The sequence below is a fragment of the Sphaerisporangium fuscum genome (assembly GCF_018531465.1).
In the GTDB taxonomy this organism is placed as follows: domain Bacteria; phylum Actinomycetota; class Actinomycetes; order Streptosporangiales; family Streptosporangiaceae; genus Sphaerisporangium; species Sphaerisporangium fuscum.
Window position 1 is genome coordinate 57,327 of the sequence record NZ_JAHDTF010000042.1, and the last position, 42,276, is coordinate 99,602.

The window sequence follows — 42,276 nt, forward strand, 5'->3', positions numbered from 1 at the left end:
GCCGCGCTGCTGTGGGGCAACGCCGCCTCCGCCCTGGCCGGGACGCTCCGCACGCTGCCGCCCGCGCGTCCCGACCTCGGCCCCGCCGCGGCGCGCCTGGTCCGGGACGTGCTGCGCGTCGGCCTGCTGGCGGGAACGGGCGAACCGGCGGAGCCCGCGCCGGGCGAGCATTTCTTCGTCCGGACCAGTTGCTGCCTGTACTACCGCGTCCCTGGTGGCGGCATGTGCGACGACTGCGCCCTGCTCGATCCGGAGATCCGACGGGCGCAGTGGGCGCGGACCGTCCGAGCGGCGGGAGGGGCCCGATGAAGCGTGACCTCGTCGACGACCTCGGGCTGCCGGTGAGCGTCCCCGGTGAGGTACGGCGGGTGGTGTCGCTGGTGCCGTCCCTCACCGAGTCGGTCGCGGCCACGGCCCCCGGCCTGCTGGCCGGAGCGACCGCCTGGTGCTCGCACCCGGAGGACCTCGACGTGGCGCGGGTGCGCGGCACCAAGAACCCCGACGTCGACGCCATCGTCGCGCTCTCCCCCGATCTGGTGCTCGCCAACGAGGAGGAGAACCGCGTGATCGACCTCGACGCGCTGCGGGCGGCCGGCGTACCGGTCTGGGTCACCGTCGTGCGCACGCTGGACGACGCGTTCACGTCCCTGCGCCGGATGCTGGTCACCGCGATGGGCCTGCCGGAGCCGCCGTGGCTGCGTGCGGCCGTACGCGCGTGGGACGCCGACCTCGCCGGCCAGACCCGCCGCGCCGTCGTCCCGGTGTGGCGCAAGCCGTGGATGGTGGTGGGGCGCGACACCTTCGCCGGCGACCTGCTGCTGCGGCTGGGCGTGCAGAACATCTACGCCGGCCACCCGGAGCGGTACCCGAAGATCCCCCTGCCCGAGCTGCTCGCGGCGCGCCCCGACCTGGTGGTGCTGCCCGACGAGCCGTACCGCTTCACCGCCGACGACGGCCCCGGCTTCTTCCCGGGCGTGCCGGCCGCGCTCGTCAGCGGCCGGCATCTCACCTGGTACGGCCCCTCGCTCGCCGAGGCGCCCGCGGTGCTGGCGCGCGCTCTCGGAATGGCTCACCCTGCGGGCGGCTGACCTGAACTAGTCTGGCTCGATGGAGGGCGTGGCGGAGATCGGGAGCCTCGCCGGCCAAGGCTGGGGGCAGGTCGGGTGTCTCGTCCTGGCCTTCGTGCTGTCCGCCGTGATCGGCATGGAGCGGGAGATCCGCCAGAAGAGCGCGGGGCTGCGCACGCACACGCTCGTCGGCTTCGCCTCGGCCCTGTTCATGCTGGTGTCGAAGTACGGCTTCTGGGACGTCCTGGGCAACGACATCCGCCTCGACCCGTCCCGCGTGGCGGCCCAGGTGGTGTCGGGCATCGGGTTCATCGGCGCGGGGCTGATCTTCACGCGGCGGGAGACGGTGCGCGGGCTGACCACGGCGGCGACGGTGTGGCTCACCGCCGCCGTCGGCATGGCGGCGGGCGCCGGGTTGTGGCTGCTCGCCCTCGTCGTGACCCTGGGGCATTTCGTGACGGCGTACGCCCTCACGCCGCTGGAGAGCCTGCTGCCGACGTCCAGACGCATCCCCACCCGCCTGCACCTCAGCTACCTCGACCGTCGGGGCGTGCTGCGGCTGGTGCTGGCGGAATGCACGTCGCGGGGGTTCAGCGTCAGCGAGCTGTCGGTCGACCAGCGGGCGGAGCGCCGGGACCCGGCCACGGTCTCGCTGTGGCTGAGCGTTCAGGGCACCGGCTCGGTCTCGCAGCTCAGCGCCGCGCTCACCGAGATCGACGGGGTGCTGGGCGTGCTGGTCGAGGACATCGACTCCAAGATCGCTTAACGGGTTGTACGGGTCTTGGATCTTTCTTATATGGGTCGGCCGGAATCTGTACGGCACGGCACTCCAGTGAACCGAGTGCCTGTCTACAGGAGGACTAATGACGGTTCCCCCACCACGGCGGTCCCACCGCCTGGCCGTGGCGCTCGCCGGTCTGCTGGCCACCCCGGTTGCCCTGCTCGGTCAGCCGGCGCACGCCGATCCGGCCAAGCCCCTGGCGGACGCCTTCAGCGCGGCCTCCGCGGCGTACCAGGTGCCACGTGACCTGCTCGTCGCGCTCGCCTACTCCGAGACCCACCTCGACGGGCACGGCGGCAAGCCGAGCGCCAGCGGCGGGTACGGCGTGATGCACCTGGTCAGCAACCCCAGCAACCACACCTTGGAACAGGCCGCGTCACTGACCTCCAAGCCGTTGTCGGCCCTGAAGTCGGACACCGCGGCGAACATCGCGGGCGGCGCGGCGGTGCTGCGCGCCGAGGCCGACGATCTGGGCCTGAGCGCGTCCGCCCGCAAGGACCTCGGCAAGTGGTACACGGCCGTGGCGAAGTACGGCGGCGCGTCCGACCCGGGCGCGGCGCGGCTCTACGCCGACACGGTCTACGACCTGCTGGGATCGGGCGTGCGGGCCGAGGTGAAGGGCGGCGAGACCGTCACCGTGAAGCCGCAGGAGGTGCGGCCGGACCGCGGCGAGTACGCCGACGCGCCCGACCTGAACGCCCCCAAGCTGGCCGCGGCGGCGGACTACCCCAGCGCGCACTGGGTGCCGGCGAGCACGAGCAACTATCGTGTCGGCAGCCGGGGCGCCGGCACGATCGACCGCATCGTCATCCACGTCATGCAGGGCTCGTACGCCGGCACGATCTCGTGGTTCCAGAACCCCAGCGCCAAGGTGTCGGCGCACTACCTGGTGCGCTCGTCCGACGGTGACATCACGCAGATGGTCCACGACAAGGACGTGGCGTACCACGCCACCGTGTACAACGACCGGGCGATCGGGATCGAGCACGAGGGGTACATCAGCGACGCCTCGTGGTTCACCGACGCGATGTACCGCTCGTCGGCGGCGCTGACCCGCTACATCGCCGACAAGTACGGCATCCCGAAGGACCGCACCCACATCATCGGCCACGTCGAGGTGCCGACCTCCGACCACACCGACCCCGGTCCGTACTGGAACTGGACCAAGTACATGCAGTACGTGACGGGGAGCAGCGGCGGCGGCAACCCGTACACGCCCGAGCAGGTCTGCGGGAGCGGTTACAGCGTGATCGACTCGGCCGCCCTCGGCAGCTCCGGCACGGTGTACCTGCTGTACAACTCCTCCACCGGGTACAACTGCGTGACCACGCTCAAGAGCACCTCTCTCGGGACGGCGACCGCCACCTCCGCCTACCTCGAGGTCGCGGGGTCGACGCGGATCACCGACTCCGGCAACTTCACCTACTACGCCGGGCCGGTACGGGCCTCCGCCGCCGACAAGTGCATCAAGTGGGGCGGGAAGGCCGGCTCGTCCACCTACGACAGCCCGCTCGAACACTGCGGCTGATCTTCTCGGATGCCCCCGTTCCTCGGAACGGGGGCATTCTGCTTTTCGGGCCCGCCCAGGTCGGGGCCGTGATGCCGTGAGTCCCGATTTTTGGGCCCCTGCGGCCCCTTGACGTCACCGACCGGTGGGTGGTCCGATCTCTATTTGATAGGAAGCCTTCCTAACCAAATCCAGCGCGCGAACCGTGGCATCCGCAGAGATCGGCCGCGCCCGGTGCCCGGCTCTCGGGGGTGCCGAGCGTCCGGGGCGGCAGAAAGGCTGATTCGTGCACCCCCACCTGCCGGCGCTCCGGCGCCCCGCCCACACGGCCCTCGTCCTGCTCGCCCTCCTCCTCGCCCAGGCCCTCGTGGGCGCCGCCGCCTACGCGGCCACCGCCCGCTACGAGGCCGAGACCGCGACCATCTCCCAGGGAGCGGTGGCCACCAACCACACCGGTTACTCCGGCACCGGCTTCGTCGACGGCACCAACGTCGCGGGCAGCTACCTGGAATGGACGGTGAACGCCCCGGCGGCGGGCAGCGCCACGCTGAGCATCCGCTACGCCAACGGCACCACGGCCGACCGTCCGGCCGACGTCTCGGTCAACGGCGCCGTCGTCGCGGCGGCCCACACCTTCGGCGGCACGGGTAGCTGGGACACCTGGACCACCGCCACCGTGACCGCCAACCTCAACGCCGGGGACAACACCGTCCGCGTCACGGCGACCTCCGCCAACGGCAACCCCAACCTCGACTACATCGAGGCCACGGTCACCGACACCTCCTCCACCGCCTACGAGGCGGAGAACGCGACGCTGTCGCAGGCCGCCGTCGCGACCAACCACACCGGCTACACCGGCACCGGCTTCGTCGACTACACCAACGTCGCCGGCGGGTACATCGAGTGGACCGTCAACGCCGCCACCGCGGGCAGCACGACCCTCGTCCTCCGGTACGCCAACGGCACCGCGGCCAACCGGCCCATGGACATCGCGGTCAACGGCGCCGTCGTCTCCGCCGGGCGCGCCTTCAACCCGACCGCCAACTGGGACACCTGGGCCGACAGCACGCTCACCGCGACGCTGAGGGCCGGCATCAACACCGTCCGGGCCACCGCGACCGGAGCGGACGGCGGCCCGAACGTCGACAAGCTCACCGTCGGCGTCGCGGGCGGCACCGACACCCAGGCGCCGACCGTGCCCGCGAACCTGCGCGTCACCGCGACCACCAGCAGCAGCATCTCCCTGGCCTGGGACGCCTCTACCGACAACGTCGGCGTGACCGGCTACAAGGTCTACGAGGGCTCGACCGCGGTCGCGATCCCCGGCGAGAACGCCGCGACCATCACCGGCCTGGCCGCCTCCAGCAGCCACACCTACACCGTCACCGCCGTCGACGCGGCGGGCAACGAGTCAGCGCGCAGCGCCTCCGTCACCGGCACCGCCACCGGCGGCGGCAGTGGTGGCGTGACCGCCGACCAGCTCCTGGCCAAGGTGACCACCTGCAGCCAGATCTCCAACGGCAAGTACAAGACCGACAGCGACGTCAGCACGGCCACCGTGCCGGTGTGCAACAAGAACGGCGCGGTGTTCTGGAAGGCCGACATGGACATCGACTGCGACGGCGTCCGCACCACCCAGTGCAACGAGAACACCGACTGCTGCTTCCAGGCCGACACCTTCTGCCACACCACCACCGACACCCCGCTCAACGCGGCACAGCTGCCGTACGTCGTCGTGCCGAGCACGAGCGGCATCTGGAACTACACCACCAAGGGGATCGGCTGCGGCACGGTCGTGGCGGTGATCTACAACGGGAAGGTCGAATATGCCGTGATGGGAGACACCGGGCCCAGCGGCATCATCGGTGAGGCGTCCTACAAGACGGCCTCCGACCTCGGCATCAACCCCGACCCGAGCAACGGCGGCACCGACACCGGTGTCACCTACATCGTCTTCACCGGGTCCGGCACCAAGGTCTCCACCATCCAGAACCACTCCCAGGCCGTCACCCTGGGCCGGCAACTCGCCCAGCAGTTCGTGAACAACAACTGATGACCATCCCACGCAGGGGTGCGGGCCGCGCCCCTGCGTGGGCCGCGTTGATTCAGGTCAAAAGCCATGAATCATGGCCAGAACCGGAATAGGGTTCTCGGCGACCGATCACGCGAGGAGTGGCTATGAACGAGTACGCGGTGACCTTCGACCTGGTCGACGCCGACAAGGACGGGCTCATCTCGGCCGGGGAACTGCTGCGGCTGATGGAGGTGCTCGGGCAGCCGGTGACCAGCGAGGCCGCCGAGGCCGCGGTCCGCAGGCTCGACCTCGACGGCGACGGCCGCATCTCCCTGGAGGAGTTCTCCCACTACCTGAGCTCCACCCGCTAGTTCGCCGGCCACGACCGGCGTCCGGTCCGAAGCTACTAACCCTCCGTCTAATACGTCACAATTGGACGAACCCGACGGGAGGGTCGCCGTGTCTATCGCATCGGACAACGAGCTCTGGGCCGCCTTACCGAGCGGCGTGGCCGCCCTTCTCCGCCCCGCGGCCGGCGACCTGGCCGACCAGATGATCGTCGAGATCCAGCAGCGGGTCCCCGAGTACGCCCGGCCCTCCGACGAGATCTACATCAAGGTGCTGCGCCTCGCCGTGGACGAGGCGCTCCACCGGTTCCTCGAACGCATCGAACGCCCCCGCGACCCCTGGGACCCCGAGGTGTTCCGCGCCATCGGCCGGGGCGAGGCCGCCGAGGGCCGCGACCTCGAACCCTTCCAGACCGCCATGCGCCTCGGCGCCCGCGTCGCCTGGCACCGCCTCACCGAGCAGGCCGAACGCCTCGGCCTGGACCCGAGGACGCTGTACGACCTCGGGGAGGCGATCTTCGTCTTCCTCGACCAGCTCGCCGACGCGGCCACCGAGGGGTTCAACGAGGCCCGCGCCAGGACGGCGGGCGAGATCGAACGCCGTCGTCACCGCCTGCTCGACCTGCTGCTGTCGCGGCCCCCCGCCTCACCGGAGGCCGTCGCCGACGCCGCCCGGGCCGCCGGCTGGCGCCTGCCGAAGACCGTGGCGGGTGTGGCGCTGCAGGAGCGCTGCGGGTACCGTGCGCCGTCCCTGGCCCCGGACGTGCTGGTCGGCCTGGACCGCAGGAACCCCTGCCTGATCGTCCCGGACCCGGCGGGGCCGGGCCAGGCGCAGATGCTCGAAAACGGGCTGCGCGGGTGGCGGGCGGCCATCGGGCCGGCCGTGCCGCTGCCGCAGGCGGCGACGTCCCTGAGATGGGCGAGCGAGGCCCTGGAGCTGGCGGGACGCGGCGTACTGCCCGATGGCGACGGGGTGCTGCGCTGCGCGGACCACATGGCCACTCTGGTGGTGTTCAAGGACGAGGAACTGGTGGCGGCCCTGTCGAAGGTGCGGCTGGCCCCCCTCGCGCACCTGCGCCCGAGCCAGCAGGACCGGCTGGCCGAGACCCTGCTGGCGTGGCTGCGGCACGGGCGGGGCGCCGGAGAGGTCGCCGCCCGCCTCCACGTGCACCCGCAGACGGTCCGCTACCGGCTGCGGCAGCTGGAGGAGCTGTACGGCGACCAGCTCGCCGACCCCGACGTGCGTTTCGAGCTCGAGATCGTGCTGCGCGCCCGCCAGGCACTCGGCCGCTGACCCCATTCGCGGGGCAAAAGAGAAAAAGTGGAACCGGGCCGGCGAACCTCACCAAGTACGGGGTGACCGCATCGAAAACCCCGGAGAGGACCGCCCGTGCTGAGTGCCCAGGCACTGCTCGACGGCTCCACGCTGGACGACTCCACCGTCATCGCCAATTCGCTCGACCAGCCCGAGCTGTTCGCGGTGGTGTTCGACCGGCATGCCGACGAGATCTTCCGGTACGCCAGCAGGCGCCTCGGCGCCGACCTTGCCGAGGACGTGGTGGCGGAGGTGTTCCTCGTCGCCTTCCGCGGCCGGGCCCGCTACGACGGCTCCCGGCCGGACTCACGACCCTGGCTGTACGGCATCGCCACCAACGTGGTGTCACAGCACCGCCGAGCCGAGCGGCGGCGCACCCAGATGATGGCGAGGGTGGCCCCCGACCGTCCCGGCTCGTTCGACGACAGGAGCGTCGAACGCGTCACCGCCGAGCAACTCCAGCCCCGGCTCGCCCGGGCGCTGTCGAAGCTGTCGGCGCGGGACCGCGACCTGCTGCTCCTGGTGGCCTGGACCGACCTCACCTACGAGGACGTCGCGCAGGCGCTTCGGATGCCGATCGGCACGGTCCGCTCCCGGCTGCACCGTGTCCGCGTGAAGCTGCGCAGGGCACTCGGCGGTATCGACCCTCTCAACTTGGAGCCCCAGCATGGATGACGAGATCAGGATCTTCAGTGATGGCCGTCCCGCCGCGCCCGCGTACCGGCCGGAGGCCCGGGACGCCGCGCGCCGCCGGCTCCTGGACGAGGCGACGGGGCGGCGCCGGGCGGCGTTCCGCTTTCCCCGCCTGGGGTGGCAGGCCGTGGGGGCGTTCGGGGTGACCCTCGCGCTGGTCGGCGGGGTGGGTGTGGCCCTGTCGTCGCGTCCGGCCCCGGTCCCGGCCGCGGCGCCGGGGGCCGACGCGACGGAGTCGGCCGAGGTGGTGCCGGCCGTGCGGCCGTCCGAGCTCGCGCCGAAGCCCGGCCAGTACATCCTGGTGCAGTCGGAGACCATGTACACCTCCCAGTCTTTCTACGGTGGCAAGAAGGAGAGCCGCTACCTGTACCGGACGGCCCGCAAGATCTGGCGCTCCGTCGACGGCAGCAAGACGGGCCTGCTGTACATCGAGGGACGCTCGCCCAAGCCGTACCCCGGCTGGCCCATCCCCGAAGAGGCCAAGAAGTGGCAGGGCGCGGACTGGAGCGAGATCGAGAAGCCCTGTACACCGGAGCGGCCGGAGAACAGGCGCTTCGACTACGCCTATCTCAGCACCCTGCCCACCGACAAGGACGGAATGCGCGACTACCTGTACAAGAGTTCGAGGCGCGAGGACGACGGCGGAAAGCAGATCCCTCCTGATTCGGACGCCTGGACGCTCGTCGGTGACCTGCTGAGGGAGAACTACATGCCGCGCGCGCAGCGGCAGGCGCTCTTCGAGGCGGCCAGGACGATCCCCGGTGTCCGGACGGCCGAGGGGGTCGAGGACTCGGCGGGCCGCAAGGGCACGGCCCTCGGCAGGCCGGCGAACGGCACACTGGCACAGTTGATCTTCGATCCCGAGACCTACATGTTCCTCGGAGAGCGTGAAGTCGTGGTCGACCGGAAGGCCGCCGGCGCGCCCGTGGGGAGCGTCCTCGCCCTGACCGCGGAGCTCAGCGTCTCGGTGGTGGACGAACTGCCGAAGGCCGAGGGCGTTCACAAGGACGGCAGCTGCGACATGATGAAGAAGCCGGCCGCGACGACGCCGCCGACCGATCCCGCCGGCCCGCAGCCAAGCAACTCGCAGTCGCCGACCGGCCCCGACCCCTCCGACCCGCCGACCGCGCAACCGACCGGCTCGGACCCCTCCGCCCCGCCGACCGGTCCCGACCCCTCCGACCCGCCGATGCCACCCTCGCAGGGGGCGGAGCCGACCGATCCGCAGCCGGTCGCCTCGTAACAACAGGACGCCCCCTGACCGGCGGAACGGCTCGTACCGCAGCGCGGTGCGGGCCGTTCCGTCTTCCGTGCGAAGGTCAGACCAGGCCGATCATGAAGCCTTCGTCGCGGACGCCCAGGTAGATGTTGGGACGGTGCGTGCGCATGGCCTGGTCGATCGGCTCGATGTGCTTGGCCGCCGATCCCAGCGGCAACCGGTAGCCCTTCTTGACCTGATGGAACTCCCACATCGGCTCCATCTCCGGGTGACGGCCGCGGAAGCCCGGATCGGCGGGGAAGAGGTCGAGCCGCACCATCACCTTGCGCGGCAGCAGGCGGTCACTGACCTTGACGTGACGTTTGCGCGTCTGGGAGACGGCGACGCCGGCGAGCTCCTGCCAGGCGACGGCCCACGACGTGCCGCGAGGGTCCTCCCAGCGGATGCCGAGCGGCTCGATGACGAGCCTTCGCGGCCGGGTGATCCGCCGCCAGGTGAGGAGCGGCAGCAGTCCGAAGGCGACGAACACCGCGCCCAGCACGCCCACCGCGATCCTCACCCCCAGGCCGCCGTCCACCTGCCCGGTGGCGGCCGCGGCGAGCGAGACCAGCCCGAGCCCGCCGACGACGACGCCCGCGGCGATCGCCTTGCCCTTGGATCGCGCCCCCACGTCGACCACCACCGGCTCGGCGGCGAACTGCGGCTGCGGCGGTCCCTGCTGGGCGAACGCCTGGGGCGGCACCGGCTGGACGAATCCCGGCTGCGGAACCTGCTGCGGCGGAAACTGCCGTTCTGACCCGGAATATGCCACACGGGGATGTTAAGCCAACAGGAATAGATATGGGCTGGATTGACCTAACTCCCAGTTATCACACTGTGTCATGAACGAACCCCGATCAGTGCACGGCCGCAGGTCTCGCCCCTGCTCACACGCGCCGGGGCGAAAGCACGAGGACTGCTCACAATTAGCGAATAACAGCGGGAAATACGCCCTCGTCGCAAAGCTCGCCCTGACCGGAAACACGAAAGCGGGCGGGGACCGGTGCGGATGACCGCCCGTACCCCGCCCGCCGGGGAGATCGACCTCAGCTGGTGATGTACACCTGGCCGAAGACCTCCGAAAGCTTCTTCACGTCCTGGCTGACGCCCACCTCGGCGGCGGCCGGGTCGAAGATGGTCGACAGGCGGCGCTGGAGCGGCTGCAGCTTGGTGAGCTGCTCCCAGGCCGGCGTGGCCGCCAGCTTCTCGCCCATGACCCGGTAGGTCCCGCCCGTGGTGTCCTGCCAGTGGGTCCACAGGTTGACGGTCGCCGCGCCGTTCTTCAGGGGGGCGGCGACACGCTGCTGGACGACCGTGGCGGCCTGCTCGGTGGTGAGCTGCGAGCGGTCCTTGCCGGCGAGCCCGGCGTCCTCGGCCGAGATCTGCGCGAGGGTGTCCCAGGCGAGCGCCTTGACCTTGACCCACTGGTTGCTCTGCGCCTGCGCACCGCTGATCTTCCAGGTGGCGTAGGCGGTGTTGAGCAGGCCCGCGTCGAGGGTGAGCTGGTCCACCGAGCCGGACGTCAGCAGCGGCTCGATCTTGTCGGGCGTGAGCAGCGGGTACTTCTTGGTCATCTCGGCCTTGCAGGGGTCGTTCTCACCGCAGCCGAACTCCGGCACCACCGTGTGCACGCCCAGCTTCTTGCCGGGGGCGACCTGGTGCAGCGCCGCGGCGGTCTCGGTGACGAACTTGCTCATCTCCTCCGAAGTCGTCACCGCGCCGTTGTAGCCGAGCTGCGAGGTGAACCGGATGCCGACCACACCCGGCTGCGCGGCCAGCGCGCCGACCTTCTTGACGGCGGCGGCGAACTGGGTGGCGCCGGCCTTGTAGTCGTCCAGGAGCTCGGTGTCGATCCACACCCGCATCTTGCCCGCCGCCGCGGCGGCGACGGCCTGACCGGCGGGCGTCTGCGCGGCCGCGGCGATCTCCTCGGGGCTCACCGAGCAGGTCGCACCGGCCGTCTGGCAGGTCGGCGGGGTGTTGTCGTCGGTGTACCCCTCGGGCGCCGGGTCGCCCTCGTCGTGGGCGACGCCGTCGCCCTCGCCGTCGTTCTTGCAGTTCTCGACCGTGCAGTCGATCCAGCCGACGGGATACTCGCCGGCCTCCTTCAGCTTCGCGCCGTCGTCCTTGGCCCAGAAACGCACGATGTCGAGCGCCTGCGCCGGGTCGGCCATCCAGAAGCACTGGGGATCGGACGGCGAGCCGCCGTTGGTTACGTTCTTGCAGTCTTCCTTGCCGCTGCCGTCATCGGAGAACGCCGAGGCAGCGGGCAGCCCTACCGCGAGGGCGGTGAGTGCGGCGCTGAGGGCGAGGGCTCTCCTGATTCGCATCAAGCGTCTCCTTGGGGCGGCGCGAAAACACGGTGATCGCTCATAAACGATCGAAACGACTGTATCGGGCACATCTTTACTCGACCAGAGGATCTACAGGATTACTTGGACCTGTGAGCAGGTCACAAGGCTCTCACCTCGTCCGATCACCTCGGCCTTCCCGAGCTCGCCCCCGGATTTCGCCCTCTCGTACGGCACGGGTAACCGTCCGTTCCCGTTTTCCGGAGAAGATCAGGTCAGGGCTTCGCCGAGTTCGACGGCCGCGGCGACCACGCGGGGGCCGAGCGTGCCGCTGTCGAGGGCGCTGAAGGTCACGATGCCCACCGACGCCTCCAGCCACGGCAGGCCCGGCAACGGAGCCGCGATGCCCCGCGCTCCCTCCTGCAACTGCCCCTCGGTGACGGTGTAGTCGCTGCGGCTCTCGCGCAGGTTGAGGATGGCGAGGCCGGCCGCGCCGCGCGAGAGCGGGTGCCTGGCGCCCTCGCGGTAGGCGACGTGCATGTCGGTCCAGGTCGGCTCGACCACGGCGATGGCCAGCCCTTCGTCGCCTTCGGCCACCGTCAGATGGGCGGTGGCCCCGGTGTCCTCGGCCAGCCGCCGCAGCGCGGGCAGGGCCGCCGCCCTCAGCAGCGGCTGGACGGCGCGCGCCAGCGCGAGCACGCCGAAGCCCAGATGGGCGCGCCCCTCGGCGTCCCGCCGGGCGAAGCCTTCGTTCTGCAGGGTCGTCAGCAGCCGGTACACGATCGGGCGGCTGAGCCCGAGCTCCTGGGCCAGCTCCGTGGGCGTACGGCCGCGATGGCCGTCGGCGAGCAGCCGCAGCAGCCGCAGCCCCCGCTCCAGGGTCTGTGCCGACTCCGGGCCCCCCTTGTGATCCACCTTTCCGATTATGCGCCGCCCGGCACGGCCCGCGGCCTCTGGCTGGGGCGGGCCCGGACATGGAGGCGTTCACCCTGCGGCCCGAAGAGTGCGAGGACCTCGGCGGGCTCCGGCCCCGGATTGGTCATGCAGTGCGGGACACGGGTGTCGAACTCGGCGGCCTCCCCCTCCGTGAGGATCAGATCGTGCTCGCCGAGCAGCAGCCGCAGGCGGCCCGAGAGGACGTACAGCCACTCGTAGCCCTCGTGGGTCTTCTGTTCCAGATCTTCCGGCGTGTTCGGCGGATAGATCTGCTTGAACGCCCTGATGCCGCCGGGCCTGCGGGTCAGCGGGAGGAACGTCACGCCGCGCCGCACGATCGGGCGGGCGCGCACGCGCGGGTCGCCGCCGAGCGGCGCGTCGACCAGCTCGTCCAGAGGGACCTCGTAGGCCCGTGCCAGCGGCAACAGCAGCTCCAGCGTGGGTTTGCGCCCGCCGGACTCCAGGCGGGACAGCGTGCTCACGGAGATGCCGGTGGTCTCGGCGAGCTCGCTCAGCGTCATGTCGCGTTCCCTGCGCAGCGCCCGCAGCCGCGGGCCCACCCCGAGCAGGATCTCGGCCTCGTCCTTTGCCATATCAGCAACACTACTTGCCGAACCGACGCGTCGCACCGCATGGTTGGCCCAGCCGACGACATGGAGAGGAACGATCGATGGACGACACGTACGACGTCGTGGTGGTGGGTGACGGCGCCGCCGGGCTCGGCGGGGCGCTGACGCTGGCGCGGGCACGGCGGTCGGTGCTGGTGGTGGGCGCCGGGGAGCAGCGCAACAGGCCGGCCGGACACGTGCACAACTACCTGGCACGTGAGGGCACCCCGCCGCTGGAGCTGGTGGCGGCCGGCCGCGAGGAGGTGCTGGGCTACGGCGGGCAGATCGTCGCCGGGCATGTGACGGCCGCCGAACGGCGGGACGACGGTTTCCTGGTGAAGCTGGACGGCGGTCGCGAGGTACGGGCGCGGCGGCTGCTGGTGGCGACCGGCCTGGTCGACGAGCTGCCCGACGTGCCGGGCCTCGCCGAGCGCTGGGGACGTGACGTGCTGCACTGCCCCTACTGCCACGGGTGGGAGGCCCGCGACCGGCGCATCGGCGTCCTGGCCACCGGCCCGCTCGCCCTCCACCAGGCGCACCTGTGGCGGCAGTTGAGCGAAGACGTGCTGTTCCTGAGCCACCGGAGCCCGGCGCCGAACGACGAGGACACCGAACGGCTCGCGGCTCGCGGCATCACGGTCGTGGAGGGCGAGGTCACCGGAATCCAGGTGAGCGACGACGCCCTGACCGGCGTACGGCTGGCCACGGGCGAGGTCGTCGCACTCGACGTGGTGGCCGTCGGGACGCGCATGAACGCCCGCGCGGAGGTGCTGGAGTCGCTGGGGCTCAAGCCGGTCGAGGTCGAGATCCAGGGTCAGGTCGTCGGAACGCAGATCGCCGCGGATCCGTCCGGCAAGACCGAGGTGCCGGGCGTGTGGGTCGCGGGGAACGTGGCCGACGTTCAGGCACAGGTGATCGTGTCCGCCGCGGCGGGCCTGAAGGCGGGCGCGGCGATCAACGCCGATCTCGTCGCCGAGGACACCCGGAACGCCCTCGCCACCTACCAGGAGCAGGTGCGCACGATGTTCGAGGAGGCGGGCTGGGAGGAGCGCTACCAGGCACGCCCGGCGATCTGGAGCGGAAGTCCCAACCCGCAACTGGTCGCCGAGGCCGCCGCGCTCACCCCCGGCCGGGCACTCGACGTCGGCTGCGGCGAGGGCGCCGACACGGTGTGGCTCGCCGAACGGGGCTGGCAGGTGACGGCGGTCGACATCTCCCGCACCGCCCTGCGGCGGGCCGCCGCCCACGCCGAGGCCGCCGGTTCACCGGTGGCCGGACGCATCGAGTGGACGCACGCCGACCTGCGCGAGCGCCCGCCGGCCGAGGGGGCGTACGACCTGGTGTCCTCGAACTTCATGCACCTGCCGGGCAAGCCGCGACGGGAACTGTTCGCCCGCCTGGCCGCCGCCGTCGCCCCTGGCGGCACCCTGCTGATCGTCGGCCACCACCCGTCCGACCTGCGCACCTCCGCCCATAGGATGCACTTCCCGGACATGATGTACACGGCGGAGGAGGTCGCGTCCGCCCTCGACCCGGCAACCTGGGAGATCGTGTCCGCCGACACCCGCCCCCGCACCGTGGTCGACCCCGAAGGCCGGGAGACCACCATCCACGACGCCGTCCTGGTCGCCCGCCGCCGCGCTTGAACGGCCTCTCTGACACGGCCCTCGCGGAGGCGCTTCGCGCCAGGAGCGAGGGCTGTGTCCTGTGGGGGCACGCCCCCACAGGCCCCGCGCTGCCGCTCACAGGTCGCTCCTCGCGCGGAAGGTGGCGATGGCGCGAGCGGCCGAGGCCGGATCTTCGGTCACGCGGGCCTGTACAGGCAGGCCGTCGGGCCGCTTGACGAGGTACCAGACCCCACCATTGGGGACGTCGACCACGGTGACGGTGGCGATCAGCCGGCCGTCGCCGTACACGTCCATCTCCGGTGCCTGAGTTGGTTCTTGTTCTGTAGTGGCAGCGACGGGCGATGGCTTGGTGGAGCAAAGGCGTAGCGCCTGGTCGATGTCAGCGGCCGTGTCAGCACGGCAACGGGCCGGTATCAGGGCGGTCGGCGACGGTAGATGCCATGAAGGGTTCAGCGACTGCGGCCTCGGGGCTGCGCAAGGCGTACAAAGACAAGATCGCGCTCGAGAACAGGCTCCGTATGCGGGCCTTCCGGGGAGTGGGGGTCACGGCGCTGGCGGCCGCGCTGCTGGCCGGGGCGGCCGCGCCCGTGCTCGCCATCGCGGACAGCAGGCCGGCGCCGAAGGCCACTGCCGGGCAGGATCGCCCGGAACTGCAGAAGGCCATCCAGGAGTGGGTCGATGACGGCTACGCCGGGATGCAGATGCGCGTGCACGATCAGCGGGGCGACTGGGTCGGCAGCGCCGGGGTGCGCAAGCTGGGCCAGAGCGCCACGCCGCCGACGAACGGGCGGTTCTGGATCGGCAGCGCCACCAAGAGCTTCACCGCGACCCTGGTGCTGCAACTGGTGGCCGAGGGCAAGGTCGAGCTGGACGGCCCGGTGGCCGACTACCTGCCCGAGCTCGGGCTGGACCGGCGGATCACCGTGCGGATGATGTTGCAGCACACCAGCGGGCTGTTCAACTACACCGGCGAGTACTACGACGACGGGAAGTACGTACCGGGGATCCCCGCCACGGGCAAGGAGTGGCTGGACAACCGTTTCCGCACCTATCAGCCCGAGGAGCTGGTACGGCTGGCGCTGTCCAAGCCGGCGAAGTTCGCGCCGGGGACGGGCTGGAGCTACGCCAACACCAACTACACGCTGGCCCTGCTGCTGATCGAGAAGGTCACGGGCCACTCGTACACCGAGGAGATGAAGCGGCGGATCCTGCGGCCGCTCGGTCTGTCGGACACCATGGTGCCGGGCACCCGGACGGACCTCCCCGGTCCGCACTCCCACGGCTACTTCCGCTACCAGGACGCCGACCAGTGGAAGGTGGTCGACGTCACTCGCCAGAACCTCTCCCTGCTGGCGGGCGCCGGTGACATGATCTCGACCACCAAGGATCTCCAGACGTTCTTCTCCGCGCTGAATGGCGGCAAGCTCCTGCCGGCCCGGCTTCTGGCCGAGATGCGCCGGCCGGACCCGAGGAGCGACGGCCTCTTCGGCCGCTACGGCCTCGGGACGTACGTGCTGGACACGGGCCCGGACTGCGCCGGCGTCATCCTCAACCACGACGGCAGCCCCCCGGCGGGCTACGGGACGCTGATGTACAGCACGCCCGACGGCAGCAAGACCCTGACCGCGTCGATAACCATGGGGGACGCCGCAATCGACCAGGCAGTGGTGTTCCCGAAGGCGTTGAACAGGCTCATCAAGGAGGTGTTCTGCGACGGGCAGGCCGGGGCAGAGAAGACCAGGCCGGCTCAGTAGACACGGCCGAGCACGGCGGCGGGAGGCACGGGTCCCATGTGGGTGCTTCGCCCTGCGCGATCGGCGCGGCGGGGCGGGGATGCGTGTCAGACGATGGACCTCGTGATACTGACGAAATCCGGGCACGCTTGCGTGCGACTCGAGAAGAACGGCCGGTCCCTCGTCATCGACCCCGGTCGGTTGACCCCGGAGCCGGACGTCCTGACCGGAGCCGAGGCCGTCCTCGTCACGCACGAGCATTTCGACCACCTTGACGCCGACCGCCTGTTCACCTTTGCGTCTCGTCATAGCGGTGGACCACACCAGGAACACCGCAAGGAGATCACCATGGACGCCATCCGTGTCCGGTCGGGTGGGACCGGCTCCAGCAGCCCGATCCCGCCTGACCGGCGGCACGCCCTTCGAAGCCGCCCAGGTGAGGTTGACATGCGCGCCGTGATGGCGGATTGTCGTACGTATAGAGGACATTATTGTCCGATATGCGTACACGAGGAGGGCCCATGCCGTACTACCGCACCGTCGGCGAGGTGCCTCGCAAGAGGCACGTCCAGTTCCGCCGGCCGGACGGCGGGCTGTACGCCGAGGAGCTGATGGGTGAGGAAGGCTTCTCCTCCGACTCCTCGCTGCTGTACCACCGGCACCTGCCCACCGCCATCGTCAAGGCCGAGGCGGTGACCGACGGCACGGGCGAGAGGCTCTCGCCGAACCTTCCCCTCTCCCCGCGCCACTTCCGCACCCAGAGCCTCCCCGTCGGCGGCGACCTCGTCACCGGACGGCAACCGCTGGCCGGCAACGCCGACGTCCGCATGTCGTACGCCGCCGCCGACCAGCCGAGCGAGCTCTACCGCGACTCCAAGGGCGACGAATGCGTCTACATCGCCAGTGGCCGGGCCCGCTTCGAGTCGACGTACGGCGTGATCGAGGCCGGTGAGGGCGACTACATCGTGATCCCGACGGGCACGATCCACCGGTGGGTGCCGCTCGACGGCACCACGGTGAAGGCCCTCGCGATCGAGGCGTCCGGGCACATCCGCCCGCCCAGGCGCTACCTGTCGCAGTACGGCCAGTTCCTCGAGCACGCCCCCTACTCCGAACGCGATCTGAGGGCGCCCGAGGAGCCGTTCGTCGTCGACGGGGACGAGACGCCCGTCCTGGTCAGGACCCGCGGCGGCCTCACCCGGCTGACGTACGCCCACCACCCGTTCGACGTGGTCGGCTGGGACGGCTACCTGTACCCCTACGCCTTCAACATCGCCGACTTCGAGCCGATCGTGAAGCGCACGCACGCGCCGCCGCCGGTCCACCAGACCTTCGAGGGGCCGGGCTTCGTCATCTGCTCGTTCTGCCCCCGGCCGCTCGACTTCCATCCCGAGGCCGTGCCGATCCCGTACAACCACCACAACGTCGACTCCGACGAGTTCATGTTCTACGTGGGCGGCGACTACACCGCGCGTAAGGGGTCGGGCATCGACGTCGGGTCCATCTCCCTGCATCCGGCCGGGTTCACGCACGGGCCGCAGCCGGGGGCGGTGGAGGCGGCCGTCGACGCCGTGAGCAGGGGCGTGAAGGAGACCAGCGAGCTCGCCGTCATGGTCGACACGTTCCGTCCGCTGGATCTCGGCGGGGCGGCGCTGGCCTGCGAGGATCCCGGTTACGCCTGGACGTGGGCCCGATGAGCGACCCACTCCCCCCGGCGGCCGGGGCGCTCTCCGCGCTGTTCACCGCCCTTGTCGACGACGCGGGGCTGTACCCGCCCGCCCAGCTGCCCATGTCCAGGGCGCTGACGCGCCACTACGCCGACGAGGACGCCGGAAGTGACGTGCTCACCCACCGCTTCCTGTGCCCCTCCGGGCGTCTGGCGGAGCTGCGCGCGTCGCTGACCCGGCCCATCCGGCTGGGCATCATCCTCGACGCGCCCGAGATGCCGCCCCTCGACGACACCCCGGACGTCCGGGTCGAGCTCGTCGAGATCGCCCTTCCCAAGGGGATGAGCATCGACATGGTCGCCGAGCGGGTCGATGTGGCCCGGTCGGGGGCGCGCCTGTTCGTGGAGGTCCCGCCCGGGGAACTGCACCAGGTCCCTGACGGTGTGGGCCTCAAGGTGCGCTGCGGGGGGCTCACGCCGGAGCTCCATCCCTCCACCCACGAGCTGGGACATTTCATCCGCAACTGCGTCGAGCAGGGCATCCCGTTCAAGGCCACCGCCGGGCTGCACCACGCGGTACGGCACCCGGACCCGAGCCTCGGGGTGTACCGGCACGGGTTCCTCAACCTCCTGCTCGCCGTCTGCACGGCGATCGAGGGGCGCGATCCCGTGCGCGTGCTCGAGATCATGGACCGGCGCGAACTGGCGGCGCTCGCACGGGCCGTCACGCCCGAGACCGCGCGCCGCGCCCGCGAGCTGCTGGTCTCGTACGGGTCGTGCAGCACCGGCGCGCCCATCCACGACCTGCGGACGCTCGGCCTGATCGAACGCCGCGCCGGCACGGTACCGTCCGTCCACGAGGAGATCATGACGTCCACCTGGGTCCCCGGAGCCGACACCTCCCCCTACGGCCTGGCCAACCTGCCGTACGGGGTCTTCTCGCGCCAGGGCGAGCCACCAAGGGTCGGCGTGCGCGTCGGCGAGCACGTCCTCGACCTCGCGCCCGTCCTGCACGACGAGATCTTCGCCCGGCCCGGCCTCAACGACTTCATGGCGCGGGGACGGGAGGCGTGGCGGGAGACCCGTCACCTCATCCAGCACCTGCTGTCGGCGGACGCCGCGAACGCCGCGGCCAACAGGGCGGCCGTCGAGCCGCACCTCGTCCCGCTCCACCAGGTGCGGCTGCACCTCCCCGTCGAGGTCGGCGACTACGTCGACTTCTACTGCTCCCTGGAGCACGCGACGAACCTGGGCCGCATGTTCCGCCCTGACGAGAACCCCCTCAAACCCAACTGGCGGCACCTGCCGGTCGGCTACCACGGCCGCTCCGGCACGGTCGTGGTGTCCGGCACCCCGATCACCCGGCCGCGCGGGCAGCGCGCCCCGGCGCCCGGCGGCGGCACGCCCGCCTTCGGACCGAGCACCAGGCTCGACATCGAGGCCGAGCTGGGGTTCCTCGTCGGCGTGCCGACGGGCATGGGAGAGCCGGCCGGCGACTTCGCCGAGCACGTCTTCGGGGTGACGCTGGTCAACGACTGGAGCGCCCGCGACATCCAGGCCTGGGAGTACGTCCCGCTCGGGCCGTTCCTCGGCAAGTCGTTCGCCACCTCGATCTCCCCCTGGATCACCCCCTTGGAGGCGCTCGAACACGCCCGCGTCCCGGGGCGCGAGCAGGATCCGGAACCTCTCGACTACCTGCGCAGGCGGGAGCCGTGGGGGCTCGACATCACGTTGAGCGTCGAACTGAACGGCGAGGCGATCTCCAGCCCGCCGTACGCCGCGATGTACTGGACACCCGACCAGATGCTCGCCCACATGACCGTGAACGGCGCCTCGCTGCGCACCGGCGACCTGTTCGCCAGCGGCACGGTCTCCGGGACCGAGCGGGAGCAGCGAGGATCGCTGATCGAGATCAGCTGGAACGGCACCGAGCCGGTCAAGCTGTCCGACGGCCGGACGCGCGCCTTCCTCGACGACGGCGACACCGTGACGATCTCCGCCACGGCCCCCGGCCCGAACGGCTCACGCATCGCGCTCGGGGAGGTCAGCGGCACGATCCTGCCCTCGGCCGGCTGAGGCCGGGCCACGGAGACTTGCCCTGCCGCGCTCCGAAAAATGGGACTACGGTGGAAATCAAAGGGCCGCCTTAAGGAACCACCGACGCCGGCAACGCGTTTTCCATTACAGGAGGGCCGGGGCTATGGACTCATGGATCTTCTGGCTGATGATCGCGGCGGCGCTCGGCGTGGCAGAGATCTTCACGCTCACCGCGGCGCTCGGGCTGCTCGGCGCCGCCGCCCTGCTGACCGCGGCGGTCGCGGCGATCGGACTGCCGACCGGGATCCAGCTCGCCGTGTTCATCCTCGGCTCGGTGTCCGGCCTCGTCGTCCTCCGCCCCTTCGCCCGGCGCCACATCGCCCAGCCGCCCGTGCAGCGGTTCGGCGTCTCGGCGCTCGTCGGCAGGTCCGCCTACGTCACCCGGGAGGTGACGGGGCTCAACGGCCGGGTACGCATCGGGGGTGAGGAGTGGTCCGCTCGCGCGTACGACGAGACGCTGGTGATCCCGGCGGGCGCGAAGGTGGACGTCATCGAAATCGAAGGGGCCACCGCCCTCGTCTATCCCCGGGAGTGAACCATGGACGCCGCACTGGTCGCCGGAATCCTGATCGTCCTGCTGGCGGTGTTCACGGTCCTACGATCGGTGCGCATCGTCCCCCAGGCGCGGGCCGGGAACGTCGAGCGCCTCGGCCGCTACCATCGCACCCTCGAGCCCGGTCTCAACTTCGTGATCCCCTACGTCGACCGCGTACGGCCGCTCATCGACCTGCGTGAGCAGGTGGTCTCCTTCAAGCCGCAGCCGGTCATCACCGAGGACAACCTCGTCGTCGACATCGACACGGTCCTGTACTTCCAGGTCACCGACCCGCGCGCGGCGGCGTACGAGATCGCCAACTTCATCCAGGGCGTCGAGCAGCTCACGGTGACGACGCTGCGCAACGTGGTCGGCGGCATGGACCTCGAGAAGACCCTGACCTCGCGCGACACCATCAACAGCCAGCTGCGCGGGGTGCTCGACGAGGCGACCGGCAAGTGGGGCATCCGGGTCAACCGCGTCGAGATCAAGGCCATCGACCCGCCCAAGAACATCAAGGAGGCGATGGAGAAGCAGATGCGCGCCGAGCGCGACAAGCGTGCCGCGATCCTCAACGCCGAGGGCCTGCGTCAGTCGCAGATCCTCACGGCCGAGGGTGAGAAGCAGAGCGCCATCCTGCGCGCGGAGGGCGAGCGCACCGCCGCGATCCTCAAGGCCGAGGGCCAGTCGCAGGCCATCGACGAGGTGTTCCAGGCCGTCCACCGCAACGATCCCGACCCCAAGCTGCTCGCCTACCAGTACCTCCAGGTCCTTCCCCAGCTCGCCCAGGGGCAGGGCAACACGTTCTGGGTGATCCCGAGCGAGGTCACCTCGGCTCTGCAGGGAGTGTCCCGGGCCTTCACCGAGGCCCTGCCGCCGTCGGCCGCCACCCGCGAGGCGGGCGAGACCAGGAGCGCCGCCAAGGAGGCCGCGGCCCGCGCGGAGAGGGCCGCCGAGGAGGCCATCGCCGACGCCGAGGAGACCGGCCCCCGCCGGCTCGGCCCCGGCACGTCCCTCCCCGACCCCCTGTCCGACCTGGACGCCGGCACGCCCGTCTCCCAGCAGCGCCCCGACCCCCACCACGACCCCGGAACCCGCACCTCCTGACCTAAGCCGGCGGAACCCCTCTTGACGGGCATCGGCTTCAGCGTCTCCGCTTGTCTGTCCGCGCCGGATGCCCGGTACCGGCACGGGTGATCCACAAGGTGCGGTGTTCGTCGTCAATGGCATACCGAATTCGGCCACCGGATGTGGCCTCGTACTGCCACTGCTCCATCGACTCGCCGCCCACCTTGACCGTGCCGAGCCCGCCCTTCAGAGGATGCTGGCGGCTGTCGACATGCCGCGGATCGGCGGTGATGGCAACCCATGCTCGATCCAGGTTCTCCAGCGCATGGGCGAGGAGATGACTCCAGCCCTCCGCTGCTTGGCGGTCTGCGAAGCGCACTGTCCAGGGCTTGGGGCGGGGGACCTCCTGCCCTCTGCTCGTCACGCCGGCTCATCGGCAGGTCGAGGGACCTCTGTACCGTCGCCGGGGAAGGGCCCTTGGAGATCACGCGCGAGCTCGGGGTCGCTCCAGGCGACAGCCGTCGACCGCCACGAGATCAGCGCCCTGCTGAAGGGCACCAGCTCGCCCGTATCAGCTCCCGCCAGAAGGTGGCCGAGCAACTCACGGACACACATGTGCCGTTCGGACTCCGGCAACCACGTCGTCCACGGCAACTCCTCGGCGAGCACTTCTTCTGCGAGATCGATGTTGCGGCGAGCGAGGATGGCGAGAGCGCGCGCCGCGATACGGAGGGTGGCGACACCGGCCTCGAACCGCTCGGCGCGCATCAGGATGAGATTCTCGTCGTCCCTGCGTTCCAGAACGACGTCCGCGTCATCCAGGGAAGGCAGAACCTGGGAGGGCCCACGCAGGAACGCACTGTAGGGGAAGGTCTTCGTCGCCATGATTGCCATGCTATCTGAACTACTTCAGATGCCCTCTGCTGTCCTGCGTTCCGATACCTGGCGCTCCAGCAAATAGTCCCCGAGGCAGCCCGTAGTGGTGCCTGGGCACCTGGATGTCATCCCCGCCTCGTCACGCTCGCGTCACGGGCGGGTGCCGCGGTGGAGGACACCCTGGGGAGAAAGGCGGCCACCCGGAGGGTCGGCGATCGTCGGGTGGCTCGGAGACGGAAGGGAGTCGGCCATGGTGAGCAAGCGACGGCTGACGCTGCTCGGCCCAGCGCTCCTGTCGGCCGCGGTCTGGTCGGCCGGAACGGCGCAGGCCTCGGTGACCCCACACTCCACCGGCGGCGGCCACCGTACGACGGCGGGAGTCGTCCGTGCGCTGCCTCAGGACCAGGGTGACTACCTGAGGGGATACAAGCTGGGTTACAGGACGGGCAAGGCCACGTGCAGCAGCAGCGGAAGCCCGGGCGGCAACGTCTCCGCTGACTTCGAGCGCGGGTTCGACGTCGGCCTGCAGGACGGCAAGGCCGACTGCAAGGGCGGCGGCGGTCACGGCAAGACGAAGAGTCACGGCAAGACCGAGAGGAGCATGACGACCACCGAGGAGACGTCGAGGGGCGGCAGGGTCGTGGGCCGGCGCGTCACGACCATCGAAGAGGGCCGGACCTCCAGAGGCGCCAAGATCACCAAGAGGACCACCACCACGACGACCGAAGAGCGCGGGCGCGGGGACTTCTACGACGAAGGCCGCTGACCGAGCACCGGCCGGGCGGAGACCCCGGGGGCATGACCGGCTGGGCGCCGCTCCGGAGGTCACCGGGGAGGCACCAGACGAATCCGGCACCCGGCGTTCCAGGGGACATGAGGGCCCTCATGTCCCCTCCGGGATCCGGCGGGCCACTCCGGGGATCCGGCGGGCCACTCCGGGGATCCGGCGGGCCACTCCGGGGATCCGACGGGCCACTCCGGGGATCCGGCGGGACCCGGCAGAACCGAGACCCGGCGGGATCCGGCGGAACCCTCCGGGACCCTCCGGGATCCGTACGCGCCGGCTCGGCGGGCCTGTGGGAGACTCTGCGCGGCCCTTCACCGATACACCTGGAGAAGATCACCTTGCGCCGTGTCGAACCACAGGTCCATCTCATCGCCCGGCCCCAGCTCGACTACGACGAGGTCGCGAGCTACCTCGCCGAGGTCGGCGGCGAGAACTGGCTGGAGCGGGTGGATCGCGGGGAGCTGGACGACGCGCAGAACCTGGCGGAGTTCGCCGGTCGTATCTGCTACCGCTCCTGGGAGCCCGGTCTCAACCCCAACGTCACCCGGATCCGCAGCGACCAGGACGCCTACCTGCGCAACATCCTGTCCAGCGCCCACGGGTCGGTGCTCGAACACGTGAGCTTCTCCTTCGTGCTGCACAACGTCAGCAGGGTGACCACGCACGAGCTCGTCCGGCACCGCGCCGGCACGGCCGTCTCCCAGGAGTCGCTGCGTTTCGTGCGCCTGGACGACCTGCCGTTCTGGTTCCCGCAGTGGGCGCAGGACGACGCCGAGCTGATGGAACGGGCGACGGCCCTGCTGGAGCAGATGGAGGCCTTCCAGCACTGGATGGCCGGCCGTTTCGGGCTGGACGAGGAGGGCGTGCCCTTCGCCGAGAAGAAGGCGAAGACGTCGTTCATGCGGCGGTTCGCCCCGGAAGGCCTGGCGACGGGCATGGTGTGGACGGCCAACGTCCGCACGCTGCGTCATGTGATCGAGAGCCGGACAGCGCCGGGCGCCGAGGAGGAGATCCGGCTGCTGTTCGGCAAGGTCGGCGAGCTGATGGCGAAGGAGGCGCCGGCGCTGTTCGGCGACTACGCCGTCGAGGACGGCGTCTGGACCCCCGGCTGGCGCAAGGTCTGACCTCGGGATCAGCCGTGGGCCGTCGCGAGGAGGCGGGCGAAGCGGCGGGCGCGTGCCAGCTCTTCGCCGACCGGGTCTAGCACCAGTTCCCGGCCGACCGCGTCGACGGCGGCCAGCAGCGCCTGCCGTACCTTCCGCGCACGCCGGCGAGCCGCGAAGGCCGCCACGAGACGGCAGAGCAGGGCGACGAGCACGCCCGCGAGGGCTCCGCCCGCCAGCAGCGCGGTGGGCCAGGGGACGGGGCCGAGCATCGGCGTGGGAACCGGGGGAAGGCGGAGGTAGTCGACCAGGAACAGGCCGGACAGCCACAGCAGCCCGGCCAGCATGGCCGCGAAGATCACCCACTGGAGCAGGCCGGCGGCTCTCCACCATCGTGGCCGCCGGCCCGCGTCCGAGGCCGTGACCGCCACCGCGACATCGAGACGTTCGGCCAGCTCGTCCGCCCGTGACCGTGCCGCCTGCCTTACGGCCGGCGCCCACGGCTCGGGCAGCCCCTCCGCCGCCGCGTGCCCCACGTCCCGGATCGCCGTGTCGACGTGCGACCGCTGCACGGCCGTCGCGGCCGGGATCGAGGTACGGGGCTGGACCGGGGAGGCCGCGCCCACGGCGGGGAGCGCCGCACGGCTCACGGGTTCGGCGACGCCCAGGCCGACGCGGAGGCGGCGCAGCGGGTCGGGCCTGAATCGCCGGAGCCAGCGGGTGACGGGCCAGCCGGTGGCGGCGGCCGAACGGTGCCGGTGCGCCTTGGCGACCGCCTCGACCACGAGGGGGACGCCCGCCGCTTCGGCCAGTGCGGTCGCGAGCGGCCGGGCCAGCTCCCCCGAAAGCGTCTGCTCCAACGCCTCTGCCCGCTTGTCGAGCTCCGCCGGCGGTCCCGATGAGGCCGACGCGAGGACGTCGGCGGCCGCGCCGGTGTCGGCCGCCAGGCGTGCCGCCCACGCCTGCCGGTTCGCGACGCGTTCGGCGAGCACGGCGCGCAGCTCGCCGATCCCCGCCCCCTCGGTCACCGACGTGCCGATCACCGGGACGCCGGAGAGCCCATCGTCGTCCAGCAGCCGGCGCAGGTCGCGCAGGCAGCGGCCGGCGGCGTCCGGGGTGAGGCGGTCGACCTGGTTCAGGACGACGACCATGACGTCCCGGTGGCGGCGCAACCGGCGCAGGTACCGCTCGTGGACGGCGGCGTCGGCGTACTTCTGCGGGTCGAGCACCCACACCAGGAGATCGACGACGTCGACCAGGCGGTCGACCTCCAGGCGGTGGGACAGCTCGATGGAGTCGTGGTCGGGGAGATCCAGCAGGATCAGCCCCGACAGCGCCTCGCCCCTGTCCTGGGCTGGGCCGTCGAGGGCGTGGCGGCGGGGGATCTCCAGCCAGTCGAGCAGCGGGCCCGAGCCCTCGGGCACCCACATCGCCGCCTGTGCCCACGAGGTCGTGGGGCGGGTCACCCCGACCGCCGCCAGCGAGGTGTCGGACAGCGCGTTGAACAACGACGATTTGCCGCTCCCCGTCGCGCCCGCGAGTGCCACGACGGTGTGGTCCACCGAGAGGCTGCGCCGCGTCCCCGCCCGCGCCACCACGGCGCGGGCCCGCTGGACGGCGGCCGGATCGAGGCGTCCTTCGGCCAGCCCGGCCGCCTCGGCGAGCGCGGCGAGCCTGTCGTCCAGGGACACGACGGCCCTGCGCCGGAGCACCTTCACCGCCCGTCCGCCCTCGCTCGGACGGCGGCCTCCGGCGGAGCCGTGATCTCGTCCCGGTGGTCGCGTACGGCCTGCGCGGCCTGCCGGAGGGCGGCGGAGGCGTCCTCGGGTGGCCCGACCCCTTCGAGCAGGGACGTGAACCGGGCGGCCTCCTCGTCGAGCAGCGCGCGCACGCGGCTGCGGAGGTCATCGCGGGCCGCCTGCGTCAGCGTCCGGACGGCCTGGTCGCCGAACACCGCCTCCAGCAGCTTCTGGCTCAGCACGCTGGTGCCTCCGGCGATGCCGACCTCGATCCCGGTGATCCCTCCGGTGGCGGAGAAGACCATGAGCATGAGCAGCAGTCCCATGGCGTTGACGCTGAACGACGCCAGCCTCGCCGTCGTGCGCTTCTCCGCGCCCTCCTTGGCGACCAGCTCCAGGACGTACCCCTGCCACGCCCGCACGGCGGAGGCGGCGCGTTCGGGCAGGGTGGAGGAGGCGCGGCCGAGGCGTCCGGCGGCGACCGCGCCGGCCCGTTCCACGATGTCGCGGCCGGCGGGCGTGCCGGACCAGGCGTCCAGCGCACGCTCGGCGGCGGCGTCGGCGGCCGAGCGGACCAGCGCCGCCACGCCCGACGACAGGGCGACCCTCAGCTGCGTGTCCGGGGCGGGGCGGCCGAGGAACGCCGAGACGACCTTCTCGCGCAGCCAGCCGATCCGCGACTCCAGCGAGCGCATGAACTCCCCTGTGCCGATGAAGTCCTGCCAGCGGGAGAGGACCTCGCCGCGCAGCATCGAACCGTCGCGTATCGCGTCGTCGAAGGTCGCCATGGCCGCCCCGTACGCCGACTCGACCGAGACGCGCAGGTCGGCGAGCCCGGCCCGCTGCCGCTCCGCCTCGTCGGCGAGCACCGGGACGCGGGACGCCACGCTGTCGAGAGCCCCGAGCAGGGTCCTGCGGACGACCTCGGCGCGGGCCTGGGCGTCGGCGGCGATGTCGGCCAGCCAGCGGCGCACGGATCGTACGGCCTCCTCCGGCAGGCGGCCGTTCTCCTCGGGCAGGGTCACCTCGGGCACGCTGAACAGCGGCGTCCCGGCGAGGCCGTTCTCGTCGAGGAGGCGGTTCAGGTGCGCGACCACCGGCTCCAGGGCCTCGGGCGGCACACGGTCGAGCACCACCGCCAGGGCGGTGCTCCGCTCGCGGGCGCTGCGCAGGAAGCCCCACGGGACCTCGTCGGCGTAGCGGGCCGCCGTGGTGACGAACAGCCACAGGTCGGCGGCGGCGAGGAGCTGGGCGGCCATCTCCCGGTTGGCGGTGACGACGGAGTCGATGTCGGGGGCGTCCAGGAGGGCGAGCCCCGGGGGGAGCGTGCCCGCGGTGACGATCCGCAGCGTGCCGGGCTCGCCGCGGCCGCGGCCGGTCGTCCTGGACAGGCCGGGCAGGACGTTCTGGCGGGTGAACCAGGCCTCGTCGGCGGGGTTGGCGACCAGCGTGGGCGCCAGCGTGGTCGGTCGCAGCACTCCCGGCTCGGTGACGTCGGCGCAGGCCAGGGAGTTGACCAGGGTCGACTTGCCGGCCCCCGTGGAACCGCCGACGACCGCGAGGAGCGGAGCGTCCATGGCGGCCACGCGCGGCAGCAGGTAGTCGTCGAGCTGGCCGACGACCTCTTTCAGGGCACGGCGATGCGCGGCGACGTCGCCGACCGCGAGCGGGAACAGGTCGTGGTCGAGCCGGCGCCGCAGTGTCTCCAGGGCCACGAGCAGGCCGTCGTTACCTGCCATAGAGCGGTCATGCCCCGGTGGCGGCCGCCTATCCCCCCGCGGACGGACCTGTCGTTCTTCCGGAAACACCGACAGGGGGCTGTCGCCGCGGCCCTCCAAAGTAGGACGAGCCGGGGCAAGTCCGGCGCTACCCGAGAGGAATGACATGCCTGGAATCAACGGCATCGCCTGGTTCGAGATCGGCACCGACGACACGGCGGCCGCGGAGCGGTTCTACGGCGACGTGTTCGGCTGGACCGTCGCGCACGACGACGCCAAGAGCACGGACCCGGCGTACCAGATCATCACCACGGGCGACGCGGAGGGATTGCGCGGCGGGCTCTTCGCGACGAAGGGGAAGATGCCCAGCTACGCGGTCTTCACCGTGCTGGTCGAGGACGTCGAGGCCGCGTGCCGGCGGGTCGAGGAGGCGGGTGGCAGGGTTCAGCACGGGCCGGTGGTCAACCCGGTCGGGGTGACCTTCGCGCACCTGCTCGACCCGGCCGGAAACCACTTCAAGGTGTTCACCCCGCCGAGTGACGGCGTCAGCTCAAGGTGAGCTGACAGACCACCCCGTAGGGGATGTCGAGATCCTCGCTGCGCAGCGAGCGCGGCGGGGGCACCTCGGCGGTGACCGACACCGAGGTGATCCGGTCGGTACGGAAGACGCGCAGGGTGTCGCGCAGGCGGCACCAGGCCACGAGATACCAGTGGGTCGCCTTGCCGATGTAGCCGAGTGGCTCGATCTCGCGCGTCGTGACGACACCCTCGCGGTCGCTGTAACCGATGCGCAGCACGCGGCGGGTGGACAGCGCGGCCGCCACCACGCGCGGCACCGGCGGCAGGGGGCCCTCGTCGCCGAGCAGATGGACGCGGCCCGCCAGGTCGTGGGCCGCCGCGGCGTCGTCGGGCTGCATCGCCGCGACCAGCTTGCGCAGCGCGGAGCCCGCGGTGGCCTGGAACGGGGTGCCCTCCAGCCTGCGCAGCGCCACCGCCATCGCGACGGCCTCGCCCGGCGTCAGGTTGACCGGCGGCAGTGTGCGCGCCTTGTCGAGGCAGTAGCCGCCCCTGCGGCCGGGCTCGGCGTAGATCGGCACTCCCGACTGCTGGAGCGCGTTGATGTCCCGTTCGACCGTGCGCACGCTGACCTCGAAGCGATCGGCCAGCCAGCGGGCGCTGCGCGGCCGAGGCGCGACGGCCCGCAGCTCCTCGACCAGGGCGTAAAGGCGATCGGTACGGTTCACGGGCGTCAGCCTAGACGCCGGGTCCGACACCTTCCGGCGACGAGGAACCGGTCGCGCTCAGGTCGTCGTGGCAGGAGTGGCGGTCGCGTCACCAGGGGCTCCGGGGGCGCGGGTGGGGAGGAGGGGACGGCACTTCTTCAACGCTTGGGCGATCTTCGGGTCGCCGGTCTCGAGCCGGCGCATGCCGCCGTCCTGGGGAAGCTCGGCCCCGTTGTCCTTCATGCACGTACGGAACGCCCGCATGACCGAGTCGTCGGCACCGCGCCCCCGGCCGAACCCGCCCTGCGGCATGAGCGAACGGCACGCCTCGAAGGCCTTGCGCATCTCCGGCGACATGGTGCCAAAGCCCCCCGGTCCCCCGCTCGGCCGAGCTGACGGGGAACCGCTGGGCCGAGCCGTCGGCGCCCCGCTGGGGCGCCTCATAGGCATGTCCACGCCGTTCTTGCGCATGCACTCGGCGAAGGCGGCTGGCTGGTCACCGGACCCGCTGGGCACAGCCTTGGCACCGGTCGTGGCGTTCGAGTCAGCACCACAACCGGAGGTCAGCAGGACGGCGGCCACGGCGGCCGGGCCGAGAACACGGGGCAACGCAGTCACGAGGCGGACTCCACCGGGAAACCGAGGGACTCTGGCGACTTCCATCACAGGCCACCAAACTCAGCGCCAGGTGGGACCGAGCTGAATTTCACCTGTCAACCCTGTTGGATGGCCTCGCTCCGCTCGGCGGCGAGGGGCGCTCCTTGAGGCGGCGGTCTTCGTCGTCGTAGGGGTTCGTTCCTCACCCTCCCTCCTCCTCAGACCACCGCCGCGCCCCTCGCGGCTCAGAAGTTGGGGAGGGCGACGCGGAAGGTGGCGCCTTTGCCGGGGTCGCTGTCGACGGTGATGGCGCCGCCGTGGGCCTGGACGAGGGCGGCGGCGATCGACAGGCCGAGGCCGGTGCCACCGCCGCCGTTGCGGGTGCGGGAGGGGTCGGCGCGGTAGAAGCGCTCGAACACCCGCTCCGCGTCGCCCGGCGCCAGCCCCGGGCCCTCGTCCGTCACCTCGATCACCACGCTCCCCTCCAGCTCCCCTACACCGACCCTGAAGGCCGTACCGGACGGGGTGTGGCGGAGCACGTTGCCGACCAGGTTGGAGATCACCTGGTGGAGCCGCGCCTCGTCACCCGTCACGGTGACCGGCCCGTCGGCGCCGTCGAGCCGTACCAGGTCGATCTCGCGGTCCGGGGCGAGCGTCTGGGCGTCGAGCACGGCCCCGGCGGCGAGGCTGAGCACGTCGACCGGCCGGCGTTCGAGGGGACGCTGCTGGTCGAGCCGGGCGAGCAGCAGGAGGTCGTCGACGAGGATGCCCATGCGGGCGGCCTCGTCCTCGATCCTGCGCATCAGCCGGGTGGCCTCGGCCAGGCTCGGCGCCTCGTGGCGGTACAGCTCGGCGTACCCCCTGATGGAGGTGAGCGGGGTGCGCAGCTCGTGGGAGGCGTCGGCGACGAACCTGCGCATCCGGTCCTCCGACCGGCGCGCCTCGAACGCCGACTTGCGCGCCGCGATCTCCGACGCCTCGCGGTCCTCGAAGGCCGCCTCGATCTGGGCGAGCATGCCGTTGATGGCCCTGCCGAGCCTGCCCATCTCGGTGCGGCGGTGCCGCAGCGGTACGCGGCGCGACAGGTCGCCGCCGGCGATCGCGCCGGCCGTCCGTTCGATCTCCACCAGCGGGCGCAGGCTGCGCCGTACCAGCCAGTAGCAGGCGAAGCCGAGGGTGATCAGCACGCCTCCGCCGACGGACGTGACGATGATCGTGAGCCGGGTGACGGTGGCGTCGATCTCGCCCATGCGGAGGGCGACGACGCGGATCCGCACGCCCTCGGGGACCGCGACGGCCCGCCAGCGTACGCCCGAGGCGGACTCCACGGTGAACGGCACCCGGTTGCGGACCCACACCTGCCCGAGGGCCAGGTGGGGAAGTTCGGGCGGGTCGGCGTCCGGGTTCTCCTGAAGGGTGCGTTCGAGGGTGCCGTCGGGCGCGAGCATGGCCATGTAGAACAGGCCGAACTGCTTCGGCGGATGGGACACGCCGGTCTGCCGCGAGGGCGGCACGTAGCTGTCGCTGCGGGCGTGGGAGGCCATCTCCAACTGCCGGTCGACGCGGGTGACGAGGTACCCGCGCAGCAACTGGACGGCGAACCCGCCGGTCAGGGTGATCGCGAGGGCGACGAGCAGCAGCGTCCCGGCGACCAGGCGCAGCCACAGCGGCGTCCGGGCGAGACGCCGCCTGATCTCACGCACGGGCCTGAACCGGCCCGGCCCGGTCTTACGCGCCGGCCCGGATCCGCCGGCCGGCCCCCCCGGTCCGGTCTCACGCACCGGCGTGAACCCGCGGGTGGATCTTCCCCGCTCCGGCCCGTGGACGGCGGCAGGTGAGCGGGTGCGGCCGGTCATTGCCGTGGTGCGCGCAGGACGTAGCCCACCCCCCGCAGTGTGTGGATGAGCCGGGGTTCCACTGTGTCGATCTTGCGCCGGAGGTAGGAGACGTACGACTCCACCACGTTCCGGTCGCCGCCGAAGTCGTAGTTCCACACGTGGTCGAGGATCTGTGCCTTGGAGAGCACCCGCCCGGCGTTGACCATGAAGTAGTGCAGCAGCTTGTACTCGGTCGGTGAGAGCTTCACGCGCTTGCCGGCCCGCCACACCTGGCGGCCCTCCTCGTCCAGCTCCAGGTCGGCGACCTGGAGCCGCGAGGGTAGGTTGAGGTCGGCGCGCGTGCGGCGTAGGACGGCCCGGATGCGGGCCAGCACCTCCTCCAGGCTGAACGGCTTGGTCACGTAGTCGTCGCCCAGACCAAGCCCCGTGATCTTGTGCTCGGTCTCGTCTCGCGCGGTCAGGAACAGCACCGGCGTCCGCCTGGTGCCGGTACGCAGCCGGCCGGCGACCGCGAAACCGTCCATGTCGGGGAGCATCACGTCCAGGACGACCAGGTCGGGACGTACCCGCTCGGCGAGCTGCACCGCCTCCCGGCCGTCGGCCGCCGTCAGCACCTCGAACCCGGCGTACCGCAGGGTGGCCGACAGCAGCTCCCGGATGTTCGGCTCGTCGTCGACGACCAGCAGTTTCGCCTCGGCTCGCATCGCGCGTCCCCGGTCGCCTGATCCGTTGTCGGGCCTGCGTGTCATCAGCCGCCACCTCCTCGATTGCCGAACGCGCCCACGGCGCCGCCCTGGTTGACGGAACCGGCCTTCACGGACCCGTCACCGGCCCGCTGCCCCCGGACGGTCACGGTGGTGCCGGGCTTGAGGTCCTTCACCTTGCCGTCCTTGGTGACCTGGACCTTGGTGTCGGAGGAGGTCGTGACGGTGACGACGCCGCCGTCCATCGTCTGGACGTAGATCTTGCCGCCGTCGACGAGCTTGATCGTGCCGAACGTCACGTCGCCGAGCCCGCCGAAGCCGCCGTTCCCGCCCGCCTGCCCGGATCCGTTCCCCGGCGCCTGGCCCTGGGCGAGGCCCCCGGCCCCCGGGTACCCGCCCCGGGCGCCGCCGGCGCGCTGCCCGCCGTAGCCTCCGCCGAGCACCTGCCCCGCCAGGGCCTGCCGGCCGCCGGAGGGGGAGGACGCCCCCCATGCCTTCTGCAGCTGGATGCCGGCGAGCATGCCCGCCACCAGCAGCACCCCGGCCCCGAGCGCCATGGTCAGGCCGGACATCCGCCGCCCTTCGGGCCGCGCGGCGAGCTCGGCGTCGAGGTCTCCCCCGAACGGCGAGGACTCCAGCAGCTCGTCAGCCGTCACGGGTTCCTCCGTGGCGTACGGCTTGCGCCTGCTCGTACTCATGATCTCTCCTTGTGCGGTGGCCGTACGTCACTCGTGCCGCAGCGCTTCGATCGGGCGCAGCTTGGCGGCCCGGTTCGCCGGGTAGCTGCCGAAGAACAGCCCGATGCCCACCGAGACGCCGAGCGCCAGCACGATCGAGGTGGGCACGACGACCGGCTGGACGCCCGCGATCGTGAACCTGCTGCCGAGCAGGGCGATCGCCACGCCGAGCAGGCCGCCGACCAGGCTGAGCATCGTGGCCTCGGCGAGGAACTGGCCGAGGATCGCGCCCCGGGGCGCACCGATGGCCTTGCGGATGCCGATCTCGCGGGTCCGCTCGGTGACGGTGACGAGCATGATGTTGGTGATGCCGATCCCGCCGACCAGCAGGCTGATCGCGGCGACCGCGCCGAGCAGCACCGTGAACGTGCCGACCGCCGCGCCGACCGCCTCCTGCAACTGCGCCTGGTTGAGGATCCGGTAGTCCGCGGCCGCGGTGCCGGTGATGCCGTGCCGCTGGTTCAGGATCTCGGTGATCTCCGACTCGGCCGCGTCGACCGCGGTGGCGGACTTCGCCTGCACGATGATCTGCCCGATCGACCCGAACCCGGTCAGGCTCTGCTGTACGGCGGGCAGCGGCGCGATGGCGACGTCGTCGGCGTCCTGCAAGCCGGACGAGCCGGACTGCTTGAGCACGCCGACCACGGTGAACGGCACGCCGCTGATGCTGATCTGCTTGCCGAGCGGGTCGACGGTGCCGAACAGGTCGTCCGCCACCGTCTGCCCGATGACGATGATCTTGCGGGCGGCCAGCACGTCGTCGTTGAAGAAGTACGACCCCTTGGCCACCGGCTTGTTGGAGGCCTCGAAGTAGCTCGGGTAGGTGCCGACGAGCTGCGAGATCGAGTGGCCGGCCCCCTGGTAGGTGGCCGTCTGGGACGCGGCGGTGACCACCGGGGAGACGCTCTTCACCGAGGGGGCGTTGGTGGGGTCCGCCATGGCCTTGGCGTCGTCGAGGGACAGCTGCTTGGCCTGGGTACGCGGGCCGGTGCCGCCCTGCTGCTGCCCCGGCCCCGCGGCTCCTCCCCCTCCGCCGAAGAACGCGCCGCCACCGCGTCCGCCACCGCCGCCCGCGAACGACTGCATCACGGTCAGCGTGTTGGACCCGAGCCGCTGGATGTTCTGCTGGATCGCCCGGGAGCTGCCCTCACCCACCGCGACCAGAAGGATCACCGCCGCGACACCGATGAGGATGCCGAGGGTGGTGAGCGCGCTGCGCATCTTGTTCGCGGTCAGGCCGCGCAGGGCGAAGCGCATGACCTCCAGGGCGTTCACGAGGCCACTCCCAGGAATCTCGGAGGGGGACCGTCCACGGGCGCCTGCCGGTGGTCCTCGATGATCTGGCCGTCGACCAGGCGGATGACGCGCTTGGCGTGCCCGGCCACGTCGTCCTCGTGGGTGATCAGGACGATGGTCCGTCCGGCGGCGCTGAGCCGGTCGAGGATCTGCAGGACGTCGGTGGTCGACTTGGTGTCGAGGTTGCCGGTGGGCTCGTCGGCGAGAAGCAGCGACGGGGCGGTGACGAGGGCCCGGGCGACCGCCACCCGCTGCTGCTGGCCGCCGGACAGCTCGTTCGGGTCGTGGTGCACCCGGTCCGACAGCCCGACCTGGTCGAGCGCCGCGAGGGCGCGCCGCCGCCGTACGCCCGCCCCGACCCCGCCGTACGCCAGCGGCAGCTCGACGTTGGCGAGGGCGCTCATGCGCGGGATCAGGTTGAACGACTGGAAGACGAAGCCGATCTTCCGGTTGCGCAGGATGGCGAGCTGCCGGTCGCCGAGGGCCCCGACGTCGGTGCCGTCGATGAGGTAGCTGCCGCCGCTCGGCACGTCGAGGCAGCCGAGGATGTTCATCAGCGTCGACTTGCCGGAGCCCGAGGCGCCCATGATCGCCACGTAGTCGCCGCGGTCGACGGTGAGCGACACCCCGCGCAGAGCGTGGACGGTGGCGTCGCCCTGCCCGTAGACCTTGGTGACCCCGCGGACGTCCAGGACGGGTACGAGGCTCACCGCCCGCCTCCGCCGCCGATGCGGATCCCGCCGCCGCCCGGGAAGCCTCCGCCGGGGAAACCGCCCTGGAGGTTTCCGGACGTGCTCGTCGTCGCGCGGACGACCTGGTCGCCCTCCTTCAACCCCGACTTGATCTCGGTGGTCGTGTCGCCCTTGACGCCGACCTCGACGCGCCTGGTGACCTGCTGCCCGTTCTCCAGGACGGTCACCGTGTTCTGGCCGCCGGCCGTCCTGACGGCGCTGGTGGCGACCGTGAGCACGTCGTCCGCCTTGGCCACGATGACCTGGACGCTGGTGGTCTGTCCCAGCCGCACCGACTTCGGCACGTTGGTGAGCGAGATCGTGGCGGCGTACTGCACCACGTTGTTGCTGGTCTGGGAGACCGGGTCGATGAGCGTCACCTTGCCGCTCGCCGTCACGCCGGGCAGGGCGTCGAACGTCACCGTGGCGGGCTGGCCGACCTTGAGCTTGGTCACGTCGGACTCGGTGAAGTTCCCGACCACCTGCAGGCGCTTGGTGTCGGCGATCTCGACGAAGCCCCCGGACGAGCCGGAGCCCGACGACCCGGAGGAACCGGTCGAGCCGCCGCCTCCCGCGCCGCCGGAGGAGCCGCCGCCGGACCCGCTCGAACCGCTCGAACCACTCGAACCGGAGGAGCCGGATCCCGAGGACGAGCCGCCCACCGTGCCGTTGACGGCGGTGATCGTGCCGCTGAACGGCGCCTTGATCACCGTTCCGGCGAGGGTGCGTTCGGCGTCACGGTAGGAGTTGCGGGCCTGGATGTACTGGGAGTATCCGGAAGCCGTCGAGGTGTCGCCGTCCTCCGCCGCGTTCAGGCTCGCCTGCGCGGCGTCCAGGGCCTCCGAGGCCGCCGTGTCGTCGATCCGGGCCAGGATCTGGCCCTTGCTGACCTTGTCCCCGGCCTCGACGTAGATCTTCTTGACCGTGCCGCTCGTGCTGAAGCTCAGCGAGCGGGTCCTGGCGCTCGCCACCGAACCGGACGCCGACACCGACGAAAGGACGGTCCCCCGGGTGACCGGTACCGTCATCGGTGCGACCTGGGTGGAGGAGCCACCCGTGAGGGAGGCGTAGGCGACGCCGGCACCGCCCAGCAACAGCAGCCCGAGCGCGCCGTTCACGATCAGCGCTCTGCGCTTCGTCGACAGCTTCACGCCCCCTGAGCCTGGTCCACCCCGCTTGGGCGAACCTCCGCCGTCCCTGAAGGTTTCCTGACAACACCGCACCCTGGTCCCCGCCCGGGGACCCGTACGCAGGCGGCTCACGCGGGCGAGTGCGTGAACCCGCAGGTAGGCGCACCGGGGCGGGACTTCCGATTTACAGGAAACTCTCAGGCCCGGCTGAGCTGGGAGTGACGTCGGCCCTCCAGGATGTCCCGCATGAGATCGAGCACTCCGCCGGCCGCCGTACGCGTCGGGGGACTCGCCCTCGCGGCGATCGTCCTGGTAGGCGCCGGGATGGTCTACGCCGGCAGCGGAGACGCCCCCGCCACCACGAGCGTCGAACTCGCTTCGGCCAGGCGCGGCACGGTCGTGAGCGCGGTGTCGGCGGCGGGCAACACCGTGGACGCCCACACCCGCGACCTCGCCTTCGGCGCGTCCGGGACGGTGGAGAAGGTGTACGTCAAGGTCGGGCAGAAGGTCCGGAAGGGACAGGTGCTCGCCCGCGTCGACGACACGATCGCCCGCGAGGACTACACCGCCGCCAAGGCCTCGCTCGCCGCGGCGGAGGAAACGCTCGACAAGCTGGAGAACGGCCAGTCCGCCAGCGGCACGGGATCAGGCACCTCCGGCCGTGCCCCCTCGGGCACGTCCGGCCGTGCCCCCTCGGGTACGTCCGGCCGTACCCCGGCCCCCAGCGCCCAGCCCTCCGGCCGCCCCTCGGGCAACCCGTCGGCGCACCCCTCCGGAAGCCCTTCTGGTACTCCTTCGGAAGGCCCCTCCGGCACCCCTTCGGGGCGCCCGTCCAGCAGCTCTTCTCCTCAGCCTTCCGGTGTCCCTTCGGAGCGCCCGTCCGGCAACTCTTCTCAGCCTTTCGGTGTCCCTTCCGAGCGCCCGTCCAGCAGCTCTTCTCCTCAGCCCTCTGGCGTCCCTTCGGGGCGCCCCTCGGGCGGCCCCTCCACGCAGCCGTGTCCCCAGCCTTCGGGCTCGGCGAGCCCGACGCCGACGGTGACCGGGACGGAGGACGGCACACCTCCCCCGGTCATCTTCACGATCAGGCCGGACGCGGCCACGCTCGCCGCGATGGAGGTCGGCGTGGCAGAGCCCTCCGACTCGCCGTCCACTCCTGCGGACGCGACTCCCACCCCCGAAGCCACGCCCACTCCCACCCCGACCCCCACGCCCACACCGTCCGCGAGCTCCGCGCCATCCGCGAGCCCCACAGCGTCCCGAACGCGCACTCCGGCCCCCTCGAAAACCCGCACGCCGAGGCCCGCCCCCGCACGAACCCGGACCGCCGACCCCGTCCCCTCGGGGACGGGGACCATGAAGCCGGTCCACACTCCCCGCAGAAGCGGGAAGCCGCCCCACACCCCGGACACGAACGGGAAGTCGCCCCACACCCCGAACACGAACGGGAAGCCGACCTACACCCCGGACACGAACGACAAGCCGACCCACACCCCGGACACGAACGGGAAGCCGACCCACACCCCGGACATGAACGGGAAGCCGGTCGGTACTTCTGGCGTGGGTGGGGAATCGGCTCGCACTCCTGGCGTGAGCGGGGCGTCGGCCGGGGCCGCGCAGGGGGATGAGGGATCGGGCGGGAGGCCGTCGCCGTCCTCGTCGCGGACGCCGGTCGCGGTCGATCCGCGGTCCGGCGAGCCCTCCGCCGCGCCCCAGCGGACCGGCTCCCCCAAGCCGACGGTCGCCCCCCGGCACACCGCGACGCCGAAGCCGTCCGGCTCCGGTAAGCCGAGCCGGACGCCCACCGCCACCCCGTACCCGAGCTGCGGCACGCCCAGCGGGACCCCGACCGCCGACCCGAGCGGGCAGCCGCAGGACCGGTCGGGCCAGGACCGGTCGGGCCAGGGCAGGCAGAACGGACAGGCCGGTCAGGGAGGCCAGGGAGGCCAGGGCGGTCAGGGAGGGCAAGGCGGTCAGGCCGTGACCACGATGGCCCAGGCCGAGGCGAACGTCAGCAAGGCCAGGACCGTCCTGCAGCAGGCTGAGGACGCCCTCGCCGGGGTGACCATCAAGGCGCCGGCCAAGGGCACGATTCTCACCGTCACCGGCGTCCCGGGCGCGCAGGCGAGCGCCGGCTCGGCGTTCATCACCCTCGGCAACCTGGACGAACTGCAGGTCAAGGCCATGTTCTCCCAGACCGACGTGGGCAGGTTGAAGGTCGGTCAGCTCGCCACGGTCGCGCTCGCCACCCGTCCCGGCACGGCGTACGACGCCAGGGTCACCCACATCGACGTGGCGGCGACCAGCACGAACCGGCTGGTCCAGTACGGCGTGATGATCGCCTTCGACCGGCAGCCGAAGAAGCTCATGCTCGGGCAGACGGCGACCGTCGAGGTGACGATCGACGAGGCCGACGACGCGGTGTACGTACCGGCGCAGGCGGTGCGGACCAGGGCCGACGGCGTGACCATGGTGCTCGTCCGCAACGGCGGGCAGAGTGTCGAGCGGGCGGTCCAGGTGGGAGTGCGCGGCGACCAGTACGTGGAGATCCGCTCCGGCCTGTCGGAGGGCGACCGGATCCAACTGCGGGCGGCGACGGGCGCGGGCGGCTTCCCGGACGACGGCTTCCCCGGCCTCCCGGCCACGCCGCGCACCCGGACCACCGCCGCCTTGGCGCCACCGCGCACCTAGACCACCGCCACCGCGCACCTGAACCACCGCCACCCCGGCGCCACCGCGCACCTGAACCACCGCCGCCCCGGCGCCCTCCCGTACCTGCTTGAACATCTGGGATATTCTGATCCAGAAAATCCGATCATCGCAGGTCGGAGGCACCCTTCCCTATTGACGATCTTCAGAGCTGATTCCCGGCTGAATACCGAGGTTGATGGACATCGCCACCAACGATCCGGACCTTACGGGGGTACTGCTGTCCACCCCGGGAACCTGGATCAGTGCGGGGAAAGGCGTCCGGGAGGCTGCTGACGATCTGGCCGAGGGCGTGGACAGGTTCTGCCGGTTCATGGACGAGCGACCTTTCAGCCAGGACGATCTCGGCCGGGCGCTGTTCGAGGGCGATTCCGAGAAGAGCATGCCGGGGTTCGCCCAACTACGCGACGACCTGCTGAAAGACCTGGTCACGGCGGTGAACCTGCTGCGCGGGATGGCGGCCGGAATGGTCGTCGCCGCGTGCGGGCAGGCGGCGGCCGAGAACGCGAACACCGGGATGGTGGCCGGGATATTCGGCACCGGGGGCAGGCGTGCCGCAGCCGGGATCCCCTACGGGCAGTCGTGCCCGAGATGGCTGACGGATCCGGAGGAGTACGAGCCCCCGCTGGGCCCAGGCGGCCTGCCGGCGACCACACCACCGCCTGGCTTCGTGAGCCAGACGATCTGGTTCCTCGAGTCCCTAGGGTGCGCGTCCGCGTGGCCTGATGGTGATCTCGACGGTGTGGCGCGGCTGCGGGATGCCGCGGCGGCGATGGGACGCATGGTCGGCGATGTCCAGGAGCAGATCGCCGGTCAGGCCGGTCGTGTGACCGGCCCCGGGTCCGCGCTGGCCACGGCCGCGTTCGGACGGGCCGCGCGGGTGGTGCACGGCGAGCAGGGGCAGCTGGCGGACCTGCGGCGGCGGTGCGAGCGTCTCGCCGACTGCGGCCAGATCGCCCATGACGCGATCGTTAAGGCCAGAGAGAAGTTCGTGGCATGCGCGGCGTTCGTGGTGGCGCTGATGCTCCTTTCGAGGCTACTGGCCCCCCGGCTCGGCCCGTTGCTCGACGTCGTGGTGAAGAAGCTGATCCGCGCGGAGGGCCTCGCATTGCGGATCACCCTGCTGATGATCCGTCAGGCCGCGCTCGGCGCGATGTTCTCCGGCGGATTGAGCGTGATCGATCAGTTGTTCGCCACCGGTGCCATCGATGCGGGGAAGCTGGTTCGGGACATGTTGCACGGAGCGCTCGCCGGCGGGTCGATGGCCGGTGCGCACGGCGCGCTGCCCGCGCTCCTACGCCGAGGCGGACCTGCGCTCACCGGCCTGGCGGAGGCCATGGAGTCGGCCACATGGGAGCGGGCGTTCTCCCGGATCCTGGTCGGCGGGGCGGTGAGCACGACCGTGCTGGCGGCGACGGGATGGGCCGGCGGCGGTGGCTGGGATTGGAAGCACGCCGCCGAGATGGGATTCGGCATGGCCGTGCTCAGCACCGGCGCGGGCATCGCCGCCCGAACCTGGCCTGCCCCGCACTACGCGAGCCTGAGGGGCCGAGGCTGGAAGCAGAGTCCGGCCAAGCGGTGGCATGACGTCAAGTGGGCTTTGGGAATTCTCATGATCACCGCCCCTGTGACCTCTCTCTTCGCGCTCGCGAAGTTCGCCGAGGACGGAAGGAATCCCTTCTTCCTGCAGAAACGGATCGGCCAGTTCGGCCGCGAGTTCGACGTTCTCAAGGGTCGTACGATGAAGATGATCGACGGCAAGGACGGCAGCCTCGGCGCATCGGATCCGCAGCGTACGAAGGTCGGCCGAGCGTGGGCGAAATCCACTTTCGACGAGATCGGCCAAATGGCCTACAACGTGCTCGTCAAAGGAAACATGTCGGTCGTGGACAACCGGCCGCTGTTGCTGAGCGACAGACAGAGGACGATAACGGCCCTGGGCCCCTTTCTGGGTCTACGTTGGAACGAAGCGGATCTGGCCGGGAAGCCCGGCTGGATCGGCCCGTTCGCCAACAAGATCGTAGAGCTCGGTCTCAAGCCGATGACACATGCGTTCGACGTGCAACGAGGCTTCACAGGCCTCTGGTACGACAAGAACGCGAGCCTGAGCCTGGATCGAAATCTGCTTTGGGGCTTCATTTCCACTTACTGGAAGCGCATTTCCTAGCCTCGATTTTTCCGCACGCCCGGCAGATCAGCTCCTTCCGAGCCTGCCGGGCGTGTCGGTGTCATGGTGTGGGGGTGTGCGGCTGGTCTGGATTCGGTTCTGCGGGTGGGGTGGTCGTGGTTTTGGTGTAGAGGACTTCGCGGGCTTGTTCGGCGGCGCGGATGAGGCTTTCGGTGACGAAGTCGTGGAAGCGGGCGACGTTTTCCAGGCGGGTGGCGGCGGGGGTGCCGGGGCCGAGGATGGTGACGCCTTGGCGGGCGGCTTCGACGACTTGGTCGTTGGAGCGGGCGCTGCGGATCATGGATTGGTACCACAGGTCGTCGTCGACGGTGTAGCGCTCGCGGCGGCGTTGGTCGCGTTCACGGCGGATGAGGTCGAGGTCGGCGAGGAAGGTGGTGGCTTTGGAGATGGAGGCGGGGCTGACGTGGAGGCGTTGGGCGAGTTCGCCGGCGGTGAGGCTGCCGCTGTCGGTGGTGTAGAGGCAGCCAAGGACGCGGGCCATCATTTTGGGCAGGCCTGAGGTCATGAAGACGGTGGTGAGGGTTTCCTGGTAGTCGCGTACGGCTGTGGCGTCGCGCCCGTAGGGCTGGGGGGAGGGTTGCGGGCCTTGGGGTGGGGGTTGGCGGCGGCGGTGGGTGCGTTGCTGGGTGGCGCGGTGGGCCAGTTCGGGGCGGTAGCCGGTGGGGCCGCCGTTGCGTTGGACTTCGCGGGTGATGGTGGAGGTGGGGCGGTCCAGGCGGCGGGCGATCTCGGCGTAGGCCAGGCCGTCGGCCAGCCCGGTGGCGATCTGCTGGCGTTCTTGCTGGGTGAGCCTGCCTCCTGGCATGACGACCTCTTTCGTGCTCTGCGCGGGTGGCCCCGTAGTGGTGGTTCCGGGTGATGGTGTTCCGGCGCGTCCACCATAGCGTTCACGCTCAATGCATTGCAACGAGTCGGCGAAGAGCGTTGCATTAATCTCGAAGACCGTTGCAACACTTTTCGTGTCTCTACCTGCATAGATACAGGTTTCGAGCAACGCGAGTGTTGCGGTGAGTTGGAAAGCAACGTAGCGTTTCCGGTGTCAGAAACAACAGGGACCACAGCAGAAGCACACGGAGCACACCATGCAGAAGTTCGCCACCCCCACCCCGATCACCACCGTCCTGGACATCCCCGCCGGACGCGTCCAGCTCATCGCCGCCGACCGCGCCGACACCACCGTCCAGATCCTGCCCGCCACCGCCACCAAGAGCCGCGACGTCAAAGCAGCCGAGCAGACCACCGTCGAATACACCGACGGCGTCCTGCGCATCACCACCCCGATGAACAACCAGTACCTCGGCCCCACCGGAGCCATCGAAGTCACCGTCAAACTGCCCACCGGCTCCCACATCCAAGCCA

39 protein-coding genes and 1 pseudogene (1 of these 40 cut by a window edge) are annotated in these 42,276 nt (G+C 71.1%); 22 read left to right on the forward strand and 18 right to left on the reverse strand.

Annotation, left to right across the window (positions count from 1 at the left end):
• From KIK05_RS40500 to KIK05_RS40540, 9 genes are all read left to right on the forward strand, one after another.
• Positions 1-309, forward strand: partial view of a (2Fe-2S)-binding protein gene (locus KIK05_RS40500; RefSeq protein WP_214416199.1) — the 3' portion only. It extends 474 nt beyond the left edge of the window; only the last 309 of its 783 coding nucleotides appear in the window; the start codon falls outside the window, past its left edge; its stop codon occupies positions 307-309.
• Positions 306-1,088, forward strand: coding sequence for a helical backbone metal receptor (locus tag KIK05_RS40505; protein WP_214416200.1), 783 nt, complete (start codon positions 306-308; stop codon positions 1,086-1,088). Before KIK05_RS40500 ends, KIK05_RS40505 begins: the two co-directional genes overlap by 4 nt.
• Before the next feature lie 19 nt (positions 1,089-1,107).
• On the forward strand, positions 1,108-1,833 hold the full coding sequence (locus KIK05_RS40510; protein WP_214416201.1) for an MgtC/SapB family protein: 726 nt from the start codon (positions 1,108-1,110) through the stop codon (positions 1,831-1,833).
• A gap of 97 nt (positions 1,834-1,930) precedes the next feature.
• A complete protein-coding gene (locus KIK05_RS40515) occupies positions 1,931-3,376 on the forward strand; it encodes an N-acetylmuramoyl-L-alanine amidase (RefSeq protein ID WP_214416202.1) in 1,446 nt (481 codons plus the stop codon).
• Between the two features lie 265 nt (positions 3,377-3,641).
• Positions 3,642-5,408: a CBM35 domain-containing protein gene (locus tag KIK05_RS40520; RefSeq protein ID WP_214416203.1), complete on the forward strand. Its 1,767-nt coding sequence runs from the start codon at positions 3,642-3,644 to the stop codon at positions 5,406-5,408.
• 125 nt (positions 5,409-5,533) lie between these two features.
• Positions 5,534-5,740, forward strand: coding sequence for an EF-hand domain-containing protein (locus KIK05_RS40525; RefSeq protein ID WP_214416204.1), 207 nt, complete (start codon positions 5,534-5,536; stop codon positions 5,738-5,740).
• Positions 5,741-5,828: 88 nt separating this feature from the next.
• Positions 5,829-7,010, forward strand: a complete 1,182-nt coding sequence (locus tag KIK05_RS40530) for a PucR-like N-terminal domain-containing protein (protein ID WP_308250326.1) — start codon at positions 5,829-5,831, stop codon at positions 7,008-7,010.
• A gap of 96 nt (positions 7,011-7,106) precedes the next feature.
• Positions 7,107-7,706: an RNA polymerase sigma factor gene (locus tag KIK05_RS40535; protein ID WP_214416205.1), complete on the forward strand. Its 600-nt coding sequence runs from the start codon at positions 7,107-7,109 to the stop codon at positions 7,704-7,706.
• Positions 7,699-8,967: a CU044_5270 family protein gene (locus KIK05_RS40540; protein WP_214416206.1), complete on the forward strand. Its 1,269-nt coding sequence runs from the start codon at positions 7,699-7,701 to the stop codon at positions 8,965-8,967. Before KIK05_RS40535 ends, KIK05_RS40540 begins: the two co-directional genes overlap by 8 nt.
• 76 nt (positions 8,968-9,043) lie before the next feature.
• On the opposite strand, the gene KIK05_RS40545 is transcribed toward KIK05_RS40540, so the two are convergent.
• The 4 genes from KIK05_RS40545 to KIK05_RS40560 all read right to left on the reverse strand — a co-directional run bounded on the left by KIK05_RS40545 (position 9,044) and on the right by KIK05_RS40560 (position 12,802).
• A complete protein-coding gene (locus KIK05_RS40545) occupies positions 9,044-9,754 on the reverse strand; it encodes a hypothetical protein (RefSeq protein WP_214416207.1) in 711 nt (236 codons plus the stop codon).
• A 274-nt stretch (positions 9,755-10,028) separates the two neighbouring features.
• The gene (locus tag KIK05_RS40550; RefSeq protein WP_214416208.1) at positions 10,029-11,312 is read right to left on the reverse strand and encodes a hypothetical protein; all 1,284 of its coding nucleotides are present in this window, start codon (positions 11,310-11,312) and stop codon (positions 10,029-10,031) included.
• Positions 11,313-11,543: 231 nt separating this feature from the next.
• Entirely contained in the window at positions 11,544-12,188 is a 645-nt protein-coding gene (locus KIK05_RS40555; protein ID WP_308250327.1) for a helix-turn-helix domain-containing protein, read from the reverse strand.
• Between the two features lie 8 nt (positions 12,189-12,196).
• On the reverse strand, positions 12,197-12,802 hold the full coding sequence (locus KIK05_RS40560; protein WP_214416209.1) for a helix-turn-helix domain-containing protein: 606 nt from the start codon (positions 12,800-12,802) through the stop codon (positions 12,197-12,199).
• 77 nt (positions 12,803-12,879) lie between these two features.
• On the opposite strand from KIK05_RS40560, the gene KIK05_RS40565 reads away from it, so the two are divergent.
• Positions 12,880-14,463 (forward strand): FAD-dependent oxidoreductase, encoded by a 1,584-nt coding sequence (locus tag KIK05_RS40565; protein WP_214416210.1) that lies wholly within the window; start codon positions 12,880-12,882, stop codon positions 14,461-14,463.
• A gap of 96 nt (positions 14,464-14,559) precedes the next feature.
• On the opposite strand, the gene KIK05_RS40570 is transcribed toward KIK05_RS40565, so the two are convergent.
• The gene (locus tag KIK05_RS40570; protein ID WP_214416211.1) at positions 14,560-14,739 is read right to left on the reverse strand and encodes a hypothetical protein; all 180 of its coding nucleotides are present in this window, start codon (positions 14,737-14,739) and stop codon (positions 14,560-14,562) included.
• Between the two features lie 146 nt (positions 14,740-14,885).
• Between KIK05_RS40570 and KIK05_RS40575 the strand changes: the two genes are divergently transcribed.
• The 6 genes from KIK05_RS40575 (at position 14,886) to KIK05_RS40600 (ending at position 21,583) form a co-directional block, all read left to right on the forward strand.
• Entirely contained in the window at positions 14,886-16,199 is a 1,314-nt protein-coding gene (locus tag KIK05_RS40575; protein ID WP_250564255.1) for a serine hydrolase domain-containing protein, read from the forward strand.
• A 93-nt stretch (positions 16,200-16,292) separates the two neighbouring features.
• Positions 16,293-16,790, forward strand: a complete 498-nt coding sequence (locus KIK05_RS49610; protein WP_372455652.1) for an MBL fold metallo-hydrolase — start codon at positions 16,293-16,295, stop codon at positions 16,788-16,790.
• Entirely contained in the window at positions 16,700-17,875 is a 1,176-nt protein-coding gene (locus tag KIK05_RS40585) for a homogentisate 1,2-dioxygenase (RefSeq protein ID WP_214416212.1), read from the forward strand. The genes KIK05_RS49610 and KIK05_RS40585 overlap by 91 nt, the downstream gene beginning before the upstream one ends.
• Positions 17,876-18,711: 836 nt before the next feature.
• Positions 18,712-19,920 (forward strand): fumarylacetoacetase, encoded by a 1,209-nt coding sequence (gene fahA / locus KIK05_RS40590; RefSeq protein ID WP_214416241.1) that lies wholly within the window; start codon positions 18,712-18,714, stop codon positions 19,918-19,920.
• 124 nt (positions 19,921-20,044) lie between these two features.
• Positions 20,045-20,476, forward strand: coding sequence for an NfeD family protein (locus KIK05_RS40595; RefSeq protein ID WP_214416213.1), 432 nt, complete (start codon positions 20,045-20,047; stop codon positions 20,474-20,476).
• Positions 20,477-20,479: 3 nt separating this feature from the next.
• The gene (locus tag KIK05_RS40600; RefSeq protein WP_214416214.1) at positions 20,480-21,583 is read left to right on the forward strand and encodes an SPFH domain-containing protein; all 1,104 of its coding nucleotides are present in this window, start codon (positions 20,480-20,482) and stop codon (positions 21,581-21,583) included.
• Between the two features lie 37 nt (positions 21,584-21,620).
• Here the strand turns inward: KIK05_RS40600 and KIK05_RS40605 are convergent, their stop codons facing one another.
• Both KIK05_RS40605 and KIK05_RS40610 read right to left on the reverse strand, forming a co-directional pair.
• Positions 21,621-21,923, reverse strand: a complete 303-nt coding sequence (locus tag KIK05_RS40605) for a hypothetical protein (protein ID WP_214416215.1) — start codon at positions 21,921-21,923, stop codon at positions 21,621-21,623.
• A gap of 41 nt (positions 21,924-21,964) precedes the next feature.
• Positions 21,965-22,429, reverse strand: coding sequence for a hypothetical protein (locus KIK05_RS40610; RefSeq protein WP_214416216.1), 465 nt, complete (start codon positions 22,427-22,429; stop codon positions 21,965-21,967).
• A 241-nt stretch (positions 22,430-22,670) separates the two neighbouring features.
• On the opposite strand from KIK05_RS40610, the gene KIK05_RS40615 reads away from it, so the two are divergent.
• Both KIK05_RS40615 and thyX read left to right on the forward strand, forming a co-directional pair.
• A complete protein-coding gene (locus tag KIK05_RS40615; RefSeq protein WP_214416217.1) occupies positions 22,671-23,186 on the forward strand; it encodes a hypothetical protein in 516 nt (171 codons plus the stop codon).
• Between the two features lie 359 nt (positions 23,187-23,545).
• Positions 23,546-24,331, forward strand: a complete 786-nt coding sequence (gene thyX, locus KIK05_RS40620) for an FAD-dependent thymidylate synthase (protein WP_214416218.1) — start codon at positions 23,546-23,548, stop codon at positions 24,329-24,331.
• An 8-nt stretch (positions 24,332-24,339) separates the two neighbouring features.
• On the opposite strand, the gene KIK05_RS40625 is transcribed toward thyX, so the two are convergent.
• Together KIK05_RS40625 and KIK05_RS40630 are read right to left on the reverse strand one after the other, a co-directional pair.
• Positions 24,340-26,028, reverse strand: coding sequence for a GTPase (locus KIK05_RS40625; RefSeq protein ID WP_214416219.1), 1,689 nt, complete (start codon positions 26,026-26,028; stop codon positions 24,340-24,342).
• Positions 26,025-27,788 (reverse strand): P-loop NTPase family protein, encoded by a 1,764-nt coding sequence (locus KIK05_RS40630; RefSeq protein WP_250564256.1) that lies wholly within the window; start codon positions 27,786-27,788, stop codon positions 26,025-26,027. Before KIK05_RS40630 ends, KIK05_RS40625 begins: the two co-directional genes overlap by 4 nt.
• 145 nt (positions 27,789-27,933) lie before the next feature.
• Here KIK05_RS40630 and KIK05_RS40635 point away from each other — a divergent pair, with 145 nt between their 5' ends.
• The gene (locus KIK05_RS40635) at positions 27,934-28,326 is read left to right on the forward strand and encodes a VOC family protein (protein WP_214416220.1); all 393 of its coding nucleotides are present in this window, start codon (positions 27,934-27,936) and stop codon (positions 28,324-28,326) included.
• On the opposite strand, the gene KIK05_RS40640 is transcribed toward KIK05_RS40635, so the two are convergent.
• The 8 genes from KIK05_RS40640 to KIK05_RS40675 form a co-directional block, all read right to left on the reverse strand.
• Entirely contained in the window at positions 28,313-29,011 is a 699-nt protein-coding gene (locus tag KIK05_RS40640) for a helix-turn-helix transcriptional regulator (RefSeq protein ID WP_214416221.1), read from the reverse strand. The genes KIK05_RS40635 and KIK05_RS40640 overlap by 14 nt on opposite strands.
• A gap of 57 nt (positions 29,012-29,068) precedes the next feature.
• The gene (locus tag KIK05_RS40645; protein WP_214416222.1) at positions 29,069-29,335 is read right to left on the reverse strand and encodes a hypothetical protein; all 267 of its coding nucleotides are present in this window, start codon (positions 29,333-29,335) and stop codon (positions 29,069-29,071) included.
• A gap of 497 nt (positions 29,336-29,832) precedes the next feature.
• On the reverse strand, positions 29,833-31,290 hold the full coding sequence (locus tag KIK05_RS40650; RefSeq protein ID WP_308250328.1) for a sensor histidine kinase: 1,458 nt from the start codon (positions 31,288-31,290) through the stop codon (positions 29,833-29,835).
• A gap of 149 nt (positions 31,291-31,439) precedes the next feature.
• Positions 31,440-32,174, reverse strand: coding sequence for a response regulator transcription factor (locus KIK05_RS40655; protein WP_284681571.1), 735 nt, complete (start codon positions 32,172-32,174; stop codon positions 31,440-31,442).
• A complete protein-coding gene (locus KIK05_RS40660; RefSeq protein WP_214416224.1) occupies positions 32,174-32,827 on the reverse strand; it encodes a hypothetical protein in 654 nt (217 codons plus the stop codon). The genes KIK05_RS40655 and KIK05_RS40660 overlap by 1 nt, the downstream gene beginning before the upstream one ends.
• 27 nt (positions 32,828-32,854) lie before the next feature.
• Entirely contained in the window at positions 32,855-34,141 is a 1,287-nt protein-coding gene (locus KIK05_RS40665; protein ID WP_214416225.1) for an ABC transporter permease, read from the reverse strand.
• Positions 34,138-34,872 carry an ABC transporter ATP-binding protein gene (locus tag KIK05_RS40670; protein ID WP_214416226.1) on the reverse strand — a complete coding sequence of 245 codons (735 nt, stop codon included), beginning with the start codon at positions 34,870-34,872 and terminating at the stop codon, positions 34,138-34,140. Before KIK05_RS40670 ends, KIK05_RS40665 begins: the two co-directional genes overlap by 4 nt.
• Positions 34,869-36,044, reverse strand: coding sequence for an efflux RND transporter periplasmic adaptor subunit (locus KIK05_RS40675; protein WP_214416227.1), 1,176 nt, complete (start codon positions 36,042-36,044; stop codon positions 34,869-34,871). Before KIK05_RS40675 ends, KIK05_RS40670 begins: the two co-directional genes overlap by 4 nt.
• A gap of 225 nt (positions 36,045-36,269) precedes the next feature.
• On the opposite strand from KIK05_RS40675, the gene KIK05_RS40680 reads away from it, so the two are divergent.
• Together KIK05_RS40680 and KIK05_RS40685 are read left to right on the forward strand one after the other, a co-directional pair.
• On the forward strand, positions 36,270-38,711 hold the full coding sequence (locus KIK05_RS40680; protein ID WP_214416228.1) for an efflux RND transporter periplasmic adaptor subunit: 2,442 nt from the start codon (positions 36,270-36,272) through the stop codon (positions 38,709-38,711).
• A gap of 196 nt (positions 38,712-38,907) precedes the next feature.
• Positions 38,908-40,896, forward strand: a complete 1,989-nt coding sequence (locus KIK05_RS40685) for a sugar transferase (protein ID WP_214416229.1) — start codon at positions 38,908-38,910, stop codon at positions 40,894-40,896.
• Between the two features lie 61 nt (positions 40,897-40,957).
• On the opposite strand, the gene KIK05_RS40690 is transcribed toward KIK05_RS40685, so the two are convergent.
• Complete coding sequence (locus KIK05_RS40690; RefSeq protein ID WP_214416230.1) at positions 40,958-41,722, reverse strand: GbsR/MarR family transcriptional regulator; 765 nt, start codon at positions 41,720-41,722, stop codon at positions 40,958-40,960.
• 277 nt (positions 41,723-41,999) lie between these two features.
• Between KIK05_RS40690 and KIK05_RS40695 the strand changes: the two are divergent.
• Positions 42,000-42,276: pseudogene (locus KIK05_RS40695) on the forward strand (DUF4097 family beta strand repeat-containing protein); the annotation flags it as partial.

Excerpts from the sequence above, each read along its gene's own strand:
- KIK05_RS40540 (WP_214416206.1), top strand. The coding sequence starts at position 7,699 with ATGGATGACGAGATCAGGATCTTCAGTGATGGCCGTCCCGCCGCGCCC.
- KIK05_RS40595 (WP_214416213.1), top strand. The coding sequence starts at position 20,045 with ATGGACTCATGGATCTTCTGGCTGATGATCGCGGCGGCGCTCGGCGTG.
- KIK05_RS40515 (WP_214416202.1), top strand. The coding sequence starts at position 1,931 with ATGACGGTTCCCCCACCACGGCGGTCCCACCGCCTGGCCGTGGCGCTC.
- KIK05_RS40610 (WP_214416216.1), bottom strand. The coding sequence starts at position 22,429 with ATGGCGACGAAGACCTTCCCCTACAGTGCGTTCCTGCGTGGGCCCTCC.
- KIK05_RS40505 (WP_214416200.1), top strand. The coding sequence starts at position 306 with ATGAAGCGTGACCTCGTCGACGACCTCGGGCTGCCGGTGAGCGTCCCC.
- KIK05_RS40630 (WP_250564256.1), bottom strand. The coding sequence starts at position 27,788 with ATGGCAGGTAACGACGGCCTGCTCGTGGCCCTGGAGACACTGCGGCGC.
- KIK05_RS40525 (WP_214416204.1), top strand. The coding sequence starts at position 5,534 with ATGAACGAGTACGCGGTGACCTTCGACCTGGTCGACGCCGACAAGGAC.
- KIK05_RS40560 (WP_214416209.1), bottom strand. The coding sequence starts at position 12,802 with ATGGCAAAGGACGAGGCCGAGATCCTGCTCGGGGTGGGCCCGCGGCTG.
- KIK05_RS40570 (WP_214416211.1), bottom strand. The coding sequence starts at position 14,739 with ATGGACGTGTACGGCGACGGCCGGCTGATCGCCACCGTCACCGTGGTC.
- KIK05_RS40655 (WP_284681571.1), bottom strand. The coding sequence starts at position 32,174 with ATGACACGCAGGCCCGACAACGGATCAGGCGACCGGGGACGCGCGATG.
- KIK05_RS40660 (WP_214416224.1), bottom strand. The coding sequence starts at position 32,827 with ATGAGTACGAGCAGGCGCAAGCCGTACGCCACGGAGGAACCCGTGACG.
- KIK05_RS40585 (WP_214416212.1), top strand. The coding sequence starts at position 16,700 with ATGCCGTACTACCGCACCGTCGGCGAGGTGCCTCGCAAGAGGCACGTC.
- KIK05_RS40575 (WP_250564255.1), top strand. The coding sequence starts at position 14,886 with ATGAAGGGTTCAGCGACTGCGGCCTCGGGGCTGCGCAAGGCGTACAAA.
- KIK05_RS40645 (WP_214416222.1), bottom strand. The coding sequence starts at position 29,335 with ATGCGCAAGGCCTTCGAGGCGTGCCGTTCGCTCATGCCGCAGGGCGGG.
- KIK05_RS40600 (WP_214416214.1), top strand. The coding sequence starts at position 20,480 with ATGGACGCCGCACTGGTCGCCGGAATCCTGATCGTCCTGCTGGCGGTG.
- KIK05_RS40565 (WP_214416210.1), top strand. The coding sequence starts at position 12,880 with ATGGACGACACGTACGACGTCGTGGTGGTGGGTGACGGCGCCGCCGGG.
- KIK05_RS40635 (WP_214416220.1), top strand. The coding sequence starts at position 27,934 with ATGCCTGGAATCAACGGCATCGCCTGGTTCGAGATCGGCACCGACGAC.
- fahA (WP_214416241.1), top strand. The coding sequence starts at position 18,712 with ATGACGTCCACCTGGGTCCCCGGAGCCGACACCTCCCCCTACGGCCTG.
- KIK05_RS40510 (WP_214416201.1), top strand. The coding sequence starts at position 1,108 with ATGGAGGGCGTGGCGGAGATCGGGAGCCTCGCCGGCCAAGGCTGGGGG.
- KIK05_RS40690 (WP_214416230.1), bottom strand. The coding sequence starts at position 41,722 with ATGCCAGGAGGCAGGCTCACCCAGCAAGAACGCCAGCAGATCGCCACC.
- KIK05_RS40685 (WP_214416229.1), top strand. The coding sequence starts at position 38,908 with ATGGACATCGCCACCAACGATCCGGACCTTACGGGGGTACTGCTGTCC.
- KIK05_RS40680 (WP_214416228.1), top strand. The coding sequence starts at position 36,270 with ATGAGATCGAGCACTCCGCCGGCCGCCGTACGCGTCGGGGGACTCGCC.
- KIK05_RS40615 (WP_214416217.1), top strand. The coding sequence starts at position 22,671 with ATGGTGAGCAAGCGACGGCTGACGCTGCTCGGCCCAGCGCTCCTGTCG.
- KIK05_RS49610 (WP_372455652.1), top strand. The coding sequence starts at position 16,293 with ATGGACCTCGTGATACTGACGAAATCCGGGCACGCTTGCGTGCGACTC.
- KIK05_RS40550 (WP_214416208.1), bottom strand. The coding sequence starts at position 11,312 with ATGCGAATCAGGAGAGCCCTCGCCCTCAGCGCCGCACTCACCGCCCTC.